This window comes from Curtobacterium sp. MCBD17_028, assembly GCF_003234875.1.
Taxonomy (GTDB): Bacteria; Actinomycetota; Actinomycetes; order Actinomycetales; family Microbacteriaceae; genus Curtobacterium.
In genome coordinates, this window is record NZ_QKTQ01000005.1 from 1 (window position 1) to 57,671 (window position 57,671).

Genomic DNA, 57,671 nt, shown 5'->3' on the forward strand with positions numbered 1-57,671 from the left:
GGGGGTGGGGGTGGCGGGACTACGACGCCTGACCCGCAGTCGCGCGCGAAGGGCATCTGCTTCGCCAGCAACCTGTCGCTGTCGTCCGCGACGGCTCAGGAGATGGCGTCGATCGGCATCGAGTGGATCCGTCTTGAGTACAACTACAACGGCAGCACGGACGGCACCAACCATGGTGGAGCGTCGGCTGCCACGATCCAAAACGCGGTTGCGGCTGGACTCAAGGTGCTGGTGGTGCTCGGTGATGGCACCGCTGCGCTGCCGATGTCGGCCGGGTACAAGGCCAGCAACGGGTGGATGAGGAGCGCCGTCACGTACCTCGCCAGCCTCGGCGTCCACGCGTTCGAGATGGTGAACGAGCCGAACCTTGCGCAGAACTGGGGCGGTTCGACACCGGACCCGGCGGCGTACACGACGCTCCTGAAGACGATCTACCCGATCATCAAGGCCGCGGATCCGACCGCTTCGGCGATCATGGGCGGTCTCGCCGGGTGGGGCGAGGAGACGTCCGGTCACACGCCGCAGGGTCCGACGGGCGGCAACGGGTACCACCCGTACGACTGGATGTACCTCGTCTACCAGAACGGCGGCAAGGCGTTCTTCGATGCGCTCAACGTCCATCCGTACGACTACTCCGAGGGCACCCCGGCGACGGCGAACCCGTACAACCTCTGGTCGACGATGGGTGACCTTCGGACGCTGCAGGCGTCCAACAACGACTCCGGGAAGCGGATCTGGGTCACCGAGTACGGCGTCCCCACGGGCACTGATGCCGGGTACACCGCGTACCCGGTCTCGATGCAGCAGCAGACGATCACCGAAGCCGCGCAGATCATGGCGGCGAACTCGTACTACGGGCCGTCGTTCTTCTACCAGTGGCAGGACTCCACCGACGACTTCGGTCTCTACACCGCGGGGGGCGCTCAGAAGGCGTCGTACGCCACGTACGCCGGCGTCACGCTGCCCACGGACACGATCACGGTCGGTGGCGGGGATGCCCACGGCTCGACACTCACCTACAACCCGACGACGGGCACGTTCTCCGTTGCCTGAGAAGAGGACGCAGTCATGACGACTCCCACGGTTGCCGCGGTCGACCCAGCGACTGGGCTGCTGATGCCGCCCCTCCGGCAGGCGATGGCTGGCACCTTCACCGACCCGACGACGCCGGAGGGTGCCGCGCTCGCGTCCGGGTTCGCAGTGTCCGGTCTCCCGGCGGGGATCGAAGCGCCCTTCCGAGTGGACCCGGCGAACGGCGTCTACAACCGGCAGGGGTCATCCCTGCGGAAGTGGCGCGCCGCGCTGAACCGTCAGGAGCAGACGAAGGTCGCCGCGCGGGTGGTGCTGCAGGGCAACAGCATCGGCCAGGGAGCGAACTCCTCGGCCCCGTACTTCCAGACGTCGTGGTTCGGGGGCCGGCTGCCCGGGAAGGTGCTCAACCGGTTCCCGGACGGCGGCCGGGGCTGGAACCCGCTCAACGACACGAACTCGAACGCCGACACGCGCCTCGTCACCACGGGCACGTGGTCGACCCTCGGCAACAACATGGGCATCGGGCAGGGCTACGCTCTCACCACCGTCGACCCGACCGCGACGCTGACGTACACGCCCGCGTCCGCCGTGAACTCGATCAAGATCGTCGGCGTCACCACCACCGACGGCGGCACCGCCACGGTCAAGGTCAACGGCACCACAGCCGGCACGATCAACTGCAACGGGACGCAGGGCGGCCTGCAGGGCGCCGAGCTCGACCTCACCGTCACCGGCACTCCGACGATCACCATCACCGCGCCGTCCGGCGGCGCACGCATGTCGTTCACGCTGATCGTCGAGCAGATGACCGGCGTCGGCGGCGTGCAGTTCGCCAAGTTCGCGATCAACGGATCGATTACCCAGAACCATGTGCAGAACCCGTACCCGTCGTCCGAGCTGAACCTCATCGCGAACGTCGTGCAGCCGGACCTCACCCTGATCGATCTGATCACGAACGACTGGGGTCAGGCGGTTCCGATCGCGACGTTCAAGCAGAACATGACGACGATGATCCAGAACGCCCAGACCACGGGCGACGTCGTCCTCATGGTGCCGATCCCCGGATCGGACCGTCGCGGAACTGGGTCGGGGACGATCCCGCTCGACCAGTCCCCGGTGTTCGACGACTTCGTGCAGGCCACCTACGACCTCGCCACCGAGTTCGACCTCATGGTCATCGACCTCCGGATGATCTACGGCGAGTGGGCCGACGCGAACGCCGCCGGTCTGATGTCGGACGACTACCACCCCAACGACATGGGCCACCGGGCGATCGCGCAGGTGGTGTTCTCGGCCCTGTTCGAGGGCTGGCAGTCGCTCGTGCCCCCAGCGTTCGGATCCTCGGGCATCTGGACTGCTCAGCAGTTCTTCACCGCAGCGGCTACGAAGTTCGGCAACGGGTCCACGTTCCTGCAGGTCGGTCTGTACGCCTACGTTGACACCACGAAGCCGTACCTGGCCTGCACGACCACCGATCTGATGCTGTCCGCGGCGTCGAACGGGTTCCTGCAGTTCCTGTCGAACATGAAGATGGGCGGCGGGTTCTACCTCACCCCGGGGAATGCCTCCACGATCGCGTGGCGGCTTCGACAGGCGACGAGCCAGTCGGCTTCGATGTTCCGCGTCGAGGACCCCACGGGCACGGTGAAGCTGTTCGAGCTCGATAAGGCGGGACGGCCGATCGTCGGGTCGAACCTCCCGACCGCGGCCAGCACCGTGGGTACCGCGGCTGTGACGAACGCGACGTCGGACCCCGCGCACTCGGTGACGGTGGCGACGAGTTCCGCTGTGGCGGCCGGTGGCGTCCTCGCGACGGTGACATTCTCGGCCCCGTACGGGTCGATGCGGGCTATCACCCTGCAGCCGCGGAACGCTCCTGCAGTCGCGGCTGGCCTCTTCACGACCGCGGAGTCCGCGACCAGCTACTCGATCGCCACCGCGAACGGCGTCGCATCTGGCACCACGCTGTCGCTCTACGCGACCGTCATCGGCGGCTGAGCCGGACACGAGCACCCCCAGGCCTTCGGGTCTGGGGGTGTTTCGTCGTTCCTGGGGTTCGTGACGCCTGGGATACGCTCCGAGCATGACTCAGGGGGGAACGGTCGTCGCGGGCCGTGCAGGACGTCTCAGCGCGCTCGACGGGCTTCGTGGGATCGCGGTCGCGTTGGTCGTGATCGGTCACGCGACGGGCGCGATTGGGCTGCATCTGCCGGTCGGGCTCGGGCTGTTCGACGAGGGCGGCCGTGGCGTCACGGTGTTCTTCGTCCTCAGCGGGTTCCTGATCACGAGCATCCTGCTCCGCGAGCAGGACCGGAGCGGCCGCATCGACCTGCCCGCGTTCTACTCGCGCCGGGCGTTCCGGATTCTGCCGGCGTTCTACGTGTTCCTCGCGGTTGTGTCTGTGCTGTCGGTGCTGGGGACCGTGGTCCACGTGACGAAGGCGCAGGTGCTGTTCGCGGGCCTGTTCATCTGGGACTATGCGCCGAACGGCGGGAACTGGTGGCTGGGGCACACCTGGTCCCTCGCGATCGAGGAGCAGTTCTACCTCCTCTGGCCGCTGCTGCTCCTGCTCGTCCGCCGGCGAGCCGCGATCATCGTCGCGATCGCCGTGCTCGTCCTCGATCCCGTTCTCCGTGTCGCGGAGTACGTGCTCGTGCCGTCGCTTCGCGGGTACGACAACGTCATGTTCCACACTCGGGCGGACTCCCTGATCGTCGGCGCGCTCCTGGCGCTCCTGCTGCGAACGGCCGCCGCCGACACCATCCGGCGTTGGGCAGGCATGCTCTGGGTTCCCGCCGTGGTCTACATGCTGCTGGTCGGACCGGCACTCGAGACACGACTGTCGAACGCCTACCTGCTGACCGTGGGATGGAGCATCGAGGGGCTCTGCATCGCCATCATCATCGCGGCCGTCACCGCTGCCCCCGCCGGGCGCCTGGCAGCCGTGCTGTCGTGGTCCCCGCTACGTCTGCTCGGACTGGTGTCGTACAGCCTCTACCTCTGGCAGCAACTGTTCCTCTCGCCCTACATGCCCGCACCGCTGTCGTTGCCGTGGGTCGGGATCCCGGCGGCGCTCGCTCTCGCGGTCCTCAGCTACCTGTTCGTCGAGCGGCCGTTCCTTCGCATGAAGCGACGCTTCGAACGCGCCGCGGTGGCAGACCCGCAACCCGCGATCTGAGAGACAGACGAAAGACCCCGAGGGCTGCACGCTGCAGCCCTCGGGGTCTTTCGTCGTTCCGTGACTGTCAGAGCTCTCGCGACATGTCGAGGATCCGGTCGGCATCCTGCTTGCCGACGCGGTATTCACGGACCACTCGGATGACCGCACCCTCGACGCCGTTACCGGACGGCGGATCGTAGATCACCTCGACGTTGGTGATCTGGTCCAGCACAGATCCACCACGTTGCATGAGTTCGTTCACGCCGGCGACGATCATCCTGTCGTCATAGCTGCGGTTCGTCTGCGCCATGGCTACTTCGCCGAGCCCGAGCAGGTGGCGACGGAGTAGGCGCCAGTCGACGTCGATTCCTGGATCGTCTGCCCGTCGGCGGTGATCTTGCAGGTGATCGTCGTCGCATCCGCCGACGCCTGTGCGACGAGGGAGAAGATCGTCGAGCTGAACAGGCCAGGGTCGCTGATCTGCACGTCCTTCTCGAACGGCAGCGCAGCGTCGGTTGCCTGGGAGGTGGCGGACTTGCCGTTGTCGAAAGTCATGTAGGTGACGTTGCCGGCGGTCTTGCCATCGCTGGTGACCTCGTAGTGGACCACTCGAGCGGCCGCTGCCGTAGCCGTAGGTGTGGTGGACCCGGAGGCGGTGGCCCCGGCTGTGCTGGCGGGAGCAGCGGTCGAGCCGGTCGAGCTGCAGCCTGCGAGGGCGGCGATGATGGCGGCTGAGGCGAGGATCGGGTAGAGCTTGCGCATGGTGTTCCTTTGGGATGAGCTTCGGGTGACCTGAGCATAGGGACAGAACGGCCGAAGCGAAAAGCCCTCAATATGAGGTCGTTACCGAACCGGTACTTCTGCACCCACGTCCGGACCGGCAGCGGCGGCGCGTAGGCGGCACGGGTGACGCCGCGCGCCTCGAGGGACAGCGAATAGGGCTCGTCGGGCATCCATCGGTCCTTCCGTCGCGATCCCACGACGGGGAGTGTCGTGTGTGCCGCCGACAGTCCCGCGTGAGGAATCGTTCTCGACCTGTCGTGTCCCCTCCCGCTAGTGTGCGGCTCGTGGAGAAATCGACGGCGATGCAGGTACCGGCACGCCAGGGGCAAGAGGTTCCGGCCGTGCTGGTTGAGGCCGACGGCGTCGTTGACCTTGAACTCGACGGCGACTTTCTGCCAGATGCCGAACCAGCAGACGTCATCCGCTCGTCGTAACTGAAGGACGGGGCCGGGCGAGGTCGTCGCTCGCCTGTCCCTTAGGGGTTGAGAGCGTCGCGGGGGAACGTCAGACGAGCGGCCACCGGAGGGTACGTCCGGTGGCCGCTCACCTCGTACGGTACCGACTCCTCGACGCGATGTCCGCACGCAAAGCGGTGGGTAAGCGGTGGACGGGAGGAACACGAAAGCCCCGGACCCTCGCGCGATGCTTGAGAATCCGGGGCTGGTGGTGCGCCCCCTGGGACTTGAACCCAGAACCCACTGATTAAGAGTCAGTTGCTCTGCCAATTGAGCTAGAGGCGCGTACCGTCGCGGCTCGCCGCAACGGAGAACAACAATAGCATGGGTCTCGGCCGCCACGGACCACGGGGCGACGCCACCACGTCGCGCAAGGAGCACAGGATGACCGAACGTCTCGCCGCCGGGGCCGACGCCCCCGACTTCACCCTGCCGGACGAGCACGGCACGCCGACGAGCCTGCGCGACCTGCGGGGCCGGAAGGTCATCGTGTACTTCTACCCGGCCGCGTCGACGCCCGGATGCACGACCGAGGCCTGCGACTTCCGCGACAACATGAACTCCCTGCAGGGCGCCGGCTACACGGTGCTCGGCATCAGCAAGGACGACCTCCCCGCGCTGCAGCGCTTCAAGGACGAGCAGGCCCTGACCTTCCCGCTCCTGAGCGACCCGGACCTGACGGTCCACCGCGCGTACGGCGCGTACGGCGAGAAGAACCTCTACGGCAAGGTCACGACGGGCACGATCCGCTCGACGATCGTCGTCGACGAGGACGGCCGCGTGCAGCTGCCGCTCTACAACGTGAAGGCGACGGGGCACGTGGCCGCGCTGCGGAAGAAGCTCGGCCTGGACTGAGTCCCTGCCCTCAGCGCTCGAGGTCGCGGCGGGCGAGCACCGCCGTCGTCGCCGGTGCGAAGACGAGCACCAGGGCGAGCAGCGCTGGCAGGAGCAGCACCCACCCGATCGCCGGGACCCGGAACACGCCCTGGAACGCACCGACGGCGAGGGCGATCTGGAGGAACTGCCAGACGACGACCCCGCTCCGCACCCAGGAGCGGGCGCGGGCCAGTCCGAGCACCATCGCTCCGAGCCAGATCGCGGCGACGGCGGCGAGGACGATGAGCGCCAGCCCGTTCACGACCGAGTCCGGCGGGGCGACCACGAGGTCGACGACGAGCACCACCGTGAGCACCGCCACGGCGAGGAACTCGAGCCCCACGACGACCGCGAGACCGAGCACGGTCGGCGTCCGGAATGCCGCGCGATCAGGTGATTCCCGATCAGCGGCACCCTCGGGGCGCTCCGGGCGTGGGGCTTCCGACACAGCGTTCCTCCAGCTCTCGACCCTTGATTTGGCCATATCAGTATGGAACGATGTTCGAGGTCGATGGAACGCCACGATGACGTGTGCGCCTCCCGCAGAGTCTTTCTCTCCCCCACAGAGAATCCCCCCGCAGTGCTGCAGCCCAGCTGGCCCACGCCTGCACTTGATTCGCCACGGCCGTTCGTCGTGCGATTCGAAGCTATTTAAGGAGCATCAACACATGGATTGGCGTGACAAGGCCGCCTGCCTCACCGCGGACCCCGAGCTCTTCTTCCCGGTCGGGAACACCGGCCCGGCCGTCGACCAGATCGAGAAGGCGAAGTCGGTGTGCGCTCGGTGCACCGTCACCGAGACCTGTCTGCAGTACGCGCTCGAGACCTCGCAGGACTCGGGCGTCTGGGGCGGTCTGAGCGAGGACGAGCGTCGCGCGCTCAAGCGCCGCGCTGCCCGCGCACGTCGCGCCTCCTGACCGAGCGCACCCGTTCCGACGCCGACGGCGCCCGGTCCCCCAGGGGACCGGGCGCCGTCGTCGTTCCACCCCACGTCGTCCTGCCGCGCCCGTCGTCCCTCGACCCGGACCCCGCGCGATCCCGAGGCCGAAGCCCTACGACTGCTCCGACCACCGGAAGGGGATGCCGATGGTGACCTCGGTACCGCTGCCGACCAAGGTGTGCCAGTCGATCGTGCCGCCGAGTTCGCCCTGGATCAGGGTCCGCACGATCTGCGTGCCGAGTCCCGCACCGACCTTGCCCTCGGGGAGTCCGCGCCCGTTGTCGCGCACCTGCACCTCGAGGTGGTCCTCGAACCGGTCGGCCACGATCTCGACCTCGCCGTCACGGCCGTCGAGCCCGTGCTCCACCGCGTTCGTCACGAGTTCCGTGAGGCCGAGCGCCAACGGCGTCGCCGCTTCGCTCGGGAGCACACCGAACTCGCCCGTCTTCTTGGGGCGCACGGTCGTGTTGTGACTCGCCGCGACCTCGGTCACGAGCATGAGCACGCGGTCGAACACGTCGTCGAAGTCCACGTTCTGGCTGAGACCGGTCGAGAGCGTGTCGTGGACGACCGCGATGGCCGCGACCCGACGCATCGCCTGCTGCAGGGCCTCCCGGGCCTCCTCCGAATGCGTGCGACGCGCCTGGATGCGGAGGAGCGACGCGACCGTCTGCAGGTTGTTCTTGACGCGGTGGTGGATCTCGCGGATCGTCGCGTCCTTCGTGATGAGCTCGCGCTCCTGATGCCGCTGCTCGGTGACGTCACGGCAGAGCACGATCGCCCCGATGCGCTCCCCGTGGTCGCGCAGGGGGATCGCGCGGAGCGTCACGGTCACGCCCTTCGCCTCGATGTCGGTGCGCCACGGGGCGCGGCCGGTCACGACGAGCGGCAGGGACTCGTCCACGACGAGCTGGTTGCCGAGCAGTCCGGTCGTCACCTCCGCCAGGGAGAGCCGTTCGAGCTCGCCCTCGAAGCCCATCCGATTGAAGGCGCTGAGGCCGTTCGGGCTCGCGAAGGTGACGACGCCCCCGACGTCGAGTCGCAGGAGTCCGTCGGAGGCACGAGGAGCACCCCGACGCGGACCGGTCGGTGCGCCGATGTCCGGGAAGTCCCCCGTGGCGATCATGCCGAACAGGTCGTTCGCGCTCGAGTTGAACGTCAGCTCCTGGCGGCTCGGCGTGCGCTGCTCGTTGACGTTCGAGTGGCGTGTGACGACGGCGATGGGCGCCTCCGTCGTCTGGGCGCTCGTGGCGGACAACCGACGCAGGACCGGGATCGCGCGCACGCGGGTCGGGGTGTCCTCGTACCAGTCGGGCTCCGCCGAGTCGACGATCTCGCTGCGTTCGAAGCACTGGGTGATCTGGTCGCGCCACTCGTCCCGCACGCCCTGCCCGACGACGTCGCGGTAGAACAGCGTCGCGGCGGACGACGGCCGCGCGTGCGCGACGGCCACGAACGAGCCGTCCTCCGCGGGCACCCACACCACGATGTCGGCGAACGACAGGTCGGCGAGGAGCTGACCGTCGCCCACGAGCAGGTGGAGCCACTCGACGTCCGCGTCGGTGGACCGGCCTTGGGCGAGAACGAGGTCACTGAGGGTCGACACGGAGCAAGTCTAGGTGGCCGCCTCCGGTCCTCCCTGCGACCGTCCCCACCTCGGTCCGGGGATTAAATGTCACATTCCAACGGTCAGTAGCCTGAGGGCGTGGCCGGGGAGGCCGCACCACCGCACCACGAGGGGGCTCATGGACGACCGTGCCGCACAGCGCACCGACGACGGACCGGAGGGACGGGGCACGCGCCGTCAGGGGCGGCACGCCCTGACCGAGCACGGAGCGCAGCCGGCTCCTCCGCTGCCCACGGCGCTCGACGGCGCGGTCCTCCGCCCCACGCCTCCCGGGCACGAGCCGGATCGCTCTGCGGCGCGCGCGCCGCGGCGCACCGCCGGGCCGCGCCGGCTCCGCCGCGCCGACGCCGCACCGCAGCCCCCTCGCGCAGCGCTGCCGGACCCCACCCCCGTCGCGCGGGACCTCGCCCGCTGTGTCGTCGAGATCCTCGCCGGCGCCCGTGAACTCGACCAGATCGCGCGGTGGGTGACGGACGACGTGCACCGACACCTCCAGGTCCGCGTCCGGTTGGCGGCCCGCGCGCGGTCGGTACGCCGGACGGCGCCGCGCCGGCCCGTCTTCTCGATCGGTTCGGTGATCGTCCGCGAACCGAGCGACGGTGTCGCCGAGGCCACCGTCATCGTGCATGCACGGGCACGAACGCGTGCGGTCGCGATCCGCCTGGAGGGCCGCGACGGCCGATGGCGCGCGACCGCGGTCAGCGTCCTCTGACCACCGGTGCGGACCGCACCGGAGCGCAGGGCTGACCGGCGACGGGTGCGCGAACGCCGAACGGCGACGGCCCGAGGAGGACCGCCGCCGTTCCGGGAACGCTCCCGATCAGCTCTTCTTGGCCTGCGCCCGACGGTCCGCCCGGTTCGTCGGCGCCGTGTCGCGCTGCCCGAAGGCACCGCGCTGCCCGGACGCCGTCGCCGCAGCACCGAACGACGACCCCCGCTCGGGACCCGGGACCTGCTCGGCCTCGGCGACGGCCTGCTGCCGCTGCGCGAGTGCGGTCGCGGCCTGCTCGAGGCGACCGCTCTGGTCACGGACCTCGACCTCGCCGTCGATCGACGGTGCCGAGTACTCCAGCCCGGCGGCCTCCGAGTCCTCGCCGAGGCCCTTGGCGTCGATGACGGCCGTCTCGCCGTCACGCTGCACCTGGACCTCGAGGTTGAACAGGAACCCGATGGACTCCTCGCGGATCTGGCCCATCATGCTCTGGAACAGGGCGTAGCCCTCGCGCTGGTACTCGACGAGGGGGTCGCGCTGCGCCATCGCGCGGAGACCGATGCCGTCCTTGAGGTAGTCCATCTCGTAGAGGTGGTCGCGCCAGCGTCGGTCGATCACCGACAGGACGACGCGGCGCTCGAGTTCGCGCATGGCCTCGTCGCCGAGGGCCTCCTCGCGCTTCTGGTACGCGAGCTTGGCATCCGACAGGATCTCGCGGCCGAGGAAGTCGCGCGATGCCTTGCCCCGCGATCCGGCCTCGGTGATGACCTCGTCGATGGTGATCGACACGGGGTAGAGCGTCCCGAGCTCGGTCCACATCGCGTCGAGGTCCCAGTCGTCCGGGGAGCCCTCGCCCGTGTGCGAGTCGATGATCTCGTTGACCACGCTCTCGAGGAACTGCTGCGACCGGTCGTGCAGGTCGTCGCCCTCGAGGATGCGGCGCCGGTCGTCGTAGATGGCCTCGCGCTGGCGGTTCAGGACGTCGTCGTACTTCAGCACGTTCTTGCGGATCTCGGCGTTCCGGGCCTCGACCTGGGCCTGCGCGGAGCGGATCGCACGGCCGACGAGCTTGTTCTCGATCGCGAGGTCGTCCGGGACGTTCGAGCGGCCCATGAGGCTCTCGGCCGCGCCGGAGTTGAACAACCGCATGAGGTCGTCGGTGAGGGACAGGTAGAAGCGGCTCTCGCCGGGGTCGCCCTGTCGACCGGAGCGACCACGCAGCTGGTTGTCGATGCGCCGGGACTCGTGTCGCTCCGTGCCGAGCACGTACAGCCCACCGGCGTCGCGGACCTTCTCGGCCTCGACCTCGACCTCGGCCTTGACGCGGGCGAACACGTCGTCCCACGCGGCCTCGTACTCATCCGGGGTCTCGGTCGGGGACAGCCCCTTCGCGTGCATCTCGGCGACGGCGAGGAACTCCGCGTTGCCGCCGAGCATGATGTCCGTACCGCGGCCGGCCATGTTCGTGGCGACCGTGACCGCACCGAGGCGACCCGCCTGGGCGACGATCGCGGCCTCGCGCGCGTGGTTCTTCGCGTTGAGCACCTCGTGCTTCACGCCGCGCTTGGCGAGGAGCTTGGACAGGTACTCGCTCTTCTCGACGCTCGTCGTGCCGACGAGGACGGGCTGGCCGTTCTCGTGCCGCTGCTCGATGTCGGCGGCGACCTGTTCGAACTTCGCGGGCTCGTTCTTGTACACGAGGTCCGTCTGGTCGTTGCGCTGCATCGGCCTGTTCGTCGGGATCGGGACGACGCCGAGCTTGTACGTCGACATGAACTCCGCCGCCTCGGTCTCGGCGGTACCGGTCATGCCGGAGAGCTTCTTGTACAGGCGGAAGTAGTTCTGCAGCGTGATGGTGGCGAGGGTCTGGTTCTCCGCCTTGACCTCGACGCCCTCCTTCGCCTCGATCGCCTGGTGGATGCCCTCGTTGTACCGGCGGCCCATGAGGATGCGACCGGTGTGCTCGTCGACGATGAGCACCTCGCCGTTCATGACGACGTAGTCCTTGTCGCGCTTGAACAGGGCGTCGGCCTTGATCGCGTTGTTGAGGAACGAGATGAGCGGGGTGTTGGCCGACTCGTACAGGTTGTCGATGCCGAGGTAGTCCTCGACCTTCTCGATCCCGGGCTCGAGCACGCCGACCGTGCGCTTCTTCTCGTCGACCTCGTAGTCGACGCCGGGACGCAGGCGCGTGGCGATCGTGGCGAACTCGGTGAACCAGCGGTTGGCCTCGCCCGAGGACGGTCCGGAGATGATGAGCGGCGTGCGGGCCTCGTCGATGAGGATCGAGTCGACCTCGTCGACGATCGCGAAGAAGTGCCCGCGCTGCACCATGTCCGACGCCTGCCACGCCATGTTGTCGCGCAGGTAGTCGAAGCCGAACTCGTTGTTCGTGCCGTACGTGATGTCGGCGGCGTACTGCTCGCGACGCTCGGCGGGCTCCTGCCCCGCGAGGATGCAGCCGGTGGTCATGCCGAGCGCGCGGAACACGCGGCCCATGAGCTCGGACTGGTAGCTCGCGAGGAAGTCGTTGACGGTGATGACGTGCACGCCGCGCGAGGCGATGGCGTTGAGGTACGCGGCCGTCGTCGCGACGAGCGTCTTGCCCTCACCGGTCTTCATCTCGGCGATGTTCCCGAGGTGCAGCGCGGCACCGCCCATGAGCTGGACGTCGAAGTGACGGAGCCCGAGCGTGCGCTTCGACGCCTCACGCACCGCGGCGAACGCCTCGGGCAGCAGGTCGTCCAGGGACTCGCCGTTCGCGTACCGCTCGCGCAGCTCACGCGTCTCGTCGCGCAGTTCCTCGTCGCTGAGGGTGGCGAAGTCGTCCTCGAGGTCGTTGATCGCCTCGGCGTAGGCCTTGAGGCGTCGGAGCGTGCGCCCTTCGCCGATGCGGAGGACCTTCTCCAGCACGTTGGTCAATCGAGACTCCTCATGGTGTCGTCTGGCGCTGATCGCTCGGGGCCTCCGGACGGCCGTTCGCGCGCGCCTGATCAGCCAGCCATGCTAGCAACCTCCGCGCCCGCACACCTGGGCAGCGGGCGCGGCCGGAGCCGATGGGTGGGCCCGTTCGCTCGGGGCGGACACGAGGGCCCCGACCGCACCGTGTGGTGCCGACCGGGGCCCTCGTGGTCGTGCGCGGAGGTCAGACGGTCACGCCAGCGCGTTCGACCGTCGCGGCCTCTTGCTGGACGGGTGCGGCGTCGTCCAGGGCGATGACGCCGTAGTCCCAGCCCTTGCGGCGGTACACGACGCTGGGGCGTTCCGTCTCGGCGTCGATGAAGAGGTAGAAGTCGTGGCCGACGAGCTCCATGTAGTACAGCGCGTCGTCGACGGTCATCGGGGACGACGCGAAGACCTTCGTGCGGATGACGACGGGGTTGTAGGCGTCCTCGTCCGTCGCCTGGGCCTCGTCCGTCACGACGGGCAGGCTGCCGGTCGCGACCGTCTCGATGAGCGTGCCGTCGGCGGGCACGACGTCCATCGTGGCGAACCCGTCACCCGCCGCCTCGGCGACCGAGGTCGGGCGGTGACGGCCCCGGTGGACCTTCTTGCGGTCCTTCGCACGCCGCAACCGTTCGGCGATGCGGGCGAACGCCAGGTCGAACGCCGCGTACTTGTCGGACGCGGTCGACTCGGCGCGGATGAGCGGCCCGGGACCGATGAGGGTGAGCTCGACGCGGTCGTCGCCGCTCGCCCCGCTGCTCTTCTCGTGGTGTCGACTGACCCGGACCTCGAAGGCCACGGCACGATCGGCGAGCGCGTCGATCTTCGCGGACTTCTCCTCGGCGTAGGCGCGGAAACGGTCGGTGATCCCGACGTTCCGTCCCGTGATCGAGATGTCCATGGCGGCTCCCATCCAGACTCGGCGCGTCGCCTCCTCGTGGCGACTCCAGACGCCTTTCGAGCGAGCGTAGACCCGGGTGCACGCGACGATTCAGGGTCCGGTCCCAGCCTCCGACGGGGAGGACGGCTCCACGCTCGCCGTCGCCACGCACCGCACCACGCGGCCGCCCGCTGCGCGGACCGCCCGGATCGCCTCGGCCATGGTCACCCCGGTCGTCACGACGTCGTCCACGAGCACGACGGCGCGGTCGCGCACGTCCACCGCGCGGAGGGTGCCGACCGTCGCGGTCACCCGGTCCACCGCCGACAGCGACTTCTGGCCGCCGTCGCGCCTGCCACGGGCCCGCGGGTCCGGCACTCGTCGGAGCACGCGAGCGGTCCGGAAACCACCGCGACGGAGCAGGACGACGACCGGGTCGAATCCCCGCCGCCGACGTCCCGCCCGCGAGGACGGCACCCGGACCACGACCGCGTCGGGTGCCTCGGCGAGCGCCCCCCGGAGTGCCCGCACGGTGGGGCGGGCCAGCGGTCCGACGACGTCGAGCCGTCCGTGCACCTTGAACGCGAGCACGAGGGCCCGGGCCGTCCCGCGGTAGGTGAACGGGGCGTCGAGCCGGACGCCGGCCACGAGCCGGACGCACGACGGGGTCGCGGCGAGGTCCTCGAGACACGCGTGACACACCGGGCGGTCGTCACGCCCGCAGACGACGCACGACACCGGCAGCAGCACGCCGAGCGCCTCGATCGCCGCGTCCCGCCACCGGTCGGCTTCCCGCTCCCCCATGCCTCGATCGTCGCGCCGCGGCCGTGTGACTCGGCGCCGGATCCATCAGTCGGTGGACGGCGGTCCGGACGGGAGCACCTGGGGAGGACGGGCCTCCCGGCCTACCGCTGCGTGCCGAGGACGGCCGCCGTCACGCCGCTGTCGTCCCAGCCACCGCCGCTCTCGGCGAGCACACGGCCGTCGGTCATGCGCAGCAGCAGCGAGTCGGACGCACCGCCGACGATCGTCGTCGCCGAACCGGACGGGCGGTTGAGCGTCGTCGAACGCCCGCCGATGGTCGACGACGTCACGGTCGAGCCGGTCGCGGTGGAGCCGAGCGACGCCACCTCGAGGTCGCTCTGCCACGTCGCGTCGACCGGGGTGCCCGCGGCGACCGGCACCCGGACGGGTGCGCCGAGCGCGGTCGGCTGCTTCTGCGAGTTCCGGAGCACGCCCATGACGTACAGGGCGGCACCCTCGTCGGTGTCGATGAGCGCGAGTGCCCGGGTGGCGTCCCGCGACACGCGGAACGCGACGAGTCGGCCGTCGGGCAGGCTCGACGAGATCGGGTGCGGATCGCCCTCGAGCCCGTACGCGACGACCGACCGGGGGTCCGCCGCCTGGGCCGACCACACGAAGCCCTCGTCGTCGATGGACGGCGCGACGAGACCGCTCCGCGTGTCCACCTGCACGGGAGCGCTCGAGCCGGACCGGACGGCGTCCACGCCGTCGGCCGTGCCGACCGCGGCGGAGGTGCCCGCCGCCGTCACCTCGAGTGACGTCGGGTCGAGGCCGCGGATCTTGTCCGCGATGCCGGCGAGTTGGTCGACGGCTCCCGCGGCTGCGTTGCCGACGGCGTTCTTCGCGACGACGAGCGGCCGGGCGTCGACGTCGGGGTCGCGTTCGGCGTTCGTGCCCGTCGAGTCGGGCACGTCGAGGCTCGTGCCCTCGACCGTGATCGTCACGGACGAGATGCTCGCGACCGACGCCAGACTCGCGGTGAGCTGCTCGCGCATCCGGACCTTCTCGACCGTGGTCGCTTTCAGCGCGTCACTCGTCAGGTCGACCTGGGCCGACCCGCTCTCGATCGTCACGGCGTTGAGGGACAGCTGCGTGCCCTCGGGGAACGCCGTGACGACCGCTCCCTTGAGCCACTCGCTCGGCCCGGCGAGCAGCGCGCTCGCGATCCGCGTGCTCGTCGACGACCGGGCGAGGAACCACCGTTCCTCGGGCACGAGGTAGTGGTACGTCGGGTCGTAGAAGTACAGGGCGTGCGCCTGGAACACCGACTCGAAGCTGACGGGCGACAGGATGATCCCGCCGGGCGCGTAGCTGATCCGCCACTGCCCGTGTTCCTTGCGGAACTGGAACGTCAGCGTCGACGTCGCGTCGCTGTCGGCCTGCGTGTACTCGCCGTCGGCATCCACCGTGGCCGACACCGTCATGGTGTACGAGAGCCGACGGTCCCCGGTGCGCGCGACGGTGCCGCTCCCCTGGCGGACGGTCACACTCTGCCGCGGGTTCCACCGCTGCGCGAACCCCGTCGTCAGGAACTCCCGTGCCACCGCGTAGTTGTCCTGGGCACCGGTGGCCGCGTCGATGAACTGTCGGAGGACGGTCTCCTGGTCCGAGCCCTTGACCGGCCCGTTCGGGCGGTAGTCGACGCCGGACGGCGCCTGGTCCTCGACGCGGCCGCCCTTCTGCACGGCACCGCCGGTCGGGATCGCGGCGCAGGCGGTGAGCACGACGAGCACGAGCGTCGCGACGAGCGCGGTGAGGACGCGCCGGGTCACCGCTGCGGCCCTCCGTCACCGTCGGCGGGGACGGCCGGGAGGCGCGGCTCGTCCTCCAGGTCGTCGAGCGCGGGCAACGGGATCACCGACCGCGTCACCGCGTCGCCAGCGCGGCGCGGGAGCGTCAGCACGAACACCGATCCGACCGTCGGCCGCGACCAGACGTCGATCCGCCCGCCGTGCAGGTGTGCGTCCTCGAGGCTGATCGCGAGCCCCAGGCCGGTCCCGCCGATGGTCCGCTGTCGACTCGGGTCGGCCCGCCAGAACCGGTCGAACACGCGCTCGACGTCCTGCGGGGGCATCCCGACGCCCTGGTCGCGCACGGCGATCGCGACCGTGTCGGCGTCGCTGTCGACCACGACCTGCACCGGCTTGGCCTCGCCGTGCTCGATCGCGTTCCCGACGAGGTTGCGGAGCACGCGCCGGATCCGTCGTCCGTCGGCCTGCACGACGACGTGGCCGCCCGGTGTGGCGACCTGCAGCTCGACTCCGGCCGACTCGGCGAGCGGCCGGAACTCGTCGACGATGTCGGTCGCGAGCGCCGCCGGCACGACGGGCTCCGTCTCGAGCTGCACCGCCTGGGCGTCGTACCGCGAGATCTCGAGCAGGTCCGCCAGCAGCAACTCGAACCGGTCGATCTGGGTGTGCAGGAGCTCGCTCGACCGGGCCACCGCTGGTTCGAACGCGTGCCGGGCGTCGAACAGGACGTCGCCCGCGAGCCGGATGGTCGTCAGGGGCGTGCGGAGCTCGTGGGACACGTCCGACACGAACCGCTGCTGCACGCGGGACAGCTCGGCGAGCTGGGTGATCTGCCGGCTCATCACGTCGGCCATGCCGTTGAAGCTCGTGGCGAGGATCGCGATGTCGTCCTCGCCCCGCACGGGGATGCGTTCGTCGAGTCGACCGGCGGCGATCTTGCGGCTCGTCTCGGCCGCGACGCGCACCGGGCCGACGACGAGGCGGACGACGAGCGACGTGACGAGCGCGATGAGCACGACGAGCGCCACGCCGCCGACGGACAGCGTCTGCGACACGAAGTCCAGCGTCTTCTGCGCGTCGCTGAGGTCGTAGACGAGGTACAGCTCGTACTGCCCGGCGCTCGGGATCTGGAGCGTCGACCCGACCGCGAGCCCCGGTTCCCGTCGTCCGCCGTCCTCGAGCGCGACCGCCTGCAGCCGGAGCGCACCGGAGTCCTTCGCGACGGCCTTCCGCAACTCGGGCGTGATCACCGAGTCCGGGAAGTCGGGGCTCGCGATGTTCTGCAGCGTCTGCGTGGTGGACTGCCCCGGGGTGCGGAGGATGGCGATGCTCGTGCCGCCGGGACTCGTCGTGGTGGTCAGGATCGAGGTCTGCGCCTCGTTCTGCAGCGTCTCGAGCTCGACCTGGTTGTTGTCCTCGGCGGCGGTGGCGGCATCGAAGATGTTCTGCGCGAGGACCGTCGCGCGTTCCGACTCGGCCTCGATCTGGTCCCGCCGCTGGGCGTAGACGTTGTTCGTGATGCTCAGGGTGATCGCGGTGCCGATGACGCTGACCGCGAGCCCGGTCGTCAGGACCGTGATGGCGACCGCGCGGAACAACAGGGACCGTCGCCAGAGGAACGCGACGGCGCGCCACCCCCGCCGGATCCATCGCCGGGTGCGCCGCCACACCTGCCGGACGGTGACCACCCCGGGGGACGTGACGGATGTCGGCGTCGCACGGGCCGCGGGCCTGGCCAACGGCTAGCCCTGCGAACCCGCCCGGTAGCCGACGCCGCGCACGGTGGTGACGATGCGCGGGTTGTCCGGGTCGTGCTCGATCTTGGCGCGCAGCCGCTGCACGTGGACGTTGACCAGTCGCGTGTCCGCCTTGTAGTGGTACCCCCACACCTGCTCGAGCAGCATCTCGCGCGTGAACACCTGGTTCGGCTTCTCGGCGAGGGCGCGCAGCAGGTCGAACTCGAGCGGGGTGAGTGCGATCGGGGTGCGGCCGCGGCGGACCTCGTGCCCGGGGACGTCGACCGTGAGGTCCCCGACGGTGAGGACGGCCGCGTCGCTCGCCACCGGGCGCAGGCGCGTGCGGATGCGCGCGACGAGCTCCTTCGGGTTGAACGGCTTGACCACGTAGTCGTCGGCACCGTTCTCGAGGCCGGACACGACGTCGGCGGTGTCGCCCTTGGCGGTGAGCATGATGATCGGCGTGCCGCTCTCGGCACGGATCCGGCGACAGACCTCGATCCCGTCGACACCCGGCAGCATGACGTCGAGCAGCACGAGGTCCGGTCGCGTGCTCTGGAAGGCCTCGAGCGCGTCGGTGCCGTCCTCGCTGAACTCGAGCTCGAACCCCTCGGACCGGAGGACGATCCCGATCATCTCGGCGAGCGCCTGGTCGTCGTCGACGACGAGGATGCGCGGGCTCATGGTCCCCCTCAGGATCGGTGGTGCCGGACGTGGCGACGCGCCCGTGCTGCCACCATAACCGAGGGACCCGGTCACGACGGCCGGGCGCGGCGGGGCGGCTGTCCGCGGGGATCGCCGCCGCGCCGCCGGGACGTCAGTAGCGGTAGTGCTCGGGCTTGTAGGGGCCCTCGACCGGCACGCCGATGTAGTCGGCCTGTCGGGCGTCCAGCATGGTCAGCTCGACGCCGAGCGCGTCCAGGTGCAGTCGTGCGACCTTCTCGTCGAGGTGCTTCGGCAGCACGTACACGTCGGTCGGGTACGCCTCGGGTCGGGTCCAGAGCTCGATCTGCGCCAGCACCTGGTTCGTGAACGAGTTGCTCATGACGAACGAGGGGTGGCCGGTCGCGTTGCCGAGGTTCATGAGCCGCCCCTCGCTGAGGACGAGGACGCTCCGGCCGTTCGGCAGGCGCCACTCGTGCACCTGGGGCTTGATCTCGATCCGCTCCGCCCCCTCGAGCCGCTCGAGTCCGGCCATGTCGATCTCGTTGTCGAAGTGGCCGACGTTCGCGACGATCGCCAGGTGCTTCAGCCCGAGCATGTCGTCGACCGTCACGACGTCCACGTTGCCCGTGCAGGTCACGACGATGTCGACCTGGTCGAGGACGGATTCGAGCCGGGCGACCTGGAAGCCGTCCATGGCCGCCTGGAGCGCGCAGATGGGGTCGACCTCGGAGACGATGACGCGGGCACCCTGTCCGCGGAGCGCCTCGGCCGCGCCCTTGCCGACGTCGCCGTAACCGACGACGAACGCGACCTTGCCGCCGATGAGGACGTCGGTGGCCCGGTTGAGGCCGTCCGGCAGCGAGTGCCGGATGCCGTAGCGGTTGTCGAACTTCGACTTCGTCACGGAGTCGTTGACGTTGATGGCCGGGAACCGGAGGACGCCGGCGCGCGCGAGCTCGTACAGACGGTGCACGCCCGTCGTGGTCTCCTCGGTCACCCCGCGCAGCTCGGCCGCGATCCGGGTCCACCGGTCGGGCGAGGTCGCGAGCGACTCGGCGATCGTGCGGAGGACGACGAGACGCTCGGCCGCGGCGTCGGACGCCGGTTCGGGGACGGCTCCGGCGGACTCGGCGTCCGCACCCTCGTGCACGAGCATCGTGGCGTCGCCGCCGTCGTCGAGGATCATGTTCGGCCCGATCCAGTCGGCGCCCTCGGCCGCGGCCTCGGCCGACCAGTCGAAGATCCGGTTCGTACACCACCAGTACTCGTCGAGGGTCTCGCCCTTCCAGGCGAACACCGGGACACCGGCGGGGGCGTCCGGGGTGCCCGTGGGGCCGACCGCGACCGCCGCGGCCGCCTCGTCCTGCGTCGAGAAGATGTTGCAGCTCGCCCAGCGCACGCGGGCACCGAGCGCGACGAGGGTCTCGATGAGCACGGCCGTCTGCACGGTCATGTGGAGCGATCCCGCGATCCGCGCACCCGCGAGCGGCTGCGACGCACCGAACTCCTCGCGCAGTGCCATGAGGCCGGGCATCTCGTGCTCGGCGAGGCGGATCTGGTGTCGGCCGGCCTCGGCGAGCGTCAGGTCGGCGACGCGGTGGGGCAGCGCGGTCTGCATGTCGGTGGGCATGACCACCAGTCTCCCACCCTCCGGCCGGGAGGCACGTGGCGGGCTCGCACCGCGCCTCCCGGCCGGCGGGCGGTGGCGACCGCCGGGCGACTGACCCGGCCGGCGTCAGTCGCGCCCGAGGGGCGCGCGGCGCACCACCTGCCACCCCCGTGGGACCGAGAGGCGTTCGGCGTGCCGGCCGCAGAGGTCGTACCCGTGCGGCTCGACCCGGATCGACAGCGGTCCCACGACGACCATGGAGTCGGCGTAGTCGTACGTCAGGGTCGCCACGGCCCCCGCCCCGCAGGCGACCTTGCTGCAGATCCGCACGTCCATCTCCCGCCCAACCTACCGGGCACCCGGCAGTACCATGGCCGCATGGTCCGCCGACGCCCCCTCGTGACGCCCGTCGACCGGGCCCGCGGTCGCTCGCGGCACGGCCGGGGCGGGCGCTCGTCGGTCACCGGGCCCGACCTCGCGCCCGTGGTCACCCGGGCCGAGGCGTTCGACCGCATCGTCGGCGACACGGCGCACTACCTGGTCGAGCTGTGGCCCGACGAACTGCGCGGCGTCGTGTTCCAGGTGGCGGACATGCCGTCGACGGCGACCGAACCCGACCCGGCGGACCGCACGGTGCCACGCTGGCGCATCGACCGACGGCCGGACCGCGTGACGATCTACCGGATCCCGGTCGAGCGGCTGACGCACCTGCCCGAGAAGGACGACGTCGACCGCCGGATCGTCGTCGAGACCGCGGTGTTCCGGGCGGTCGCGGAGCTCCTCGACAAGGACCCCTGGGACCTCGCCCCGGACCGGTACCGGCACCTCTGACCCCGTCCCGCCGATCAGGGGTAGACGGTGATCGGCGTCGACGCGGTGGCACCCGGGCGCAGCGGGAACCCGGCGATCCCGGCGTCGCCCGCGTAGGACACTCCCGCGACCAGCCCACGGACACCGCGGAGCGTGAGCGCGGTGCTCGTCGGCACCGTCGTGTCCGCCGTCGTCCCCGCGGCGACCGTGACGGTCGTGCGCTCCCCGCCCGCCGCCATGGTCACCGTGGCGTCGGAGGTCGTGGGGTTGACGAGCGTGAGGCGGGCGCCGGGACCGTCGACGACGTCGACGAGGGTGGTGCCCGTGAGCGTCGGCGCGGACGCGAACCACCCGAGGTCGGTCCGGCCGTCGGTCGTCGGCGTGCTCGTCCGGGCCCCGGCGACGATCGGCACGTCCGCGGTGACCGTCACCGTGTACCGGCCGTCGGTGAAGTCGTCGAGGGGCACGTCCGTCACGACGCCGCCGTCCGCCGTGGCCTGGACCGTGGTCCCACCGCCGTCCGCGGTCGTCAGGGCCATGGTCAGGTGCGCACTCGCGTCACCCGGCACGAACACGCGGACCACCGGTGCTGCGTCGGCGGTGTCGTCGCCGTGCTGCGCGCCGTCCGTGTCGCGGAGCACGACCCCGGGGATCGTCTGCGTCCGGGACGGTGTCGCCGCCGCCTGCACGACGTCGGCCCCACCCGGGGTGAGGGTCCGCACGATGCTCTCCTGCATGGTGGCGACGATCTGACCGCCGGAGGACGTCACGTGCACGACCGGCGACGCCGCGTCGGAGACGAACCCCGCCAGCGGCACGACCTTCTGCGTGTTCGGCGCGACGACGATGCCGGTGGTGCCGGGCGCCGACACCTTGCCCGTCGTCGTGAAGACGTCGAGGTCCACGGTCGCGTTGACGTCGGTGGGGTTCGCCAGGGTGACGATGCTCGTCCGACCGGTCTCGGTGGAGCCGCCGACGAGCCAGGTCGACGTCGACGGGTCGTCGCACGAGGCGGCGGCGAGGCCCGCGACCTCGTCACCGTCGGCCTCCTGGATGCCGCTCCCGGCGACGGTCGGGGTGGTGCGCCCGGCGCGTGCCGTGACGACGGTCGGGTCCGAGCCACCGCTGCTCGCGGCGGCCAGGGTCGACCGGTGCACCTGTCCCGTGGTCGACGCCGCGGCGACGGTCTCGTGGCCGATCCGGGAGGCCGTGGTCGCGTCCGCACCGGACGCGTCGGCCAGCTGGAGGAGGCCGCCCGCGCACACCCGGGAGGCGTCCGCGGGGACGGGGGTCACGGTCCGCCCGGCGGGTCGCGCCGTGATGCCGGTGAGGTCCGCGGCGTGCGCCGCGCCGATGGTGCCCGCAGCGACGAGCACGGCGACGAGCGCGGCGCTCCCCCGGACCGCCCATCGGCGTCCGTTCCGCTGACCGTTCGTGGGCTGCTGGGTCATTCGCGCTCCTCGTCGAAGGTGGTCGCGGGTTCGTCGGCCTCGATCACGTGCGACACCGCCCGCCGTCGACGCGGCCCCGTGGGGATCGCGAGGAGTGCGGTGGCGCCGAACACGACGCCGAGGACGACGAGGAACAGCGCGTGGGCGGCGGACGCCGCGGCGGTTCCCGTGGCGGGCCGGTCGACGCGGCCGTCGTAGCTCCACAGGACGCCGGTGCCGGTCGCGCCGATGCTCGTGAACCGGGCGTCCTGGCCGATGGAACCGGCGGCGCGGTCGTGCAGTGCCTCGGCGGCTCGGGAGTCGGGTCCGTCCGCGAGCAGGACGAACCGCACGCCGAGCCGGCGGAGGTCCTCGCGCGGGTCGAAGCCGCTCCGACTGGCGAGGTTCGCCGCGAGCGTCGTCAGGCGCCGGTCGTCCGGACTGAGGCGGTGGGCGGTGGCCTGGACCGTCGACTGGTCGTCGAGCGTCGCCCCCTGCCCGCGCTCCAGGGACACTCCGAGCGTGCCGTCGCGCTGCGGGGTCAGGACGAGCGTGCCGACGTCGGGGTTCGTCCGTGCCTCCGCGTTGACGTAGGCGCTGATCACGCGCCCCGTGGTCGGGCTGATCGCCGCCGTGCCGAGGTACAGACCGGCGAACACCGGCGCGACCGTCACGCCCGTGAGCACCGCGGCGACGAGTCCCAGACCGGGCGCGAGTCGCGGCAGCGTGTCGAGCCCGACCACCGCGGCGACGACGAGCGCGAACCAGGACACGCTGAGACCGCTGCCGGGCCACACGATGGTCGTGGTGGACCCGACGCCGGACAGGGCGAGGTGCGTGGCGCCGAAGGCCGTGAGGTACCCGACGAGCGCGAACCCGAGCGCGACCGCGGCGAGGTGCCAGCGTCGGCCGAGCAGCGCACCGATGGCGGTCGCGCCGACCGGGAGCGCGAGCACCGCGAGCGCGATCGGGAGGACCGTGGTGGCGAACCCGGCGGCGTGCGACGCCGTCGTCCACCCGTTCCAGTCCGGGAGCGGGGATCCGATCGCCAGCTGGAGCGCCGACGGCGCCCGGGTGGCGTCGGGCACGCCGGGGTCGGCGAGGACGCCGAGCGGCGTGCCCGCGCGGAGCTGCGTGATCACGAGGGGGGCGAACAGCACGACCGCGGGCAGCGGGATCGCGATGCGCCGGAGGAGGTGCCGCCAGCCGAAGGCGAGGGACGCCAGCCACGTCAGCACGAGCACCGGGATGAGCGACGGGGCGCTCGCGAGCACGGCTGCGAACAGCAGCGCGGCGCCCGCCGACGACGCCCAGGACCGATGGGCGCCGAGGAGTGTGAGGAGCAGCCACGGCAGGAGCACGTGCGCGATCACGGCGCCGACGTGCCCGCTCATCACGGCCGTCACGAGCGACGGCGAGAGCGCGTACAGCGTCGCACCGACGACCGGCACCCAGACCCGCGTCGTGAGCCGGCGCGACGCGAACCACCCGCCGAGGGCCGACAACGGCACCGCGAGCAGCATGACGAGCACGATCGACGTGGACGGTGACCAGAACGTGAGCGTGCCGAGCACCGCGAGCACCGCCGCGAACGGGTCACTCGGCCCCGTGAACCCGGTCCCGATCGTGTGCCATCCGTACCCGACGTTCTGCCAGAGCCGACCGACCGTCGTGCTGAGCGGCAGCAGCCCGCCGCCCGTCAGCGCGGGTGCCCCGAGCAGCGGGCCGAGCAGCACCGCCGTGACGACCGCGGCGGCGAGGACGGTCCACAAGCCGCCGTCGCCGAGGAACGACGCGCGGGGCACGGCGGCGTCCTCGACCCGGGCGAGCTCGAGGTCGCGCGCGGTGACCCGGTGCTCCCGGACGCGGCCCAGACTCACGCGGAGCGGCTCGACGGCGGCCCAGCCGACCCGGCGGTTCCGCGCGAGGGTCCGTCGTGCCCGTCCCACGCCACCGCCGAAGGCCACGGCGACGGCGGCACCGATCTCGGCACCGACGGCACCGGGGTGCTTCGCGACGAGGCGCCCGACGCTCCGGACGATCGCGAGCGGCACGAGCGACAGCCAGTGGAGCCAGAGGACCGCGGCCGGTGCGTACACGAGACGCCGGTGCAGCTGGGCCTGCCGCCGGAAACGGAGGCGACGGGTCTCGGACACCGACCGTCGTCCGAAGTCCTCGGGGCCGCCGGCGCTCGTCACCCGGGCCTCGGGCACGACGCTGACGCGGTGGCCGGCGAGCCGCGCCCGGACGCAGAAGTCGAGCGCGGCGTCGACGTGCGGCAGTCCCGGGTCGAAGCCGCCGAGCGCGGTCCAGACGGAACGGCGGACGAGCATCCCGGCGGCACCGACGCCGAGCACGTCCGCGTGCGCGTCGTGCTGTCCCTGGTCGAGCTCGTCGGCGACGAGGACCGTCGACCGTCCGAAGCGGGTCATGCTCTCGCCGAACTCCCGGATGCGCATGGGCTCCTGGGCGACCATGACCTTCGGCCCGGCGACCGCGACGGACGGCGCGATCTCGACCGCAGCGAGGAGCTCGGCGAGCGCGGTCGGCGCGGGGGCGTTGTCGTGCCCGATGAGCCACAGCCACTCGTCGACGGACTCGTCGGGTGCGGCGTGCGGTGCGACGCGCTCCCCCTGGGCCACCGCCTCCCCGAACGGCCGACCGGCCGGGATCCGTGCGAGCTGCGCGGACCCGCCGAACGAGAGCTCGTCGGTCGAGCCGTCGGTGGACCCCACGTCGACGACGACGAGGGCTTCCGGGGGGCGGGTCTGGGCGGCGAGCGCGTCCAGGGTCCTGTCGAGGAACTCCGCGCCGTTGGCGCAGACGAGGATCGCGGTGACTCTGGGCTGCATGACGCCGGTCACTCTACGTCCGGTCCGGAGCGGCTCCCGGGAGGCGCGGCGCGCGTTTCGGAGACCGCTCCCGCCGAAGCGGATCCGGTGCCGACGACCGGACTACGCGCGCTTGCGCAGCTTCCGTCGTTCGCGCTCGCTCATGCCGCCCCAGATGCCGAACCGCTCGTCGTTCTCGAGCGCGTACTCGAGGCACTGGGAGCGGACCTCGCACGAGGTGCAGATCTTCTTGGCCTCGCGCGTCGAGCCGCCCTTCTCCGGGAAGAACGCCTCGGGGTCGGTCTGCGCGCACAGCGAGTCGACCTGCCAGGCGAGCGGGTTGTCCCCCTGGTCCTCGCCGGCACGACGGACCCCGGGGACGCCGAGGTCGACGGGGTCGACGTGCCAGTCGTCCGGGACGCCGGACCGGAAGTCGGAAGCGTTCACCCTGATCACCCCTTGCTCCACCGCTGAACGGTCGTGTTGGCCACGGTCGCGGCGAGCGCCGCAGCACTAATTACACAGGTGTGATTCGCTGAGGTCAAGTCGGCGGATCATAAAACCGTCGACCTCGTATCGAAGGTCATGTCCCCCGTTCTGGCGTGTCGCGCGGCGCGTCGTCCGTGGTGTACGGGGCCGCCGGACGGCGGTCAGGAGGCGTTTCGGCGGGCTTCCCAGGCGCTCGTCACCATCTCGTCGAGCGAGTGGCGCATGGCCCAGTCGAGGTCGCGCGCGGCGAGTTCGCCGGTCGCGACGATGCGTGCCGGGTCACCCGGACGGCGGGGCGCGACGGTGGGCTCGAAGTCGATCCCGGTGCCCCTGGCCATGGCCGTCATGATCTCGCGCACGGACACACCGTCACCGCTGCCGAGGTTGTACGCACGCTCGAGCCGGTCCCCCGCGTCGAGGCGCTGGGCGGCCACCGCGTGCGAGTGGGCGAGGTCCGCGACGTGGATGTAGTCACGGACGCACGTGCCGTCGGGCGTCGGGTAGTCGTCGCCGTTGATCCGCGGCGTCCGTCCGGCCAGCAGCGCGTCGAACACGAGCGGGAACAGGTTGTGGGGGCTCGCGTCGTACAGATCGGGTCCACCGGAACCGACGACGTTGAAGTACCGCAGGCTCGTCGTGCGGAACCCGGCCGCGACCTCCATGTCGTGGAGCAGCCACTCGCCGATGAGCTTCGACTCGCCGTACGGGGACTCCGGCGCCTTCGGGGTGTCCTCGACGACGACGTCGACGTCGGGGGTGCCGTACACCGCCGCGCTCGACGAGAACACGACCCGGTCGACACCGCGGTCCGCCATCGCACCGAGCAGCGTCGCCATGCCGGTGACGTTCTGCTCGTACGTGTGGAGGGGACGCTCGACCGAGACGCCCGCGTACTTGAACCCCGCGACGTGCACGACACCGGTGACACCGTGCTCGTCGATGGCGTGCCGCACGAGGTCGCCGTCGAGGATCGTGCCCTGGACGAACGGGACGTCCTCGGGGACGAACGACGCGAACCCGCTGGAGAGGTCGTCGAGGGCGACCGTCTCGAGCCCCGCGGCCCGCAGGGCGCGTACGACGTGGGAACCGATGTACCCGGCACCGCCGGTGACCAACCAACTCATGGCGCTACCGTACCGGGACGGCGCGCCCCGACCGCGGCTCAGGCGGGGGTGGCGATGAAGACGGTGGCGGCGCCGCCCCCCGCGGCGTCGGTCTCGACGGTGACCGTGCCCTCGTCGGGCGTGACGTAGCAGGACTCCCCCCGGCGCAGCATGGTCGCCGACCGTGCTCCGACGAGGGTCACGGCGCCCTCGGTGCAGATCGCGATGGACGGTCCGCCGAGCGGCACGACCCCGCCGGCGCCCAGCCCGGCCGTGGCACCGGCGCTCGACACGCGGACGAGTGCGAACCCGACGCCCGCGGGTGCGAACCGGTCCACACCCGGCGCGACGGGCTCGGGCGTGAGCAGCGGCGGCGGCCCCGGCGTGAAGTCGAGCACGTGCAGCAACTCCGGCACGTCGACGTGCTTCGGCGTCAGACCACCGCGCAGGACGTTGTCCGACGGCGCCATGAGCTCGATGCCGAGGCCCTCGAGGTAGGCGTGGATGTTGCCCGCCGGCAGGTAGAGGGCCTCGCCCCGGGCGAGCGAGACCCGGTGCACGAGCAGGGCGACCGCGACGCCCGGGTCGTCCGGGTACGACGCGGCGAGGTCGACGACGGTCGCGGTGTTCGGCGTCGGGTCCTCGACGGCGGTCGCGAGTTCCCCGAGCACACGCACGAGGGAGCGCGCGTCGTCGTCCGCGGTGACGAGCCAGCGGACGGTCTCCTCGAGGCCCTGGTCGCGCAGCCGGTCGGCGAGCGGCGCCGTGCGACCGGTCCCGCCGTCGATGCGGACGATGTCGGCGAGCGCCTCGTCCACCGGGCGGAACCCGCTCAGGGCCTCGAACCGCTCGCTCAGCGCGACGACGAGCTCGGGCTTCGGGTACGGGTCCTTGTAGTTGCGCTCCCCGGCGTCGACGGGGATCCCCGCCGCCTCCTCGCGCGCGAACCCGTCGCGGGCCTGCTCGGGCGTGGGGTGCGCCTGCAGTGACAGCGGTGCCGCGGCGGCGAGCACCTTGAGCAGGAACGGGAGGCCCTCGGCCCCGCCACCGAGCGCGGCGTCCGGTTCCTCGCGGATCCAGTCGGCGAGGGTGTCCGCACCACCGACCATCGCCGGGTTCACCACGACGCTCGGGCTGCCCGGGTGCGCTCCGAGCCAGAGTTCGGCCTGCGGCTGACCGGTGACGGTGCGGCCGAGGAGTTCGGGGATCGCGGTGCGGGAGCCCCAGGCGTAGTCGCGCGGGGTGTTCGTGATGCCGAGGAACATGGCTCCGACCATATCGGCAGGGGCCGACGGCAGTGGTCCCGGGCCCGCGGCCCGGTAGCCTCGTCGTCGTGACGAACACCTGGCCGTGGACCCGCGGACGCGTCCCGGAGCGTGAGGCGTTCGGCTTCGCCGCCACCGTGCTCTTCATCGTCTTCACGGGCGACGGCATCCCGAACACCATCAGCTGGATCGGATGGGCGGTCGTCTGCGCCGGCGCGGGTGCCTGGGGGGTCGCGATCGCGATCCGGGCCCGGCCGTCGTTCCGGCGCACGCCGAACGCCCTGTGGGTGTACATCGCGTGGTGCCTCGTGAGCGTCGCGTGGTCGCACTGGCGGGTCGCGACGACCGCGAGCATCGCCGCGCAGCTCCTCTGCGCCCTCATGGCGGTCGTCATCGCCTCGACCCTGAGCTGGCGGCGGATCCTCGACGCGCTGAGCCTCGCACTCCGCTGGGTCCTCGCCCTGTCCCTCGTGTTCGAGGCGGTCGTCGCGGTCCTCGTCCGCCACCCCGTCTACCCGGTGTGGACGCACTACGGTGGCCGGCACGTGCCGGCCGCGTTCGCGTTCTCGCGGGCGGAACTGTTCACCGGCGGACGCATCCAGGGCCTCCCGGGCAACGCGAACCTCCTGGCCATGGTGGCGTTGCTGGCCGCGATCGCGGTCGGCGTGCAGCTCGCCGAGGGGCGCATGCGGCGCGTGCGCGCGACCGGCTGGCTCTCGGTGGCCGCGGTGGTGTTCCTGCTCACCCGCTCCTCCACGGTGGTGGCCGCCGCGGCCGTGACCGCGCTCGTGCTCGCCGGTGCGCTCGTGATCCGTCGCGTGCCCACCGGACGACGGACTCCGCGGTACCTCGCCGGGCTCGCGATCGCGGTCGTGCTCGCCGGCCTCGTGGCGCTGCTCTGGCGGCCGGTGCTCGCGCTGGCGGGCAAGAGCCCGGACCTGACCGGACGCGGGGAGATCTGGCGGGCGGTGTGGGGCCTCGTCGAGCAGCACCCCGTGCTCGGGTGGGGGTGGCTCGGGTACTGGTGGCCCGCCATCGAGCCGCTGAACCACCTCGCCGTGCGCAACGGCGTCACGTACCTGCAGGCGCACGACGCGTTCCTCGACGTCTGGATGCAGACCGGCGTCGTCGGGGTGGTCCTGTTCGGCCTCGCCGTCCTCACGACGCTCGTGCGGTCGTGGGCGAGCGCCACGGCGTTCAGCTACGACGCCGACCACCGCCCGCGGGCGTTCGCGCCGGTCTCGCTGCTCGCCCTGCTCGTCGTGGTGGCGCTCCTCGTGCAGAGCGTCACGGAGTCCCGGCTCCTCTACGAGGGCGACTTCATCCTCTTCGTGCTCGTCGCGGTGAAGACCCGGATCGTGGCCGTCGGCGACGAACCGCCGTCGATCGGGGACGGGCCGCGTGTGCCGGTCCGCAGCCGGTCCTTCCGTCGTGCCGCGGCCGGCCGCTGACCCGCGACCGGCTACGGTTGACGCCGACCCCGCCCCCGTCCGAGAGGACCCCATGACCGCGCCGGCCGTCCTGCGCTCCCGTCCGCACCCGCTCGAGGTCGTCGGCATGGTGCTCGCCACCGTGCTCCTCACGGTCCTGAGCGCCGCGGACAAGCTCACCTGCTCCAAGGGCGTCTTCGCCTCGAACGGCGCGAGCACCGACCCGTACCAGGACGTCGTCCGCAAGGCCTGCTACTCGGACGTGCTGTCGCTCTGGGGCAGCCGGGGGCTCATCGCGCACCTCGTGCCCTACGTGCACGGGACGTACACGGCCGACCCGCCGGCGGTCCACGGCGGCACGGTCGAGTACCCGGCACTGACGGGCCTGTTCGTCTGGCTCACCGCACTTCCGGTGTCCACCGACGTCGGGTTCCTGCTCGTCACCACCTGCGTGTTCGCGGTCGTCGGCGTGCTCGTGACGCTCCTCCTGGTGCGTGTCGCCGGTCGGCGGGCCTGGGCCTGGGCAGCGACGCCGCCGCTCGCGCTCTACGCCCTGTACAACTGGGACGTCTTACCCGTCCTGATGACCGCGCTCGGGATCGCGCTCGTCGTCGCGGGCCCGCGGCGCTGGTCGACCACCACCCGCGTGCTCCTCGCGGCCGCCGCGTTCGGGGTCGGCGGCGCGCTCAAGCTCTACCCGATCATGTTCGTGCTCCCCCTGGCCCTCGCGGTGCTCACCGACGGACGCGGTCGGACGATCGGTCGGCGTCTCCTCCGGGCCCTCGCGCCCATCGGCGTCGCGGTGGGGGTCGTCGCGGTCGTCAACGTCCCGCTCGCGGTCGTCAACTTCACCGGGTGGTTCTCGGTCTTCCGGTTCCAGGCCGCCCGCAACATCGATCGCGCGACGCTGTCGATCTGGTACTGGGGGCTCCGTCCGTGGTCCGACGACGGCACCGAGCACATCCAGCACCTCATGAGCGCGGCGTCGACCGCCGCGACCGCCGTCGGCATCGTCGTCGTCGTGGTCGTGAGCCTGCTGCTCGCACGCGGCGGTCGACCCTACCCCTGGCTGCAGACGAGCGCGGCGCTGCTGTGCGTGTACATGGCGTTCAACAAGGTGGACTCGCTGCAGTACACGCTCTGGCTGCTGCCCTTCTTCGTCACGGTGCGGATCCGCGTCGGTTGGATCGCCGCGTACCTCGTGGCCGACCTGTGCGCGTTCGTCGGGTGGTTCCGGTGGCTGTACTACCTGACGCTCGGGCATCCGGCCGGGACCACGTGGGCCGACCAGGCGCTCGCACTCGGCGTCTGGGGACGGGCGGTGCTGCTCGTCTGCATGGTCGTCGCGTTCCTGGCGTCACCGACGGCGCGCCTGCGGGGCACCGCGGACCCAGCGCTGCCGGAGCGCGGCTGGACGGACCGAGTGGCGGACACCGGGGACGGCGGCGCCCACGCGGAGCTCAGCGGCGCCGACGCCCGAACCGGCGCTGCAGTCCCCACTGCGTGACCCGCGCCATCGCCTCGAGCACGATCGCTCGGCTCATCTTCGAGGTGCCGAGCACGCGGTCGCGGAACTCGATGGGGCGCTCGACGATGCGGCCCCCCGCGTCGTGCACCCGTAACGTCATGTCGACCTGGAAGCAGTAGCCCTTCGAGTCGATGGTGTCGAGGTCCATCTGCGAGATCGCGTCGGCGCGGTACACGCGGAAGCCGGCGGTGATGTCGTGGACGTCGAGCCGCAGCATCCACCGTGCGTACCAGTTCCCGCCGCGGCTCAGGAGCTCCCGCGACCGCGGCCAGTCGACCACCGATCCCCCCGTGACCCAGCGCGACCCGATCGCCAGGTCGACGCGGGCGGCGGCGGGTGCGTCGGCGACCGCACGGACGAGGTCCGGGAGCGCGGACGCCGGGTGCGACCCGTCCGCGTCCATCTCGACGAGCAGGTCGTACCCACGCTCGATCCCCCATCGGAACCCCGCGACGTAGGCGGTGCCCAGGCCGAGTTTGCCGCTGCGGCGCATCAGGTGCACGCGATCGTCCCCCGCCGCGATGGCGGCCACGATGTCCGCGGTGCCGTCGGGGCTGCCGTCGTCGACGACGAGCAGGTGCGCCTCGGGCACCACCCCGAGGACCCGTTCCGTCACGGCGGTGATGTTCTCCGCTTCGTCGTAGGTGGGGACGATGACGAGCGGACGGACGGACGACGGCATGGTGCGGACGGACTCCTCGGACGCGAGCGTGGACGGTCGAGCGTATCCCATGCTCGGTCACGCGCCCGGGAACGGCCGCCGTGCCGCGTGGTCCGGGCCGCGGCGCTCCGGGTACGAGATGATTGGTCCGTGAGCTCAGCACCCGGACGCCGTGTCCTGGCGCGCCGGTACGTGTCCGCGTGGATCGGGTTCTCCGCCGGCGGCCGGTTCTCCCAGGCGCTCGCGACCGTGATCGTGGTGTTCGCGTTCGGGTCCCCGACCGTCCACGTGCTCGTCGGCGCGGCCGGCACCGGTGCGGTCCTCGTGTCCCTGGTGGTCCTGGCCGGTCTCAGCCTGCTCGGGCAGCGCTACCGGATCGACTGGCACGGCGTGCTCCCGTTGAGCCTGCTCGGCCTCGTCGGGTACATGGCGCTCAGCGTCCTGTGGAGCACGTACTCCTGGTCGTCCCTGCGCGGGTTCGCGTCCACGATCGGGTTCGTGTCCCTCGGGCTGTACCTGGCGCTCGGACGCGACCTCGTGCAGGTGGTGCGCGCCTCGGGCGACGCGCTCCGGATCCTCGTCGTGACGTCACTCGGGCTCGAGGTCCTGAGCGGCCTCGTGCTCGACGTCCCGATCCCGGCGCTCGGGATCACCGGCGACATCGCCTACGGCGGCCCGATCCAGGGCGTCGGCGGCACCCGGAACTTCATGGGGTTCATCGCGGGCATGGCGCTCGTGACGTTCGTCATGGAGATCCTCACGCACAGCGTCACCCGGTGGCGGGGCATCGCGTCGGCCGCGCTCGCCCTCATCACGCTCATGCTCGTCCAGTCCCCGATCACGGGCATCGCCATGATCGCACTCGCGGTGGCGGCGCTCGCGATCGTCGCGCTCCGCCGGGCACCGCTCCCCCGCCGTCCCGGCATCAACGCGGCGCTCGGTGTGCTCCTCCTCGCCGCCGTCGTCACGGGGATCGCGCTGCGTCACCCGTTGCTCCGCGGGATCGGAGCGGCCGAGGGCACCGCCACCCGCATCGCCCTCTGGTCGCGGATCCGGATCCTCATCGAGGCGTACCCGATCCAGGGCTGGGGCTGGGTGGGCACCTGGCCGACCGACGTGTTCCCGTTCGACACGCTGCTGACCGAGTCGGGTCGCCCGTTCGGTTCCGGCCTCAACGCCCTCGTCGACGCCTGGTTCCAGATCGGGCTCGCGGGCATGCTCGTCCTCGTCGCGACCGCCGGACTGGCGTTCGCGCGTGCCTGGGTCACCGCCACGACGTTCCCCGGGGTCGCCTACGTGTGGCCCGCCGTCGTGCTCGTCCTCATCGGCGTGACGAGTGCGGCCGAGAGCTACCTGCTCCACGGCGCGGGGTTGATGATGTTCGTCACCGTGCTCGTGATCACCGCGCGACGCCGGTCCTGGCGCTCACGCCTCCGGCGCCCCTGAAGCCCGTGCACCGGTGCCCCCGCGGCGTCCGCCGGTGCGTGGGTGCACGCGCCGTGGGTGCACCCGTCGTCGGCTAGTGCTCCAGCCAGGTGCACGGCACTGCCGCCACCCACCCGGTCGGGGCCTCGAGGAGTCGTGCCGGCTGCGCGGGTCGGACGTCGCACTCCGCGGTCCACGCCGTCACCTGGTCCGACCACAGCGGCCCGGCCTCGCGCTTCTGGCCGTCGACGGGCGCGTTCAGAGCGAACGCCACGGCCACCCCGGCGGCGACGACTCCGGCCACGGCGAGGAGGCCGACCCGCAACACCCGACGCCGTGCCGCGACCGCGCGGGCCGCGAGGACGTCGGCGGCGACGAGGACCGCGGCGAGCAGGAACATCGAACTCGGCGCACCGTAGCGGATCGTCCAGACGGTCCGCAGCTGCGCGGTCGTGTACTCCGCGTACTCGTAGACCGTGTTGGCGTTGAGGTACACCGACCCCGCCCAGACGAGGAGCGAGCCGTACAGCAGCACGACGATCGCGCCGCGCTGCCACCAGCCGCCGAGCACCACGCCGAGCACGAGCAGGGCGAGGACGAGCAGCGCCGGCACGACGAGGACCACGAACCCGTGGATCGCCGCCTCCGTCCCGACGTCCGCGATGTTCCACGTCGCGGTGCCGCCGACGACCTCGAGGAGGTAGCCGACGACCATGTCGGCCACCGAGACGGGCACGTGCTCCGAGGCGGTCCGCGCGTTGGACAGCGTCGTCAGGACCTGTGCACCGGTGCCGATGACGGCACCGGCGACGACGGGCCACTTGCGACGTGAGCGGATCCCGACGAGGAGGACGGGCAGGAACGCGATCGACTGGATCTCCGAGAGACCGATGAGCACCGCGACGACCGCCAGCACCCCGGAGTGCCACCACGACCGGACGACGACCCCGAACACCCACGGGGCGAGGAACAGGAGGTACGAGTGGATGTTGGCGGCGTTGCCGGAGATCTCGATCGGGGCCAGCGGGAGCAGCACGGGCACGAGACCGAGGAGCACCCGAGCCACCCAGGACCGGACGACGGCGCCGGACAGGACGAACACGCCCGCGCCCGCGGCCGCGGCGACGGCACAGCAGAGGGCCGTGTCGACCTCCGCGAAGCGGCCGGGTGACGCCACGTGCTCCGCGAGGGCGATCACGGCACGCGGGACGACGTGCAGGTACCCCTGGTAGGGCACGAGGAGCGACCCGACGGTGCCGTGGGTGAACAGGTCCTGCAGGAAGAAGCGGCCGTCCTCGGCCCAGAGGGTCCCCCGGCTCTCGGGAGTGAGCCGGAACCAGGCGACGAGCGTGCCGACCGCCCACAGCGCCACGGCGCCGATCGCGACGACGACAGGGTGGACCGTCCGGTTCCTGAGCACCGCACGATCATGCCAGACCGCTCACCCGCTCCGTCGCCACGGCACGGCGAGCGTGTCCCGCGGCCTCACCCGCGCGGGGCGGGCCGGTCTCCCGCGGCCGCACCCGCGCACGCCGCGGTCAGCGGACGGTGACGGTGCTGCAGCCGAGCGTCGGGTTGCTGCCGCCGGTCGCGTCGATCGCGTAGACGCACACCCGGTGGCTGCCCTTCGCGGCCGGGAGCGTGGCGTCGAACCCGTGCGCCGTGCCGATCCCGCTGAAGGAGCGGGCGACGTCCGGTCGGCTGGTCGACGCGGTCAGCGCGGTCGCGCGGGTGTCGACGTACACGTGGACCGCGATCGACGTCGTCGGTGCGTCCGGGTCGAACGTCCACCCACGGACGTGGACGCCGCCGGTCACCGCCGCGACCTGGTCGAGGCTCCCCTTCGGGGCCTGGTTGACGACCGAGACGGTCCGACAGCCGAGGCTGGTGTCCGATCCGGCGCCCGTGTTCACGGCGGTCACGCAGACGGTGTGCGACCCGTTGCCGGCCGGCACCGATGTCGAGAACCCGTGTGCGGCCCCGTACACCGGGTAGAGCCGCGCGACGTCCGAGCGTGACGCGGAGGCCGTCACCCGCTGCGCCTTCCCGTCGACGGTCACCGTGACGGCCACCGGACCGGTGGTGTCCCCGTCGAGGGCCCAGCCCGCGACCGCGACCGAGTTCGTCGTGGTGGTCACGCCGTCGAGCGACCCCGTCGGGCTCGAGCCCGGGACGTGCACGGTGCTGCACGACCCGATGAGCGCGTTCGAGCCCTCGTCGACGTTGATGCCGTAGACGCACACGGTGTGGGTGCCGGCGGTCGCCGGGAGCGTCTCGTCGAACCCGTGCGCGGACCCGAGCCCCGAGGCGCGACCGACGTCGGACCGCGCGCCGGACGCGAGGGTGGTCGTGTGCGTGTGGTCGACGTAGACGGCCACACGGATGGAGTCCGACGTCTGGGGATCGAGCGTCCACCCGCGGACGCGGATGCCGCCCGGCGACGCCTGCGCCTGGTCCACCGCGCCGATCGGGGACGCGCTCGTCACGGTCAGCGTCCGGCACCCGAGCGCCGTCGTCTGGCCGCTGCCCACGCCGACCGCGGTCACGCACACCTGGTGACTCCCCGCGGCGGCGGCGAGCGTCCGGGAGAAACCGTGGTCCGAACCCCGGCCCGGGTAGGCCCTGCCGACGTCCGCGCGCGTCTGGTCGGCCGTCATCGTCGTGGGGCTGCCCCCGTCCACCGTGACCCGGACCCGGATCGGGTCGTCGACGTCGCCGTCCATCGCCCAGCCTCGGACGCTCAGCTCGTCGAACCCGCCGGTCGCCCCGTCGAACGACCCGACCGGCGACGCCGCGCCGGCCGTCGGGTCGCCGAACCAGTCGTTGTACAGGCGCCAGAAGTTCCGGTTGCCGTACGCCGAGCACGCGTCCCCGGTGCCGTAGAGGTTCGCCAGCGCCGCCGCGTTCGGCGTGTACGGCGTGTAGTAGTAGAGGTCGGCGGTCGCCTGGTCGGTGATCGTGACCGACTTGGTGCCGCACGAGGTCGGGACGTCGTACTGCACCGCGGCGGTCGTGCCGGGTGCGTACCAGGTGAAGTACTTGCTCGTGCCGGTGGGGTTCGCGTACCGCTTCCACTGCCAGGCGGCCCAGTACACCTGGTTGCCGACCCCCGAGTACGCCGGGTCGCAGGCGCCGTTCGTCGTGTCCGGGCAGGCGTAGCCCATGGCCCGCGAGAGCACGCCCGACGAGGGCTTCTGTGCGGTGCTGCCCGACACGAGTCCCTGCTCCTTCTGCAGGGTCACGAGGATCACCTTGGGGCTGATGCCGCACGCGACCGCCACCCGGGTGATGATCGTCGCCGCGCTCAGGCCCGATCCGCCGGTGACCGCCCCGCACATGGGGTCGGCGGCGTGCGCGTTCAGCGACGACGTGCCGACGTTGAGGCACGAGGTCGACTTGCACGTGCCGATCTGGTCGTCGAGGAACGACTGGACCGCCGACGCGGACATCGCGTCCCCGTCGAAGAAGTTGGCGTCCGAGATGATGTTCCCCGCCTGGAACGACGACCCGCTGAGCGCGCGGGCGGCTTCCTCCCCGGGCGAGCGCGGTGCGACCTGGAACCCGACGAGCACGGTGGCCAGGGCGAGCACCGCCAAGACCGTCGCCAGGAGCTTGTTCACGTCGTCGGTCTCCTCTTCGCCGGTGGCGTCGGTGCTGGTCCGGTCCGCGGGCGCGGCGATCATCGGATGGGGTCGCATGACCACATCAGGTCCTCAGGGTCACTTCAGGCTACGGGAACCACTCCAGTCACACAGCCCCCGATCCGTCCCCCGAACGGGCGGCACGACGGAACGGCCGGGAGGCTCGGCACACCTCCCCGACGCGGCTGCGGCGGGAGGTGTGCTCAGTCCGCCTCGAGGAGCTCCTCGACCCGCCGACGGTCCGCACGGGTGGCACCGTCGCCGCGACGGGCGCGACGGGCATGGCGGACCAGGCCCGGGGCCTCCCGGACGAGACGCCGCCACTGCGCAGGCGTGAGCTGTGCGCGGTCGGGGCGCGCGAGGTCGAGGAGGGCGCGCGCCGTGGTCCGGAGCACCACCCGCAGCGTCGTGCCGGCCGTCGCGTTGCGCAGGACGACCGAGAGCCGGTTCCGGATGCTCTGGTAGCGGACCAGGGGTGAGTCGCTGCCCGAGCTCGCCGCGTGCCGGTGGACCACCACGGCGTGCGGCGCGTGCCCGATGTCCCACCCTGTCAGGCGCAGCCGCCACGACACGTCGACGTCCTCGTAGTACATGAAGAGGTGCGGATCGAACCCGCCCGCCTGGTCGAGCGCCTCGCGACGGATGAACGCGGCGCCGCCGCTGAACCCGAACACGGGGGTCGTCTCGCGCGGCCCCTCGATCGGGGCGAGCCAGTCGCGGTCGCGGCCGTTGCCGCTCCGGGACAGCACGACGCCCGTGCCGTTGACGAGGTGGACGCCGCCCTCCGAGCGCCGCCAGCGTGCCCCGTCGGGCGCGACGAGGTCGTCGGGGTCGCGGCCGTCCGGGTCCGGGCGGAAGGTGCCCTCGAGCAGGGCGGTCGCGGCGACCGCGGCGGTGCGGGGTCCGGCCGCCTCGAGCGCGGCCACGCCGTGTGCCAGGAAGCCGTCGTCGGCGACCGCGTCGTTGTTGAGCAGGGCCACGACCGTTCCCCGTGCGGCCGCGATCCCGGCGGTCACCCCGCCCGCGAACCCGCTGTTCCGGTCGATCGGCACGACGACCACCCGCGGCAGGTCGCGACGGAAGCGGGCGACGTCGGCGTCGCGGGCCTCGTTGACGACGAGCACCACCTCGACGTCGTGCTCGCTGCGCTGCGCGAGGACGGACTCCACCGCGCGCACGGTCAGGTCGGCGCGGTGCCAGTCGACGACGACGACCGAGACGAGCATCCGACCATCATCCCGCACCACCGGCGGTCTCCACGGTCCCGCGCCGGGGGGCTGGCTATACTCGCCACGGCCAGTGCGCCACGACCGCCGTCGACATCTGGAGATCCCGTCTTGACCGTCACCACCACGGGCACCGTGTCCGTCGTCATCATCAACTTCCGCGGCACGGACGACACCCTGGAGTGCGTCGCGCGGTTGAACGAGGTCGACTGGCCCGCACGCCAGCTCGAGATCGTCGTCGTCGAGAACGGCTCCGGCGACGACAGTGCGACCCGCCTCCGGGCGGCCCTCGGCGACCAGGCGAACGTCAAGCTCGTCGTGTCCGACGAGAACCTCGGGTTCACCGGCGGCAGCAACCTCGGCGCCCGCACGGCGACCGGCGAGTTCGTGGCGTTCCTCAACAACGACGCCAAGCCGGACCCCCAGTGGATCCGCGAAGGGCTCGCCGCGTTCGCCGCGAGCCCGCGCATCGGCGCGGTCGCCAGCAAGGTCCTCGACTGGGACGGCACGGCGATCGACTTCGTCGAGGCCGGGCTGACCTGGTTCGGCATGGGCTACAAGAACCACACGACCGAGCCCGACGACGGCCGGTTCGACCGCGAGAAGGACATCCTCTTCGGCACGGGGTCGGCGCTCTTCGTGCGCCGGGCGCTGTTCCTCGAGATCGGCGGGTTCGACGAGGACCTGTTCATGTTCTACGACGACGTCGACCTCGGGTGGCGGCTGAACCTGTACGGCTACCGCGTCCGCTTCGCGCCGAACTCGATCGTGTACCACAAGCACCACGGCTCGATGAAGAGCTTCGGCGAGTACCGCGAGATGTACCTGCTCGAGCGCAACGCGCTGCACATGCTGTACAAGAACCTCGACGACGCCAGCCTCGGCACGATCCTCCCCGCGGCCCTCGCCCTCCTCGCCCGTCGCGCCGTCGCCAAGGGCGAGCTCGACAGCGAGTCGTACGACCTCCGCCGCTTCACCGGGGCACCGGACGAGCACGAGCCGACCACACCGGTGTCGAAGGACACCGTGGCCGGTCTGTTCGCGGTCGACCAGTTCGTGGCCGACCTGCCGAAGCTCCGGCAGAGCCGGGCCGAGGTGCAGTCCCGTCGGGTGAAGACCGACAAAGAGGTCTTCCGGCTCTTCGGGAACATCTTCCACCCGCTGTTCGGCAACGACTACTACCTCGAGGGCTTCACCGCCATCCAGGACGCGTTCCAGGTGAACCGGCCGATGATGCGCAAGCGCGTCCTCATCATCACGGGCGACGCGCTCGGCGAGAAGATGGCCGGCCCGGGCATGCGGGCGTGGAAGATCGCCGAGGCGCTGAGCGAGCACAACGACGTCCGCCTCGTCACCTGGAACGTCGCCAACCGGGCCTCGGACCAGTTCGAGGTGCACCGCGTCCGTCTGCAGGACGAGCGCGCGATGAAGGTGCACGAGGAGTGGGCCGACGTCATCTTCTTCCAGGGCTTCGCACTGCGGCACTTCCTGACGCTGCAGGCCTCGAACAAGATCATGGTCGTCGACCTCTACGACCCGATGCACCTCGAGCAGCTCGAGCAGGGGCGCGAGATGGGCGACGCCGCGTGGCGGAACCAGGTCCTCGTGACCACCGAGGTCGTCAACGAGCAGCTCCAGCGCGGCGACTTCTTCCTGTGCGCCTCGGAGCGGCAGCGGTTGTTCTGGATCGGGCAGCTCGCGGCCGTGGGTCGCGTGAACCCCGACACCTACGCGCAGGACGAGAACCTGAAGTCCCTCATCGCGATCGCACCGTTCGGCATGGACTCGACGCCGCCGCAGCACACCCGCAAGGCGATCCGCGGTGTCGTGCCCGGCATCGGCGAGGACGACAAGGTCGTCATCTGGGGTGGCGGCATCTACAACTGGTTCGACACCCCGACCCTGGTCGAGGCCGTCGCGAAGGTCGCCGAGCGCCACGACGACATCCGCCTGTTCTTCCTCGGTGTCGCGCACCCGAACCCCGACGTGCCCGAGATGGCCATCGTCGCGAAGACCCGCGAGATCAGCGAGAAGCTCGGGCTGACGAACAAGCACGTGTTCTTCAACGAGCAGTGGGTCGCGCTCGACGACCGCCAGAACTACCTGCTCGAGGCCGACGCCGGCGTCTCGACGCACTTCGCGCACGTCGAGACGACGTTCTCGTTCCGCACCCGGATCCTCGACTACATGTGGGCGAACCTGCCGATCGTCACCACCGAGGGCGACAGCTTCGGCGACCTCGTGGCCGCCGAGGGCATGGGCGTCTCCGTCCCGGAGCGTGACGTCGACGCCCTCGCCGACGCACTCGAGGCGATGCTCTACGACGAGGCCGCCATCGCCGAGGCCCGAGCACAGGTCGCCCGGGTCCGTGCGGACTTCACCTGGGAGAAGGCGCTCGCGCCGCTCATCGAGTTCGCGCACGACCCGTACCCGGCCCCCGACCGCGCGAACGCCGCTGTCGAACGGGAGCGCACGGGCGGAGGCGTCGTCATCCCGCAGATCGGCAAGTCGCGCGAGCAGCGGTTCCACGAGATCGCGAACAGCCGACACGGGCTCCGCCGCGACGTCATGCTCGCGAGGCACTACCTGACCGACGGCGGCGTCCAGGAACTCGCGGGCAAGGTGCGCAACCGTGTCTCGACGATGCGCGCGAGCAAGTACGGACGCTGAGTGCGTGGCGGTGCCGGCCGGATCGGCGCGAGGTATAGTTTCCTGTTCGTCCGACGAGTGAGGTACACATGAGCACGACCATCGCCGACCGGACCGTCGCCGACCGGACCGTCGCCGACCGGTTCGCCCGTCTCCGCACGGAGCAGCTGGTGCCCGCGGGCCGGACCGCCGGGGGTACCTGGGGGTCGGTGCGCGAGATCCACGGTCAGCGCCAGCTCCTGGACCTCCTGATCCGCCGCGATCTGAAGTCCCGCTACAAGGACAGTGCACTCGGGTTCGCCTGGTCGCTCATCCGGCCGCTCGTCCAGCTGGGGATCTACTGGCTGATCCTCGGCAAGATCCTCGGCTCGTCCCGGGCGATCCCCGAGTTCGCCATCTACGTGTTCGCCGGGCTGACCCTGTACGGACTGTTCAGCGAGATCGTCTCCGGCGCGACCGGCTCCGTCGTCGCGAACGCGGGCCTCCTCAAGAAGGTCTACGTCCCGCGCGAGATCTACCCGCTCTCCGCGGTGGGCGGCGCGCTGTTCAACTTCGGGATCCAGATGGTGATCCTGCTCATCGCGACGGCCGCGTTCCGGTCCTTCCCGATGAACGAGGGGATCCTGTTCTTCTTCCCCGCGACGCTCGTGATCCTGATCTGGGCCACCGCCATCGGCCTGTTGTTCTCGGCACTCAACGTGTACCTGCGGGACATGGCCTACCTGGTCGAGGTCCTGATGATGCTCTTCATGTGGGCGTCCCCGATCGTCTACTCGTGGCAGATGGTGCACGACCGGGCGATCGCCGCGGGGATCAGCTGGATCCTGCCGATCTACGAGAACAACCCCGTCACGCTCGCCATCCTCGGCTTCCACCGCGCCTTCTGGACCGCCGGCGGTCCCGAGCAGTACCCGGACCACATGCTCCTCCGCCTGGTGATCGCCGGTGTCGTGGGACTCGTCGCGCTCTTCTTCTGCCAGCGGGCGTTCGCCCGACTGCAGGGGAACTTCGCACAGGAGATCTGAGTCCTCGGGACCGAGAAAGGCAGCACATGTCGATCGACAACGACCTCATCGCCCCGAGCGAGACCGAGGACGCCGTGTTCGAGGACGCCCCGACCGTCGTCAGCATCCGGAACGTCTCGAAGCGCTTCGTCATCCGGAAGGACAACTCCCTCAAGGAACGGATCGTCACGCTCGGTCGCGCCGGGCGCCGACACAGCGAGGACTTCTGGGCCCTCAAGGACGTCAACCTCGACATCCCGGCCGGGACGACGATCGGACTGCTCGGGCCGAACGGATCGGGCAAGTCGACCCTGCTCAAGGTGATCGGCGGCATCCTCGAGCCCAGCACGGGGTCGGTCGCTCGACGCGGGCGCCTCGCCGCGCTCATCGAACTCGGTGCGGGCTTCCACCCGGACCTCACCGGCCGCGAGAACGTGTTCCTCAACGCCGCGATCCTCGGTCTCACACAAGAGGAAGCCGAGGAGAAGTTCGACGACATCCTCCGGTTCAGCGGCATCGGCGAGTTCATCGACACGCAGGTCAAGTTCTACAGCTCGGGCATGTACGTCCGGCTCGCGTTCGCCGTCGCGATCCACACCGACCCGGACGTCCTCCTCGTCGACGAGGTCCTGGCCGTGGGCGACGAGCAGTTCCAGAAGAAGTGCCTCGACAAGATCCGCGAGTTCCAGCAGCAGGGTCGGACGATCATCCTCGTCAGCCACTCCCTCGGGCAGGTCCAGGAGCTCTGCGACCACGCCGTCGTCCTGCACCACGGCGAGGTCAAGTTCCAGGGGTCCGCGCGGCACGCCGTCAAGAACTTCCGCGAGATCCTCGAGGGTCGCCGCGTCGCCGAGGCCGAGGCCGCGGGCGAGGAAGCGACGCCCGGCAAGGTCGAGCGCGTCGAGATCGCCGCGCCGGGCCGCGCGCCGGGCGAGGAACTCCAGCCGGGCGACGACCTCGTCATCCGGATGACCGTGTCCCACACGTCGCCGCTGGAGGAGTGGAACTCGGGGTTCAAGATCGAGAACCAGCACGGCCACCTCGTGTACGGAACGGACAGCCGCAAGATCGGCTTCACGCACCAGCCGTTGCACGGTCGGACCATCGTGGAGTACCGGCTCCGGGACATCCAGTTCGGTGGTGGCCCGTACTTCATCCACTGCTTCCTCGCCAAGAAGACCGGGGAGCACATCGCGATCCTGCGCGAGGCGGCCCGGTTCGTCATGGCCGACGACGACCGTCACGCCGGGATGACGCGGGTGTCGACCGTCGCACGCGAGATCCCCGCCTGACGGTGGTCGACCTCCCGGTCCTCGTCGACGCGACCAGTCTCCCGCCGAACCGCGGAGGCGTGGCGCGCTACATCGTGGGCCTGTTGCGCGGCCTGGCCGAGGACGGCGTGGCGGTGGGTGTCGTCGTGAAGCCCGACGACCTGTCGTGGCTCCGATCGGTGGCGCCGTCGCACCGCTACGCGGTCGCGCCCGCCGCCGTGGCGCGTCGTCCGGTCCGACTGCTCTGGGAACAGGTCGGGCTGCCGCTCCTGGCCCTGCGGGCGCGGGCACGGGTGCTGCACTGTCCCCACTACACGTTCCCCCTCGCCGCTGGCCGCCGGTCCGTCGTCACGCTGCACGACGCGACCTTCTTCAGCGACCCCGACGCACACGGGGCCCTGAAGCGCCGGTTCTTCCGGCTGTGGACCCGACTCGCCCGCCGTCACGCGCGGGCCACGGTCACGCCGAGCGCCGCGACGGCCGCGGAGATCGCCCGCTTCGTGCCCCACACCGCGGTCCCCAACGTCGTCGCGCACCTCGGCGTCGACCCTGCGGTGTTCCACGAGCCCACCTCGGATGCCGTGCGCTCGTTCGCGGCCGAGCACGACCTCGACCCCGGCGAGGGCTGGGTCGCGTTCCTCGGGACCGTCGAGCCCCGGAAGCAGGTCGCCGCCCTCGTCGCCGCGCACGCCGAACTCCCGGACGCTCCCCCGCTCGTCGTCTCCGGCGGCCTGGGTTGGGACCCGACGGCTCGGGACCTGCTCGAACGCGCGGGGAACCGGCCCGGCGCCCGCCTCCGTCACCTCGGTTTCCTGCCCAACGACCATCTCGCCGCGTTCCTCGGCGGCGCGACCGTCGTGGCGTACCCGAGCACCGGCGAGGGCTTCGGACTCCCGGTCCTCGAGGCCATGGCGTGCGGTGCCGCCGTCCTGACGACGCGCCGTCTGGCGATCCCGGAGGTCGGAGGCGACGCCGTCGCGTACGTGGAGCCCACGGCGGACGCCATCGCCGCGGGTCTCGCGGGCCTGCTCGCCGACCCGGCGCTGCGCTCCGCCCTCGCCACCGACGGCCGACGGCGTGCGCAGACCTTCACCTGGCGCGCGTGCGCTCGGGTGCACGAGGAGGTCTACGCGGCATGACGACGACCGAACGACGCACGGCCCACGTCGGGATCGTGACCGTCAGCTACAACTCCGGCCGCTACCTGACCGACTTCCTCGCCTCGACCGGTGCGTCGTGCTCCGGCCGCGTCCCGGTCGTCGTCGCGGACAACCGGTCCGACGACCTGGCCGGGCTCCGCGCGGCGACGGAGGCGAGCGGTGCCGTGTTCCTGGAACTCGGCACCAACGCCGGGTACGGCAGTGCGGTGAACCGCGCCGTGGCCGCGCTCCCCCCGGACGTCGACTGGGTGCTCGTGTCGAACCCGGACGTCGTCCTCGCGCCCGGCTCCGTCGACCGCCTCCTCGCGACCGGCTCGGAACGAGCGGACATCGGCGCCGTCGGCCCGGCGATCGTCGAACTGGACGGGACCGTCTACCCGTCAGCGCGCGCCGTCCCGTCGCTCCGGAACGGGCTCGGCCACGCGCTGTTCGCCAACGTCTGGCCCCGGAACCCGTGGACCGCCCGGTACCACAGCGACCGCGACGGCGCCCGACGACGCGACGCCGGCTGGTTGTCGGGGGCGTGCCTGCTCGTGCGCCGCAGCGCCTTCGAGCGCATCGGCGGGTTCGACGAGCGCTACTTCATGTACTTCGAGGACGTCGACCTCGGCTACCGGCTCTCCAGAGCCGGCTTCCGGAACGTGTACGAGCCGGCGGCTCGCGTCACGCACGTCGGGGCGCACTCCACCCGTGGCGTGTCCGAGCGGATGCGCCGCGCACACCACGCGAGCGCGTACCGGTTCCTCGCCTCGAAGTACCACGGGTGGTACCTGTGGCCGCTGCGCGTCGCACTCAGGATCGCCCTGGGTGTCCGCAGCAGGATGCACGGTTCGACCATCTGACCACGTCGGCCTCCCAGGCCGACCCGACACCTCCCCGGGACTCCACCGATGAAACTCGCAGTCACGCTCATGGTCCGCGACGAAGCGGACGTCATCCGACCGTGGTTGGACCACCACCTCGCACAGGGCGTGGACGTCTTCGTCATCACCGACAACGGATCGGTCGACGGCACCCGCGAGGCCCTCGAGGCGTTCGCGGCGTCCGGCGTCGCCGAGGTCGACCTCCGACACGACCCGGTGCACCGGAAGCAGCAGAGCGAGACCGTGACACGGATGGCCCGCGAGGCGCACACGCTGCACGGCGCCGACTGGGTCGTCAACGCGGACGCCGACGAGTTCCTGTTCGCCAAGGACCGCAGCCTGACGCTCCACGAGGTGTTCGAACGGCTCGACCCCGCGGTGAACGCGTTCGTCGTCCCCGTCGTCAACATGGTCGGTCCCCTCGCTCGGCGCGGCGCCGGTCTGTCGCGGCTCCTGTGGCGCGACGAACGCTCTGCGTCCGAACTGCACGCAGCGGGCCTCATCTCGCAGCCGTCCGGGAACGCGATCCACGTCGGACACCCGGACGTCGCCGTCGTCCAGGGCAACCACCTCGTGACCATCCCCGCGGGCGAGGCCCCCGCCGAGGACCTCGCGCTCGAGGTCCTGCACTTCCCCTGGCGATCGTGGGGGCAGTACGAGCACCGCGTCGAGATCGCCGGTCGCGCGTACGAGGCGAACCCCGACCTCAACCCGAGCCCGAACCACCACGGGATGCGTGACTACCGGCGCCTCCAGGAGGGCGTCCTGCTCCACTACTACGCGCTCCGCCACGTCACCGAGGCGGAAGCCGAAGCGGGGCCGTTCACCCGGGACGACTCCCTCGTCCGCTCGTTCGCCGACCGCGGGACGCCGCTTGCCGACGGCGAGGACGAGGTCGTCCCGGAGGACGAGTTCGTCGACCTGCGCCGGGTCGGAGCCGCGTTGGCGGCGCGCGATGCCGAGGTCGACCGCCGCGAGACCGAACTCGGACGCGTCCGCGAGAACGTGCGGCTGCTCGAGTCGACGGTGCAGCACCAGCAACTCCGGATCGACGCCGTCGAGCAGCTCGCGAACCACCGGGAGGCCGAGCTCCAGCGCATGCGGGCGCGGCGCGTCGTGCGTATGGCCGACCGTGCGGGCGACGTGGCCCGGTCGGTCCGCTCGCGCATCCGCGCGCACTGACACGCGCACTGACACGCGCACTGACACGCGGTCGTCCTCGCTGCGACGCGGAGGTGCCGGAGACGCCGGAGACTCCGGAGACGCCGGAGACTCCGGACGCGACGCTCAGGCGCCGTCGGGTCGTCCGCCGTGGTCGGCGTGGACGTCGGGCTCGGAACCCGCGTCGACGCCGACTGCCGGCGGCCGCCGGAGGCGGAGCACGACGGCCGCCACCACCATGAACGCGAAGACGACGAGCGAGACGACGTAGTCGCCACGCGTGGCGGTCAGCGCGATCGCCGGGCCGACCGGGGTCACGAGCCCGACGGCGCTCGAGTAGGCCACGACGGCGCAGATCGACCAGAGCACCGTCAGGACCGTGCCCGCGATGCGCCCGAGCGCGGTCAGTCCGATCGCCCCGACGATCGCGGTGACCGGGACGAGCGGGAGCGCGTAGCGCGTGTTCGGGGCGCCACCGCCCATCACGAACCGGACCTCGAGGAACACCGTCAGCACGACGACCGCGACCATCATCGCCGCGAGCCACCACCCTGCCGGGACACCCCAGAGCGGCCGCCCGACGACCCCGGCGGCCTCGGTCGGCTGGGCATCGGCGGCGGCGGAGCCGTGGCGGCGTGCACGCAGCGTGCGGACGAGGACGACGACACCGACGACCGCGGCGAGCACGAGCGGTGCGAGGAGCAGGACCCACGTGAGCGGGCTCGTCGTCGGCAGGCCGGCCCGGTACACGGCGAACAGCTGCTCCCAGAACCCCTTGTCGGTCACGACGGACGACGCGGTACGGTCGTGCCGACCGAGGTGCGCCGCGGCCCAGGCCGGGTGGCTGCCGGCCACGTTGCCGGTGAGCGCGCGATTGCGGAGGTAGAACCACCCCGCTCCGAGCGCGGCGACGACACCGACGACGACGGCCGCCAGCACCCGGCGCCCCCACGCCCCGCGCGCGGTGACGGCACGGGTCGGCGCGACGAACAGGGCGACGACGAGGCCCAGGAGGAAGACGGCGAACACGAGCCGACTCAGCATGCCGCCCACGCCGACGAGCGCCGCGGCGACGACGAGCCGCGTCGTCAGGCCGGTCCGCAACGCCCGCGCCGCCAGCCCGATCGCGAGCGCGCAGAACGTGACGTTGACGAGGTCGTTGTAGATCGCGCCACCGACGAGGATGAGCATGCCGGTCGACGCGGTGGCGAGCGCGGCCACGACCGCGACGACGCCGTCCCCCGGACGCACCTGCCGCGCGGCCCACCACGTCGCGAGCACCGTCGTCCCCGCGATGAGCGCGTCCTCGAACCGGCCGGCGATCACCGCGATGTAGAGGTGGTTGCCGTCGATGAGCGGTCCGACCACGGGCGCGAGGAGCGCGTAGAACAGCGGCGGGTGCTGCGAGACCCACTGCACGGGCGGGACGGCCCCGAAGGCGGGGTGGAACTGGATCCCGCGCTCGAAGACCGGGAGGTGACCGTGCCACACCTCGTAGGCGTAGTCGAGGTGCGCGGTCTCGTCGGCCGTCGACAGCGGCCCGTTGCTCAGCGCACGGGCGACCGAGGCGAGCACGACGAACACCACGGCGGCGACCAACCCGGCGACCTCGAGCCGCGCGTCCCGCCGCGCCCGTCCCTCCCGGCGTCGCTCCCGCGCCGCACTCCGGGGTCCCTCGGCCCACGACTCAGCTGCGGACACGGAGGACCTCCTCGATCAGGACGGCGGCTCGACGGTCGAACGAATGATGTTCGGCGAACACCGCGGCACGCGCCGATCGGATCATCTCGTCGCCGGGTTGCGCGGCCGCGACGACGCGCCGCAGGTCGTCCGGACCGCCGGCCGTGACCACGACGCTCGGTCCTGCGACCTCGCGGATGCCCGGCACGTCGTCCGACACGACGATGGCTCCCGTCGCGGCGGCGTCGAAGAGCCGGTTCGACAGGAACCCACCGTCGGCCATGTCGGGCCAGTGGTCGTTGAGCACGACCCGAGCGCTGCGGTAGGCGTCGGGCAGGCGGTCGTTCGGGAGGAACGCCCCGCGGACCAGGGGCGCCACCGGTGTCGCGTCCCACCCGGATCCCCACACCGTCAGGTCGAGGCCGGCCGCCACCGCGTCGGCGACGACCGGCCGGACGGTGTCGCGGGTCTTGCCCACGAAGAGGACGTCGCTGGCGAGTTCGGGATCGGACGGTCCGGGTGCGAACCGCGCGGGGTCGGTGGCCTGGAGCAGCGTCCGGACGGGCAGTCCCGTCCGGGCCGCCGTGGCGTCCGCCCACCGAGCGCCCGCGGCGAAGCGCAGGTCGAACCGGGCGAGCTCCGGGTCGGTGACGAGGTCGGGGTGACTGATCACCCAGAGCACGTTGACGGCGCCGGGGACGACCGGGGTGTCGTCGAGTCCACGGAGCACGAGGCTGACGTCGTCGAGGTGCTCGGAGCGCGGACGGACGTGCCGGTCCCGCGCGTCGACCACGACCTCCTGACCTGCTCGCCGCAGGGCGGCCGCGAGGTCCTGGGCGAAGAACAGGTCGCCCCAGTCGTCACCGCGGGGGCCGGCGTGGGCCGCGATCTTGAGCGACCAGCGCAGACGGACGGCGCGATCGGTCGCGTGCACGGCCCGCACGAGCCACGGCACGGGGACGCGCAGCGCGACGGGACGCCCCGCAGGACCGGCGTCGACGCGTGCGATGGCGAGACCGCGCGCGGCGAGGGTCGTCGGCGTCCAGGCGTCCGCTCGGTCGTCCCAGCCGCGGACGACCGTCTCGGCGTCGGTGTCGAGGCGCCGCGGAGTCTCGCGCGCGTCCCGGTACACGCGTCCGACCGGCACGGCCCGCACGGCACCGCCGTGCACGTCCGCAGCGGCACGTGTCCAGGCGGCGAGCGTGACCTGTGCGTCGATCGTGCGCGGCGGGATCCCGACTGCGCTCGTGTGGACGGCGAGGACGGGTTCGTCGGCGGCGAAGACCACCGTGCCCGCCTCGCCGACGTCCTCGACCGGGAACCCCTCGAGGACCGGCCACGTGGGCCACCCTGGACGGATCAACCCGGCACCCGCGCTCGCGACGAGGTCGTCGCGGGTGCGCACGACCGCCTGGACCACCGCGGTGTCCGGCGTGAGCGCGTCGAGGAGGCGTCCCCACGCCTCCGGCTCGGCGTCGAGCGCCGCGTCGACCACGAGCAGACGCGCTCCGACCACGGCCGGGAGCGCGGCGGCGACGGCGCCGCCGACCGTCGCGTGCACGCGCTCGTCGACGCCCTGCCACCCCTGCGGGACGCGCGGTACGGGATGTGCGGTGGCGGGTCCGGCGTGGACGTCGTACGTGGCCAGGAGCACCTGCGCGGCGTCGACCGACGCTGCGGCCGCGTCGAGGGCGGCGGCGCGGTCGGCGAGCGACGTCCGGACGTCGGCGAGCACGAGGACGGTGGTCACGTCGGCGCGGAGCGCCGCATGGTCCACGCCGCGCTGGTCGATCTCCGTCGCGATGCCGAGCACGACGGGCCCGTGCCCCGCGTCGGGTGGGCTGACGTCACGACCGGCCAACAGGCGTCGAGCGACACCCGCAGCGACGCGAGCTGGTCCCCGGGTCCGCGCCATGCGTCCGAGGGTAGTGCCCGCGCGCCGCCGACACCGTTCCGCTCACGACCTCCGCTAGGATCGACAGCGCTGTCCAGAGCCCGAGGTGTTCCGAATTTTGAAACTGTTCGTGCAGATCCCCGCCCTCAACGAAGAGGCCACGATCGCGTCCGTGATCGATTCGATCCCCCGCGAGATCCCCGGCATCGACGAGGTCGAGCTGCTCGTGATCGACGACGGCTGCTCCGATCGCACCGTCGAGGTCGCGCGCGAACACGGCGTCAAGCACTTCGTGCACCACACGACGAACATGGGTCTCGCGCGGTCCTTCCGGGACGGCGTCGACTACGCGCTCCTGCACGGCGCCGACATCGTCGTGAACACCGACGGCGACAACCAGTACCCGCAGGCCATGATCACCGAGCTGGTGCAGCCCATCCTCCGGCGCGAGGCCGACATCGTCATCGGTGACCGGCAGACCCGCACCATCGAGCACTTCTCGGCCTTCAAGAAGAGCATGCAGCAGTTCGGCAGCTGGGTCGCCAGCCGCGCGGCCGGCCTCGACCTGCCCGACGCCGCGAGCGGCTTCCGCGCGTACTCCAAGTACTCGCTCATCCGGCTGAACATCGTGACGCGCTTCAGCTACTGCATGGAGACCATCGTCCAGGCCGGGTACAAGCGCCTCGCGATCGCCAGCGTGCCGATCACCACGAACCCGAAGACCCGCGAGTCCCGCCTCTTCAGCAACATCTGGCAGCACATGTTCCAGTCGGGGTCCGCGATCGCCCGGGTCTACCTGATGTACCGACCCATGGCCCTGTTCGCCTGGATCAGCGTGCTGCTCGCCGTGTGCGGGCTCATTCCGTTCGTCCGGTACCTCGTCCTGCTGGCGGTGGACGGCGGGGGCAACCACCTGCAGTCACTCATCCTCGGCGTCGTCCTCGTCATCACGGCCCTGCTCTCGATCGTGATCGGCGTGGTCGCCGACCTGACACGCCTGAACCGGACGTTGCAAGAGGAGACACTCGACCTCCAGAAGCTCGCCCGGTATGGCGATTGACGCCCCTCCGATCACCCGTCGCGAGCGCATCGCCGTCGTCGCGCTGACGGTCGCGTTCGGGCTGGTACTCGCGCTGTGGGCGGTCCTGACCCCGCTGTTCCACACGCCGGACGAGGCCGCCCACGTGGACGCCGTGGTGCACGTGGCGCGCGGCGACGGCTGGGCGGCACCCGGGCACCTCCGCTACGAGGGCGCGACGGTCCAGGCGCAGGCGCTCGTGGGACACGTCCCGACCGACCAGGGCCCGACGTGGGGCGCGCTGGAACGCCGGTACACGCACGAGACCGGCGTGAACCAGATGACGCAGCACCCGCCGACGTACTACGTGCTCGCGGCCGGTGTCCTGCACCTCGTGCACTACGAGCACCTCCGGTACGACCTCGTCGTGCTCACCCTGCGGCTGTTCGACGCCCTCCTCGTGCTCGCACTCCCCCTGCTGGCGTGGGCGACGACCCGACGGCTGACGGGCTCACCCGCCGCGGCGCTCGTCGGCGGGGCAGCCGTCCTCGCGGTGCCACAGGTCGCACAGATCGGTGCCTCCGCGAGCAACGACCCGCTCGTCATGCTCGCCGGTGCGCTCGTCACGTGGCTCGGGGTCCGGGTCGTGACGGGCGACGTCCGGCGCCGCACGCTCCTGGCGCTGTCGGTCGCGCTCGGACTCACGGTCGCGTCGAAGGCGACGGGTCTGCCCGCGATCCCGTTCGTCGCCGTCGCGGCGTTCTGGTCCGGTGTCGGTGTCCTCCGTCCCGCGGTGCGCGCGCTCCGGGCGCTCGTCGCGCTCGCCGTCGCCGGGGTGCTCGGCGGCTGGTGGTGGCTCCACAACATCGTCGTGTACCACGCGCTCCAGCCGAACGGACTCATCGCCCTCCGTCCGGACGAGCCCTGGACCGGCGGGGCGACGCCGAACTTCGGCCAGTTCTTCAACAGCGAGTGGACGGGCCTCGGACCGACGTTCTGGGGTGACTTCGGACGCGCTCAGTTCCCGATGACCCCGGTGCTGACGGACCTGCTCACGATCGTCGGGATCGGCGGGATCGTCGTGTGGGGGTTCCGGCGCGGCCCCGCGCTCCGCTCGGCGATCGCGCTCGCGGTGTTCCCCGCGTTCCTCGTCGCGACCCAGCTGCTCAACAACTGGCAGAGCTACGACCGCACGCAGTTCATCGGCGGCGTGCAGGGCCGGTACTTCTTCCCGGGCATCGTGGCCCTCGTGGCGTTGAGCGCGCTCGCGTGGCGACCCGCCGTCCTGACGCCCGCAGGTCGCGCCCGGTTCGGCCGGGTGGCCCTGGTGACGGCCGTGCTCGTGGCCGCGTACGGCGTCACCGTCGGGTACCGCGGCTTCTGGGAGAAGAACCAGTTCCTCGTCACGCAGGACGGCCTCCACCGGCTCGCGAGCGTGAGTCCCGTCGGCGGCGCCGGCGTGACGGTCCTCACCGTGCTCCTCGGCGTCGCCCTCGTCGCGGCGGCCGTCACCACGTGGTGGGCGATCCCCGCAGCCGCGGCGGCGCGGACGCGCGCGGCGCGGAGCGAGGAGGTCCCGGTATGACCGCCGCCGAGCGCCTCGCGGCCACCGCGGTGGTCGTGCCGCGCCCCCGGGTGACCCGGCGCGAGGTCGTGGTGGTCGCGGTGGTCACGCTGGCGTTCGCGCTCCTGCTCGTCGTGTGGGCGCTCGTCACCCCGATGTTCCAGGCCCCGGACGAGGCCGCCCACGTCGACGCCGTGCTGCACCTCGCGCTCGGCGGCCACTGGGACGCCCCCGGGCAGCTGCACTACCTCAACGCGACGCGTGCCGCGGTCGACTCCGCCGCGTCGACCCCGCCCCTCCAGCGGCCCACCGTCGGTGCCCTCCTCGCGGCGCACCCTGGCGAATCGGTGCTCGTGGACCAGATGTCGCAGCACCCGCCCACCTACTACCTGGCTGCGGCGGTCGTCCTCCGGATCCTCCACCTCCACGACCTCCGGTGGGACGTCGCCGTCGTCGTGCTCCGCCTGGTCGACGCCCTCCTCGTCGCGCCGCTGCCGGTCCTGGTCTGGGCGACGGTCCGGCGGCTCACGCGGGCGCCGCGACTCGCAGCGGTCGCGCCGTTCGCGCTGTTCGCGGTGCCCCAGCTCGCGCAGATCGGTTCCTCCGTGACCAACGAGGCCCCCGTGTTCCTCCTGGGCGGCCTGCTGACGTGGTTCGGCGTCCGGATCCTCACCGGTGACCGGCGCTGGTGGACGACACTCGCGCTCGGGCTGACGTTCGCCGTGCTGGCGTCGGTGAAGGCCACGGGCCTCCCGGCGGTCCTGTTCGTCGCCGTCGTCGTGCTCGCCGCACGCGCCCTCCCCTGGCGGGCACGGCTGGCCCGCGCCGGGGTGGCGCTCGCGATCGGCGTGGTGCTCGGCTCCTGGTGGTGGGTGCACTGCCTCGTCGCCTTCCACACCCCGCTGCCGAACGGTCTCGCCGGTCTCACCCCGGTCACGCCGTGGCCGCCCGGCTCGACGCGGAACCTGGGACTCTTCGTCGACCAGCAGTGGGACGGACTGACGCGCTCGTTCTGGGGCGAGTTCGGCGGCTTCCAGTTCCCGATGACCCCGATCCTCACCGACCTCCTGTCGCTCGTGGCGCTGCTCGCGATCGCGTGGTCGTTCACCCGCCGGTTCCCGCAGCGCGGTGCCGTCGTCGCACTCGGCGCGCTGCCTGCGGCCGTGCTCCTCGCCGTCGTCGCGTACGACTGGCGGTCCTACGGTGGCCTGCACCAGATCGGCGGGACCCAGGGGCGGTTCCTGTTCGTCGCACTCGTCGCGGCGATCGCGATGAGTGCGGTCGCCTGGTCCGCGCTCGTGGTCCGGCCGGTGCTCCGTCGCCGGGCCGCCCGGGTCCTCGTCGTCGCGGCCCCGGCCGTCGGTGCGTACGGCTTGAGCGTCGCCTACCGGGGCGAGTACGAGCAGACGAACCTCGGGATCACGCGTCCCGGCCTCGCGCACCTCGCGTACACGACGCCGCTCGGGTCGCACGCCCTCGCCGTGGTCGGCGTCCTCATGGCGGTCGCGGTCGTCGTCGCGGTGGTGCTCGCGTGGCGCTGGTGCGGGCTCGGGTCCGGTCGGGACACGACCGGCCGGGAGGCCCCGCCCACCCCGGTCCCGTCGGTCACCGCCACGGGTCCCGTGACCGCGACCGACCGCCTCCCGGACGTCGACTGACGGAGCTCGGGACGCGACGACGCCCCGGCTCCTGGCGGAGGTCCGGGGCGTCGGGGTGCCGCGCGACGGGACGCGCGTCAGGCGTCGAGGAGGCGCTGCAGGTACACGCCGTACCCGCTCTTCGCGAGCGGTGCGGCGAGCGCGGCGAGCGCGGCGTCGTCGATCCAACCGTTCCGCCAGGCGATCTCCTCGATGCAGCCGATCTTGTGGCCCTGCCGGTCCTCGATCACGCGCACGTACTCCGACGCCTGCATCATCGACTCGAAGGTGCCGGTGTCGAGCCATGCGGTGCCGCGGTCGAGCACCTGGACGTTGAGCGCACCGGCCTCGAGGTACCGCTCGTTGACCGTCGAGATCTCGAGCTCACCGCGGGCACTCGGCTCGATCGTCTTGGCGATCTCGACGACGCGGTGGTCGTAGAAGTACAGCCCCGGCACGGCGTAGTTCGACTTCGGCTCGGCGGGCTTCTCCTCGATCGAGATCGCGCGGAAGGCGTCGTCGAACTCGACCACGCCGTAGGCCTTGGGGTCGGAGACGTGGTACGCGAAGATCGTCGCGCCGTCGATGTCGGTGTTCTTGCGGAGGTTCGTGCCGAGGCCGACCCCGTGGAAGATGTTGTCGCCGAGGACGAGCGCGACGCTGTCGTCCCCGATGAAGTCCTCGCCGATGACGAACGCCTGCGCGAGGCCGTCGGGCGAGGGCTGGACCGCGTACTCGATCGTCATGCCGAGCGCGGAGCCGTCGCCCAGGAGCGCACGGAACTGGTCGTTGTACTCCGGCGTCGTGATCACGAGGACCTCGCGGATCCCGGCCATCATGAGCGTCGACAGCGGGTAGTAGACCATCGGCTTGTCGTAGATCGGCATGAGCTGCTTCGAGATGCCCTTGGTGATGGGCCACAGCCGCGTGCCGGAACCGCCGGCGAGGATGATGCCCTTCATCGCGATCAGGCCCCCTTCAGCGAGTCGTAGAACGACCGGGCGTCCGCCCACTGCGGCAGCAGCCCCTGTGCCTCGGCCTCGGCGAGCGTCGGCGCCTCGGTGTCCTTCGGGGACAGCAGCAGCTCGCCCGCCTCCTCCGGGAACGCGAGCCCGATGGCCGGGTCGACCGGGCTGATGCCGTGCTCGCGCGTGGGCTGGTAGACGTCCGTGACGAGGTAGGACACCGTGGCGCCCTCCGTCAGTGCGACGAAGCAGTGCCCGAGCCCCTCGGACAGGAAGATCGCCCGCCGGTCCTGGTCATCGAGGAGCACCGAGTCCCACTCGCCGTACGTCGGCGAGCCGACCCGGATGTCGATGACGAAGTCGAGGACCGCGCCGTGCGTCGCCGTCACGTACTTGGCCTGGCTCGGCGGGATGTCCGCGAAGTGGATGCCGCGGACGGTGCCGCGCTTCGACACGGACGTGTTCGCCTGCTTGAGGTCGATCGAACGGCCGGTGGCCTCGGCCAGGCGGTCGAAGCGGTACCACTCGAGGAACACGCCACGGTCGTCCCCGAACTGCTTCGGCGTGATCTCGTAGCTGTCGGGGATCTTCAGTTCGCGGATCTGCACCCCGAGAGCGTAGCAAGGCACCGGTTCGCGCCCTCGCCCGGGAGCGGCGCGGCGCGGGTCGGCGGGGCGGTAGCCCATCGGTAAGCTCGCCGACGATGGAGGTCCGGATGCCAGTCACCCGCACGGAGCGCTGGACGATCGGCTCGATCACCGCGGCGTTCACCCTCCTGCTCGTCGTCTGGGCGCTCCTCACGCCGCTCTTCCAGGCGCCCGACGAACTGCCGCACACCGGTGCCGTCGTGGCGATCGCCACCGGTGAGGGCTGGCCGGCGCCGGGCGCACTGCGGGTGTCGAACGCGCTCCTCGCGGCCCGCGCCGAGGTCGCGACGACCGCGCCGGCCGACCGGGGCACCTGGGCCGAACTCGTCCGTGCCGCCCCCGGTGCGAGCGCCGGAGCGGACCAGATGACCCAGCATCCACCGACCGCCTACGCCCTGGCGGCCGTCGTGCTCCGCGTGGTCGGGTTCGAGGACCTGCGGTGGGACCACGTGATCGTCGTCCTCCGCCTCCTCGACGTCGCACTCGTCGCGCCGCTGCCCATGCTCGTCTGGGCTGCCGGCCGTCGCCTCACGCGGTCCCGGCGGTTCGGCCTCGTCGCGGCTGCGGCCCTGGCGGCCGTGCCGCAACTGGCCCAGATCGGTTCCTCGGTCACGAACGACGCGCTCGTGATCCTGCTCGGCGCGGTCGTGACCTGGCTGGCGGTCCGAGTGGCCACCGGCGATCTCCGGTGGCGCACCACGGTCGCACTCGGCGCCGCCCTCGGCGTCCTGGTGGCCACGAAGGCGACCGGGTTCCCCGCCGTCCCGCTCGTCGGCCTCGCCTTCGTCGTGGCCACCACGGCTCGTCTCCGCGTACGGCTGGGACGTGCGGCGGTGGCCCTCGCGATCGGCGCCGCGCTCGGGGGCTGGTGGTGGGTCCGCAACGTCGTGCGCTACGGCACCGTCCAGCCGAACGGGCTCGCCGGCACCTGGACGGCGTCGCCGTGGGCCCCGGGCCAGCAGCGCGACCCGGGGTTCTTCCTGTCGAGCGAGTGGTCCGCGCTCACGACGTCGTTCTGGGGCCGGTTCGGGCTCCTCTCGTACCCGATCGACCCGGTCGTCGTGGTGGCGCTCACCATCGCCGGACTCGTCACCGTGGTCGCCGCGGTCGTGCTCCGGTCACGGTAGCGTGGACCCGTGCTCGCGCTCGCGACGTTCCCGGCGGTGTCCCTGCTCCTCCTCCTGGCGAACAACTGGCAGTCGTACGGTCGGCTGCACCGGATCACCGGGGCGCAGGGGCGGTACTTCTTCGTGGCGCTCGCCGCGCTCCTGCTCGTCGCCGCCGTCGGCGGACTCCGTCTGCTCCCGGCGCGCTGGTGGCCCGTCGCCGGTCGGGTCGTCGCGGTCGGGGCGCCCGTCATGGCGGTCTACGGACTGTCCGTCGCCTACCGCGGCTTCGACGAGGGCGCCGCGCTCCGTGTCACCCGCGCCGGCCTCGCCCACCTCGCCGCGACCACCCCGCTCGGTGCGCCGGTCCTGCTCGCGGCCGTGTGCCTCCTGGCCGTCGCCGGGAGCGCGACGGTCGTCGCGGTGTGGCGATCGGCCGGCCGCGGGAGCGACGTCGGAACGACCGCCGTCGGCGCGGGGCCGGACCGCCCGTCGCTCCGACGAGCCCCCGCGGCGTCCCGCTAGAATCCTCGGCGACCCTCCGCCAGACCGTTAGGAACAGTCCGTGAAGATCCTCGTCACCGGTGGAGCCGGGTTCATCGGCTCCAACTTCGTCCGACGCACGCTCGAGGACGCCTACCCGGGCCTCGAGGGCGCCGAGGTCGTCGTCTACGACGCGCTGACCTACTCCGGCAACGAGCAGAACCTCGCCCCGGTCGCCGACTCCCCGCGCTACACCTTCGTGCACGGCGACATCACCGACGCGGCCAAGCTCGACGAGGTCGTCCCCGGCATCGACGCGATCGTGCACTTCGCCGCCGAGTCGCACGTGGACCGTTCCGTGCGGGACTCCGGCGTCTTCGTCGAGACGAACGTCGTCGGCACCCAGCGCCTCCTCGACGCGGCCCTGCGGCATCGCACCCAGCGCTTCGTGCACGTCTCCACCGACGAGGTCTACGGCTCGATCGCCGAGGGCTCGTGGACCGAGGACCGGCCGCTCGAGCCCAACTCCCCGTACTCCGCGTCGAAGGCCGGCAGCGACCTGCTCGCGCGCAGCTACCACCGCACCCACGGGCTCGACCTGTCGATCACACGGTGCTCGAACAACTACGGCCCGTACCACTTCCCTGAGAAGGTCATCCCGCTGTTCGTCACGAACCTCATCGACGACCAGCACGTCCCGCTGTACGGCGAGGGCGACAACATCCGCGACTGGCTGCACGTCGACGACCACAC

Annotated in this window: 48 protein-coding genes and 1 tRNA gene (1 of these 49 running past the window's edge); 23 read left to right on the forward strand and 26 right to left on the reverse strand. The window is 71.6% G+C overall.

The window, feature by feature from the left end:
* From DEI86_RS07765 to DEI86_RS07775, 3 genes are all read left to right on the forward strand, one after another.
* Positions 1-1,053 (forward strand): cellulase family glycosylhydrolase (locus DEI86_RS07765; RefSeq protein WP_220038502.1); only part of this gene is annotated, 1,053 nt, incomplete at its 5' end.
* A gap of 15 nt (positions 1,054-1,068) precedes the next feature.
* A complete protein-coding gene (locus tag DEI86_RS07770; RefSeq protein ID WP_111049234.1) occupies positions 1,069-3,030 on the forward strand; it encodes an SGNH/GDSL hydrolase family protein in 1,962 nt (653 codons plus the stop codon).
* 85 nt (positions 3,031-3,115) lie between these two features.
* Positions 3,116-4,210, forward strand: a complete 1,095-nt coding sequence (locus DEI86_RS07775) for an acyltransferase (RefSeq protein WP_111049235.1) — start codon at positions 3,116-3,118, stop codon at positions 4,208-4,210.
* A gap of 67 nt (positions 4,211-4,277) precedes the next feature.
* On the opposite strand, the gene DEI86_RS07780 is transcribed toward DEI86_RS07775, so the two are convergent.
* Both DEI86_RS07780 and DEI86_RS07785 read right to left on the reverse strand, forming a co-directional pair.
* A complete protein-coding gene (locus tag DEI86_RS07780; RefSeq protein ID WP_146244882.1) occupies positions 4,278-4,502 on the reverse strand; it encodes a hypothetical protein in 225 nt (74 codons plus the stop codon).
* Between the two features lie 2 nt (positions 4,503-4,504).
* Positions 4,505-4,954, reverse strand: coding sequence for an MmpS family transport accessory protein (locus DEI86_RS07785; protein WP_111049237.1), 450 nt, complete (start codon positions 4,952-4,954; stop codon positions 4,505-4,507).
* A gap of 305 nt (positions 4,955-5,259) precedes the next feature.
* On the opposite strand from DEI86_RS07785, the gene DEI86_RS16510 reads away from it, so the two are divergent.
* Positions 5,260-5,409, forward strand: coding sequence for a hypothetical protein (locus DEI86_RS16510; protein WP_181439731.1), 150 nt, complete (start codon positions 5,260-5,262; stop codon positions 5,407-5,409).
* Between the two features lie 230 nt (positions 5,410-5,639).
* Here the strand turns inward: DEI86_RS16510 and DEI86_RS07790 are convergent.
* A tRNA-Lys gene (locus DEI86_RS07790) sits at positions 5,640-5,715 on the reverse strand.
* Positions 5,716-5,814: 99 nt separating this feature from the next.
* Between DEI86_RS07790 and bcp the strand changes: the two genes are divergently transcribed.
* Complete coding sequence (gene bcp, locus DEI86_RS07795) at positions 5,815-6,285, forward strand: thioredoxin-dependent thiol peroxidase (protein ID WP_111009565.1); 471 nt, start codon at positions 5,815-5,817, stop codon at positions 6,283-6,285.
* A 10-nt stretch (positions 6,286-6,295) separates the two neighbouring features.
* Here the strand turns inward: bcp and DEI86_RS07800 are convergent, their stop codons facing one another.
* On the reverse strand, positions 6,296-6,670 hold the full coding sequence (locus tag DEI86_RS07800) for a hypothetical protein (protein WP_111009564.1): 375 nt from the start codon (positions 6,668-6,670) through the stop codon (positions 6,296-6,298).
* Positions 6,671-6,974: 304 nt separating this feature from the next.
* On the opposite strand from DEI86_RS07800, the gene DEI86_RS07805 reads away from it, so the two are divergent.
* Entirely contained in the window at positions 6,975-7,223 is a 249-nt protein-coding gene (locus DEI86_RS07805) for a WhiB family transcriptional regulator (RefSeq protein WP_066515941.1), read from the forward strand.
* A gap of 135 nt (positions 7,224-7,358) precedes the next feature.
* Here the strand turns inward: DEI86_RS07805 and DEI86_RS07810 are convergent, their stop codons facing one another.
* Entirely contained in the window at positions 7,359-8,852 is a 1,494-nt protein-coding gene (locus DEI86_RS07810) for a sensor histidine kinase (protein ID WP_111013445.1), read from the reverse strand.
* A 139-nt stretch (positions 8,853-8,991) separates the two neighbouring features.
* On the opposite strand from DEI86_RS07810, the gene DEI86_RS16675 reads away from it, so the two are divergent.
* Positions 8,992-9,585, forward strand: a complete 594-nt coding sequence (locus DEI86_RS16675) for an Rv3235 family protein (protein WP_220038503.1) — start codon at positions 8,992-8,994, stop codon at positions 9,583-9,585.
* A 108-nt stretch (positions 9,586-9,693) separates the two neighbouring features.
* Here DEI86_RS16675 and secA read toward each other — a convergent pair whose 3' ends face one another.
* From secA to DEI86_RS07855, 8 genes are all read right to left on the reverse strand, one after another.
* Positions 9,694-12,507 carry a preprotein translocase subunit SecA gene (secA, locus tag DEI86_RS07820; protein WP_111009562.1) on the reverse strand — a complete coding sequence of 938 codons (2,814 nt, stop codon included), beginning with the start codon at positions 12,505-12,507 and terminating at the stop codon, positions 9,694-9,696.
* Positions 12,508-12,730: 223 nt separating this feature from the next.
* Positions 12,731-13,432: a ribosome hibernation-promoting factor, HPF/YfiA family gene (gene hpf, locus DEI86_RS07825; protein ID WP_111013447.1), complete on the reverse strand. Its 702-nt coding sequence runs from the start codon at positions 13,430-13,432 to the stop codon at positions 12,731-12,733.
* A 90-nt stretch (positions 13,433-13,522) separates the two neighbouring features.
* On the reverse strand, positions 13,523-14,215 hold the full coding sequence (locus DEI86_RS07830; protein WP_111013448.1) for a ComF family protein: 693 nt from the start codon (positions 14,213-14,215) through the stop codon (positions 13,523-13,525).
* Between the two features lie 101 nt (positions 14,216-14,316).
* On the reverse strand, positions 14,317-15,987 hold the full coding sequence (locus DEI86_RS07835; protein WP_111009559.1) for an LpqB family beta-propeller domain-containing protein: 1,671 nt from the start codon (positions 15,985-15,987) through the stop codon (positions 14,317-14,319).
* Positions 15,984-17,636, reverse strand: coding sequence for an MtrAB system histidine kinase MtrB (mtrB, locus tag DEI86_RS07840; protein WP_111036638.1), 1,653 nt, complete (start codon positions 17,634-17,636; stop codon positions 15,984-15,986). The genes DEI86_RS07835 and mtrB overlap by 4 nt, the downstream gene beginning before the upstream one ends.
* 72 nt (positions 17,637-17,708) lie before the next feature.
* Positions 17,709-18,386, reverse strand: a complete 678-nt coding sequence (gene mtrA, locus DEI86_RS07845; RefSeq protein ID WP_111009558.1) for an MtrAB system response regulator MtrA — start codon at positions 18,384-18,386, stop codon at positions 17,709-17,711.
* A 133-nt stretch (positions 18,387-18,519) separates the two neighbouring features.
* The gene (gene ahcY, locus DEI86_RS07850) at positions 18,520-19,998 is read right to left on the reverse strand and encodes an adenosylhomocysteinase (protein ID WP_111049330.1); all 1,479 of its coding nucleotides are present in this window, start codon (positions 19,996-19,998) and stop codon (positions 18,520-18,522) included.
* A gap of 105 nt (positions 19,999-20,103) precedes the next feature.
* Positions 20,104-20,313, reverse strand: coding sequence for a DUF3499 family protein (locus tag DEI86_RS07855; protein WP_111009557.1), 210 nt, complete (start codon positions 20,311-20,313; stop codon positions 20,104-20,106).
* Positions 20,314-20,355: 42 nt separating this feature from the next.
* Here DEI86_RS07855 and DEI86_RS07860 point away from each other — a divergent pair, with 42 nt between their 5' ends.
* Positions 20,356-20,808 (forward strand): metallopeptidase family protein, encoded by a 453-nt coding sequence (locus DEI86_RS07860; protein WP_111049238.1) that lies wholly within the window; start codon positions 20,356-20,358, stop codon positions 20,806-20,808.
* A gap of 14 nt (positions 20,809-20,822) precedes the next feature.
* On the opposite strand, the gene DEI86_RS07865 is transcribed toward DEI86_RS07860, so the two are convergent.
* The 5 genes from DEI86_RS07865 to manA all read right to left on the reverse strand — a co-directional run bounded on the left by DEI86_RS07865 (position 20,823) and on the right by manA (position 27,905).
* Complete coding sequence (locus tag DEI86_RS07865; RefSeq protein ID WP_111049239.1) at positions 20,823-22,238, reverse strand: DUF5719 family protein; 1,416 nt, start codon at positions 22,236-22,238, stop codon at positions 20,823-20,825.
* On the reverse strand, positions 22,235-25,069 hold the full coding sequence (locus tag DEI86_RS07870; RefSeq protein ID WP_146244883.1) for a glycosyltransferase family 2 protein: 2,835 nt from the start codon (positions 25,067-25,069) through the stop codon (positions 22,235-22,237). The genes DEI86_RS07865 and DEI86_RS07870 overlap by 4 nt, the downstream gene beginning before the upstream one ends.
* 102 nt (positions 25,070-25,171) lie before the next feature.
* Positions 25,172-25,495, reverse strand: coding sequence for a WhiB family transcriptional regulator (locus DEI86_RS07875; RefSeq protein WP_111009635.1), 324 nt, complete (start codon positions 25,493-25,495; stop codon positions 25,172-25,174).
* Positions 25,496-25,698: 203 nt separating this feature from the next.
* Positions 25,699-26,661, reverse strand: coding sequence for a UDP-glucose 4-epimerase GalE (galE, locus tag DEI86_RS07880; RefSeq protein WP_111009553.1), 963 nt, complete (start codon positions 26,659-26,661; stop codon positions 25,699-25,701).
* Positions 26,662-26,699: 38 nt separating this feature from the next.
* Entirely contained in the window at positions 26,700-27,905 is a 1,206-nt protein-coding gene (manA, locus tag DEI86_RS07885; RefSeq protein WP_111049331.1) for a mannose-6-phosphate isomerase, class I, read from the reverse strand.
* Positions 27,906-27,973: 68 nt separating this feature from the next.
* Here manA and DEI86_RS07890 point away from each other — a divergent pair, with 68 nt between their 5' ends.
* Together DEI86_RS07890 and DEI86_RS07895 are read left to right on the forward strand one after the other, a co-directional pair.
* Positions 27,974-29,356 (forward strand): O-antigen ligase, encoded by a 1,383-nt coding sequence (locus DEI86_RS07890; protein WP_146242877.1) that lies wholly within the window; start codon positions 27,974-27,976, stop codon positions 29,354-29,356.
* A 52-nt stretch (positions 29,357-29,408) separates the two neighbouring features.
* Positions 29,409-30,842, forward strand: a complete 1,434-nt coding sequence (locus DEI86_RS07895) for a hypothetical protein (protein ID WP_111049241.1) — start codon at positions 29,409-29,411, stop codon at positions 30,840-30,842.
* Here DEI86_RS07895 and DEI86_RS07900 read toward each other — a convergent pair.
* Positions 30,796-31,545 (reverse strand): polyprenol monophosphomannose synthase, encoded by a 750-nt coding sequence (locus DEI86_RS07900; protein ID WP_111036640.1) that lies wholly within the window; start codon positions 31,543-31,545, stop codon positions 30,796-30,798. The genes DEI86_RS07895 and DEI86_RS07900 overlap by 47 nt on opposite strands.
* Before the next feature lie 129 nt (positions 31,546-31,674).
* On the opposite strand from DEI86_RS07900, the gene DEI86_RS07905 reads away from it, so the two are divergent.
* On the forward strand, positions 31,675-32,970 hold the full coding sequence (locus DEI86_RS07905) for an O-antigen ligase family protein (RefSeq protein WP_111026185.1): 1,296 nt from the start codon (positions 31,675-31,677) through the stop codon (positions 32,968-32,970).
* Positions 32,971-33,043: 73 nt separating this feature from the next.
* Here the strand turns inward: DEI86_RS07905 and DEI86_RS07910 are convergent, their stop codons facing one another.
* From DEI86_RS07910 to DEI86_RS07920, 3 genes are all read right to left on the reverse strand, one after another.
* Complete coding sequence (locus DEI86_RS07910) at positions 33,044-34,369, reverse strand: hypothetical protein (protein ID WP_111036595.1); 1,326 nt, start codon at positions 34,367-34,369, stop codon at positions 33,044-33,046.
* A gap of 118 nt (positions 34,370-34,487) precedes the next feature.
* Entirely contained in the window at positions 34,488-36,647 is a 2,160-nt protein-coding gene (locus DEI86_RS07915) for a hypothetical protein (protein WP_146244884.1), read from the reverse strand.
* Between the two features lie 146 nt (positions 36,648-36,793).
* Positions 36,794-37,816: a glycosyltransferase family 2 protein gene (locus tag DEI86_RS07920; protein ID WP_111049243.1), complete on the reverse strand. Its 1,023-nt coding sequence runs from the start codon at positions 37,814-37,816 to the stop codon at positions 36,794-36,796.
* Positions 37,817-37,927: 111 nt separating this feature from the next.
* Here DEI86_RS07920 and DEI86_RS07925 point away from each other — a divergent pair, with 111 nt between their 5' ends.
* From DEI86_RS07925 to DEI86_RS07950, 6 genes are all read left to right on the forward strand, one after another.
* Complete coding sequence (locus tag DEI86_RS07925; protein WP_220035633.1) at positions 37,928-40,486, forward strand: glycosyltransferase; 2,559 nt, start codon at positions 37,928-37,930, stop codon at positions 40,484-40,486.
* 68 nt (positions 40,487-40,554) lie between these two features.
* The gene (locus DEI86_RS07930) at positions 40,555-41,490 is read left to right on the forward strand and encodes an ABC transporter permease (RefSeq protein ID WP_111009546.1); all 936 of its coding nucleotides are present in this window, start codon (positions 40,555-40,557) and stop codon (positions 41,488-41,490) included.
* A 26-nt stretch (positions 41,491-41,516) separates the two neighbouring features.
* Positions 41,517-42,761: an ABC transporter ATP-binding protein gene (locus DEI86_RS07935; RefSeq protein WP_111009545.1), complete on the forward strand. Its 1,245-nt coding sequence runs from the start codon at positions 41,517-41,519 to the stop codon at positions 42,759-42,761.
* Positions 42,762-42,763: 2 nt separating this feature from the next.
* The gene (locus DEI86_RS07940; RefSeq protein ID WP_181439732.1) at positions 42,764-43,879 is read left to right on the forward strand and encodes a glycosyltransferase family 1 protein; all 1,116 of its coding nucleotides are present in this window, start codon (positions 42,764-42,766) and stop codon (positions 43,877-43,879) included.
* Positions 43,876-44,742, forward strand: a complete 867-nt coding sequence (locus tag DEI86_RS07945) for a glycosyltransferase family 2 protein (RefSeq protein ID WP_181439733.1) — start codon at positions 43,876-43,878, stop codon at positions 44,740-44,742. Before DEI86_RS07940 ends, DEI86_RS07945 begins: the two co-directional genes overlap by 4 nt.
* Positions 44,743-44,790: 48 nt before the next feature.
* A complete protein-coding gene (locus tag DEI86_RS07950) occupies positions 44,791-45,945 on the forward strand; it encodes a glycosyltransferase family 2 protein (RefSeq protein WP_111026190.1) in 1,155 nt (384 codons plus the stop codon).
* Between the two features lie 105 nt (positions 45,946-46,050).
* Here DEI86_RS07950 and DEI86_RS07955 read toward each other — a convergent pair whose 3' ends face one another.
* Complete coding sequence (locus DEI86_RS07955) at positions 46,051-47,625, reverse strand: hypothetical protein (RefSeq protein ID WP_111049244.1); 1,575 nt, start codon at positions 47,623-47,625, stop codon at positions 46,051-46,053.
* Entirely contained in the window at positions 47,612-49,519 is a 1,908-nt protein-coding gene (locus tag DEI86_RS07960) for a glycosyltransferase (RefSeq protein WP_146244885.1), read from the reverse strand. The genes DEI86_RS07955 and DEI86_RS07960 overlap by 14 nt, the downstream gene beginning before the upstream one ends.
* 109 nt (positions 49,520-49,628) lie before the next feature.
* Between DEI86_RS07960 and DEI86_RS07965 the strand changes: the two genes are divergently transcribed.
* From DEI86_RS07965 to DEI86_RS07975, 3 genes are read left to right on the forward strand one after another with little or no spacing between them, the layout of a single operon-like run.
* Positions 49,629-50,558 (forward strand): glycosyltransferase family 2 protein, encoded by a 930-nt coding sequence (locus tag DEI86_RS07965; RefSeq protein WP_375334619.1) that lies wholly within the window; start codon positions 49,629-49,631, stop codon positions 50,556-50,558.
* Entirely contained in the window at positions 50,548-52,101 is a 1,554-nt protein-coding gene (locus tag DEI86_RS07970; protein WP_111049246.1) for a DUF2142 domain-containing protein, read from the forward strand. The genes DEI86_RS07965 and DEI86_RS07970 overlap by 11 nt, the downstream gene beginning before the upstream one ends.
* Positions 52,098-53,738 carry a DUF2142 domain-containing protein gene (locus DEI86_RS07975; protein ID WP_111049247.1) on the forward strand — a complete coding sequence of 547 codons (1,641 nt, stop codon included), beginning with the start codon at positions 52,098-52,100 and terminating at the stop codon, positions 53,736-53,738. Before DEI86_RS07970 ends, DEI86_RS07975 begins: the two co-directional genes overlap by 4 nt.
* A 77-nt stretch (positions 53,739-53,815) precedes the next feature.
* Here DEI86_RS07975 and rfbA read toward each other — a convergent pair whose 3' ends face one another.
* Both rfbA and DEI86_RS07985 read right to left on the reverse strand, forming a co-directional pair.
* Positions 53,816-54,679, reverse strand: coding sequence for a glucose-1-phosphate thymidylyltransferase RfbA (rfbA, locus tag DEI86_RS07980; protein WP_111013463.1), 864 nt, complete (start codon positions 54,677-54,679; stop codon positions 53,816-53,818).
* A gap of 5 nt (positions 54,680-54,684) precedes the next feature.
* Complete coding sequence (locus DEI86_RS07985; RefSeq protein WP_111049248.1) at positions 54,685-55,290, reverse strand: dTDP-4-dehydrorhamnose 3,5-epimerase family protein; 606 nt, start codon at positions 55,288-55,290, stop codon at positions 54,685-54,687.
* 107 nt (positions 55,291-55,397) lie between these two features.
* Between DEI86_RS07985 and DEI86_RS07990 the strand changes: the two genes are divergently transcribed.
* The 3 genes in view from DEI86_RS07990 to rfbB are tightly spaced (at most 40 nt apart) and all read left to right on the forward strand, a layout consistent with a single transcriptional unit that may run on beyond the window.
* Positions 55,398-56,456 (forward strand): DUF2142 domain-containing protein, encoded by a 1,059-nt coding sequence (locus DEI86_RS07990; RefSeq protein ID WP_181439734.1) that lies wholly within the window; start codon positions 55,398-55,400, stop codon positions 56,454-56,456.
* A gap of 9 nt (positions 56,457-56,465) precedes the next feature.
* Complete coding sequence (locus DEI86_RS07995) at positions 56,466-56,960, forward strand: hypothetical protein (protein ID WP_111049250.1); 495 nt, start codon at positions 56,466-56,468, stop codon at positions 56,958-56,960.
* A 40-nt stretch (positions 56,961-57,000) separates the two neighbouring features.
* On the forward strand, positions 57,001-57,671 hold the 5' portion of the coding sequence (gene rfbB, locus DEI86_RS08000) for a dTDP-glucose 4,6-dehydratase (protein ID WP_111013465.1). It continues 316 nt past the right edge of the window; only the first 671 of its 987 coding nucleotides appear in the window; the start codon lies at positions 57,001-57,003; the stop codon falls past the right edge of the window.

What these genes read in the sequence shown, in the direction of transcription:
- DEI86_RS07860 (WP_111049238.1), top strand. Translation starts at nt 20,356, where the DNA reads ATGGTCCGCCGACGCCCCCTCGTGACGCCCGTCGACCGGGCCCGCGGT.
- DEI86_RS07920 (WP_111049243.1), bottom strand. Translation starts at nt 37,816, where the DNA reads ATGCTCGTCTCGGTCGTCGTCGTCGACTGGCACCGCGCCGACCTGACC.
- DEI86_RS07865 (WP_111049239.1), bottom strand. Translation starts at nt 22,238, where the DNA reads ATGACCCAGCAGCCCACGAACGGTCAGCGGAACGGACGCCGATGGGCG.
- DEI86_RS07805 (WP_066515941.1), top strand. Translation starts at nt 6,975, where the DNA reads ATGGATTGGCGTGACAAGGCCGCCTGCCTCACCGCGGACCCCGAGCTC.
- DEI86_RS07990 (WP_181439734.1), top strand. Translation starts at nt 55,398, where the DNA reads ATGCCAGTCACCCGCACGGAGCGCTGGACGATCGGCTCGATCACCGCG.
- DEI86_RS07780 (WP_146244882.1), bottom strand. Translation starts at nt 4,502, where the DNA reads ATGGCGCAGACGAACCGCAGCTATGACGACAGGATGATCGTCGCCGGC.
- DEI86_RS07785 (WP_111049237.1), bottom strand. Translation starts at nt 4,954, where the DNA reads ATGCGCAAGCTCTACCCGATCCTCGCCTCAGCCGCCATCATCGCCGCC.
- bcp (WP_111009565.1), top strand. Translation starts at nt 5,815, where the DNA reads ATGACCGAACGTCTCGCCGCCGGGGCCGACGCCCCCGACTTCACCCTG.
- DEI86_RS07895 (WP_111049241.1), top strand. Translation starts at nt 29,409, where the DNA reads ATGACCGCGCCGGCCGTCCTGCGCTCCCGTCCGCACCCGCTCGAGGTC.
- DEI86_RS07830 (WP_111013448.1), bottom strand. Translation starts at nt 14,215, where the DNA reads ATGGGGGAGCGGGAAGCCGACCGGTGGCGGGACGCGGCGATCGAGGCG.
- DEI86_RS07775 (WP_111049235.1), top strand. Translation starts at nt 3,116, where the DNA reads ATGACTCAGGGGGGAACGGTCGTCGCGGGCCGTGCAGGACGTCTCAGC.
- DEI86_RS07915 (WP_146244884.1), bottom strand. Translation starts at nt 36,647, where the DNA reads ATGCGACCCCATCCGATGATCGCCGCGCCCGCGGACCGGACCAGCACC.
- ahcY (WP_111049330.1), bottom strand. Translation starts at nt 19,998, where the DNA reads ATGCCCACCGACATGCAGACCGCGCTGCCCCACCGCGTCGCCGACCTG.
- DEI86_RS07960 (WP_146244885.1), bottom strand. Translation starts at nt 49,519, where the DNA reads ATGGCGCGGACCCGGGGACCAGCTCGCGTCGCTGCGGGTGTCGCTCGA.
- DEI86_RS07935 (WP_111009545.1), top strand. Translation starts at nt 41,517, where the DNA reads ATGTCGATCGACAACGACCTCATCGCCCCGAGCGAGACCGAGGACGCC.
- DEI86_RS07930 (WP_111009546.1), top strand. Translation starts at nt 40,555, where the DNA reads ATGAGCACGACCATCGCCGACCGGACCGTCGCCGACCGGACCGTCGCC.
- galE (WP_111009553.1), bottom strand. Translation starts at nt 26,661, where the DNA reads ATGAGTTGGTTGGTCACCGGCGGTGCCGGGTACATCGGTTCCCACGTC.
- DEI86_RS07975 (WP_111049247.1), top strand. Translation starts at nt 52,098, where the DNA reads ATGACCGCCGCCGAGCGCCTCGCGGCCACCGCGGTGGTCGTGCCGCGC.
- mtrA (WP_111009558.1), bottom strand. Translation starts at nt 18,386, where the DNA reads ATGAGCCCGCGCATCCTCGTCGTCGACGACGACCAGGCGCTCGCCGAG.
- DEI86_RS07900 (WP_111036640.1), bottom strand. Translation starts at nt 31,545, where the DNA reads ATGCCGTCGTCCGTCCGTCCGCTCGTCATCGTCCCCACCTACGACGAA.
- DEI86_RS07945 (WP_181439733.1), top strand. Translation starts at nt 43,876, where the DNA reads ATGACGACGACCGAACGACGCACGGCCCACGTCGGGATCGTGACCGTC.
- DEI86_RS16675 (WP_220038503.1), top strand. Translation starts at nt 8,992, where the DNA reads ATGGACGACCGTGCCGCACAGCGCACCGACGACGGACCGGAGGGACGG.
- DEI86_RS07855 (WP_111009557.1), bottom strand. Translation starts at nt 20,313, where the DNA reads ATGGACGTGCGGATCTGCAGCAAGGTCGCCTGCGGGGCGGGGGCCGTG.
- hpf (WP_111013447.1), bottom strand. Translation starts at nt 13,432, where the DNA reads ATGGACATCTCGATCACGGGACGGAACGTCGGGATCACCGACCGTTTC.
- DEI86_RS07770 (WP_111049234.1), top strand. Translation starts at nt 1,069, where the DNA reads ATGACGACTCCCACGGTTGCCGCGGTCGACCCAGCGACTGGGCTGCTG.
- DEI86_RS07870 (WP_146244883.1), bottom strand. Translation starts at nt 25,069, where the DNA reads ATGCAGCCCAGAGTCACCGCGATCCTCGTCTGCGCCAACGGCGCGGAG.
- DEI86_RS07970 (WP_111049246.1), top strand. Translation starts at nt 50,548, where the DNA reads ATGGCGATTGACGCCCCTCCGATCACCCGTCGCGAGCGCATCGCCGTC.
- rfbA (WP_111013463.1), bottom strand. Translation starts at nt 54,679, where the DNA reads ATGAAGGGCATCATCCTCGCCGGCGGTTCCGGCACGCGGCTGTGGCCC.
- manA (WP_111049331.1), bottom strand. Translation starts at nt 27,905, where the DNA reads ATGTTCCTCGGCATCACGAACACCCCGCGCGACTACGCCTGGGGCTCC.
- DEI86_RS07950 (WP_111026190.1), top strand. Translation starts at nt 44,791, where the DNA reads ATGAAACTCGCAGTCACGCTCATGGTCCGCGACGAAGCGGACGTCATC.